The organism is Collinsella sp. i05-0019-G5, assembly GCF_042851345.1.
Classification (GTDB): Bacteria; Actinomycetota; Coriobacteriia; order Coriobacteriales; family Coriobacteriaceae; genus Collinsella.
Genome location: NZ_AP031421.1, coordinates 2462396 through 2520066, shown reverse-complemented (window position 1 = coordinate 2520066; position 57671 = coordinate 2462396). Strand labels below are relative to the sequence as shown.

The 57671-nt window shown below is 59.4% G+C and carries 41 protein-coding genes, 2 tRNA genes and 6 rRNA genes (2 of these 49 running past the window's edge); 40 read left to right on the top strand and 9 right to left on the bottom strand.

Annotation, left to right across the window (positions count from 1 at the left end):
* Positions 1-531 carry the 3' end of a hypothetical protein gene (locus ACGHIZ_RS11585; protein WP_390448210.1) on the top strand. The gene continues 2667 nt to the left of window position 1, outside the view, so 531 of the gene's 3198 nt are visible here — the last part of the coding sequence; its start codon lies beyond the left edge, outside the window; the stop codon is at positions 529-531.
* 21 nt (positions 532-552) lie between these two features.
* Positions 553-771 carry a hypothetical protein gene (locus tag ACGHIZ_RS11580; protein ID WP_022094153.1) on the top strand — a complete coding sequence of 73 codons (219 nt, stop codon included), beginning with the start codon at positions 553-555 and terminating at the stop codon, positions 769-771.
* A 66-nt stretch (positions 772-837) separates the two neighbouring features.
* Here ACGHIZ_RS11580 and ACGHIZ_RS11575 read toward each other — a convergent pair whose 3' ends face one another.
* Positions 838-4269 carry a SpaA isopeptide-forming pilin-related protein gene (locus ACGHIZ_RS11575; RefSeq protein WP_390448207.1) on the bottom strand — a complete coding sequence of 1144 codons (3432 nt, stop codon included), beginning with the start codon at positions 4267-4269 and terminating at the stop codon, positions 838-840.
* 297 nt (positions 4270-4566) lie between these two features.
* On the opposite strand from ACGHIZ_RS11575, the gene ACGHIZ_RS11570 reads away from it, so the two are divergent.
* The 18 genes from ACGHIZ_RS11570 (at position 4567) to rrf (ACGHIZ_RS11485) (ending at position 28052) form a co-directional block, all read left to right on the top strand.
* Positions 4567-4641 (top strand) — tRNA-Gly (locus ACGHIZ_RS11570).
* Between the two features lie 425 nt (positions 4642-5066).
* Entirely contained in the window at positions 5067-6413 is a 1347-nt protein-coding gene (purB, locus tag ACGHIZ_RS11565; RefSeq protein WP_055251306.1) for an adenylosuccinate lyase, read from the top strand.
* A gap of 128 nt (positions 6414-6541) precedes the next feature.
* Entirely contained in the window at positions 6542-6805 is a 264-nt protein-coding gene (locus ACGHIZ_RS11560; protein WP_006236206.1) for a TIGR03905 family TSCPD domain-containing protein, read from the top strand.
* Positions 6805-8016, top strand: coding sequence for a twin-arginine translocation signal domain-containing protein (locus ACGHIZ_RS11555; RefSeq protein WP_055310311.1), 1212 nt, complete (start codon positions 6805-6807; stop codon positions 8014-8016). The genes ACGHIZ_RS11560 and ACGHIZ_RS11555 overlap by 1 nt, the downstream gene beginning before the upstream one ends.
* 153 nt (positions 8017-8169) lie before the next feature.
* Positions 8170-8892 (top strand): response regulator transcription factor, encoded by a 723-nt coding sequence (locus ACGHIZ_RS11550; protein WP_006236208.1) that lies wholly within the window; start codon positions 8170-8172, stop codon positions 8890-8892.
* Between the two features lie 131 nt (positions 8893-9023).
* Positions 9024-10469 (top strand): ATP-binding protein, encoded by a 1446-nt coding sequence (locus ACGHIZ_RS11545; protein ID WP_390448202.1) that lies wholly within the window; start codon positions 9024-9026, stop codon positions 10467-10469.
* A gap of 118 nt (positions 10470-10587) precedes the next feature.
* Positions 10588-11466: a phosphoribosylaminoimidazolesuccinocarboxamide synthase gene (locus ACGHIZ_RS11540; protein WP_035136481.1), complete on the top strand. Its 879-nt coding sequence runs from the start codon at positions 10588-10590 to the stop codon at positions 11464-11466.
* Positions 11467-12042: a hypothetical protein gene (locus tag ACGHIZ_RS11535; RefSeq protein ID WP_022093792.1), complete on the top strand. Its 576-nt coding sequence runs from the start codon at positions 11467-11469 to the stop codon at positions 12040-12042.
* 89 nt (positions 12043-12131) lie between these two features.
* The gene (locus ACGHIZ_RS11530; RefSeq protein WP_195361594.1) at positions 12132-13412 is read left to right on the top strand and encodes an aminopeptidase; all 1281 of its coding nucleotides are present in this window, start codon (positions 12132-12134) and stop codon (positions 13410-13412) included.
* A gap of 28 nt (positions 13413-13440) precedes the next feature.
* Positions 13441-13513, top strand: a tRNA-Lys gene (locus tag ACGHIZ_RS11525).
* A 199-nt stretch (positions 13514-13712) separates the two neighbouring features.
* A complete protein-coding gene (locus ACGHIZ_RS11520; protein WP_195361593.1) occupies positions 13713-14510 on the top strand; it encodes a TraX family protein in 798 nt (265 codons plus the stop codon).
* Positions 14511-15396: 886 nt separating this feature from the next.
* Positions 15397-16902 (top strand): 16S ribosomal RNA (locus tag ACGHIZ_RS11515).
* A 397-nt stretch (positions 16903-17299) separates the two neighbouring features.
* A 23S ribosomal RNA gene (locus tag ACGHIZ_RS11510) occupies positions 17300-20275 on the top strand.
* 148 nt (positions 20276-20423) lie between these two features.
* Positions 20424-20539, top strand: a 5S ribosomal RNA gene (rrf, locus tag ACGHIZ_RS11505).
* The 16S, 23S and 5S rRNA genes sit together here, the layout of an rRNA operon.
* A 248-nt stretch (positions 20540-20787) precedes the next feature.
* Positions 20788-22482, top strand: coding sequence for a phospho-sugar mutase (locus ACGHIZ_RS11500; RefSeq protein WP_390448197.1), 1695 nt, complete (start codon positions 20788-20790; stop codon positions 22480-22482).
* 425 nt (positions 22483-22907) lie between these two features.
* Positions 22908-24413, top strand: a 16S ribosomal RNA gene (locus ACGHIZ_RS11495).
* Between the two features lie 399 nt (positions 24414-24812).
* Positions 24813-27788: ribosomal RNA gene (locus tag ACGHIZ_RS11490) — 23S ribosomal RNA — on the top strand.
* Between the two features lie 148 nt (positions 27789-27936).
* Positions 27937-28052 (top strand): 5S ribosomal RNA (gene rrf / locus ACGHIZ_RS11485).
* A gap of 115 nt (positions 28053-28167) precedes the next feature.
* Here the strand turns inward: rrf (ACGHIZ_RS11485) and ACGHIZ_RS11480 are convergent.
* On the bottom strand, positions 28168-28638 hold the full coding sequence (locus ACGHIZ_RS11480) for a hypothetical protein (protein ID WP_368137519.1): 471 nt from the start codon (positions 28636-28638) through the stop codon (positions 28168-28170).
* A 277-nt stretch (positions 28639-28915) separates the two neighbouring features.
* On the opposite strand from ACGHIZ_RS11480, the gene ACGHIZ_RS11475 reads away from it, so the two are divergent.
* Positions 28916-29347, top strand: a complete 432-nt coding sequence (locus tag ACGHIZ_RS11475; RefSeq protein WP_368137518.1) for an Hsp20/alpha crystallin family protein — start codon at positions 28916-28918, stop codon at positions 29345-29347.
* Between the two features lie 82 nt (positions 29348-29429).
* On the opposite strand, the gene ACGHIZ_RS11470 is transcribed toward ACGHIZ_RS11475, so the two are convergent.
* Entirely contained in the window at positions 29430-30239 is an 810-nt protein-coding gene (locus ACGHIZ_RS11470) for an MBL fold metallo-hydrolase (RefSeq protein ID WP_346965017.1), read from the bottom strand.
* A gap of 48 nt (positions 30240-30287) precedes the next feature.
* Between ACGHIZ_RS11470 and tilS the strand changes: the two genes are divergently transcribed.
* From tilS to ACGHIZ_RS11435, 7 genes are all read left to right on the top strand, one after another.
* On the top strand, positions 30288-31826 hold the full coding sequence (gene tilS / locus ACGHIZ_RS11465; RefSeq protein ID WP_390448193.1) for a tRNA lysidine(34) synthetase TilS: 1539 nt from the start codon (positions 30288-30290) through the stop codon (positions 31824-31826).
* A 147-nt stretch (positions 31827-31973) separates the two neighbouring features.
* Positions 31974-32522: a hypoxanthine phosphoribosyltransferase gene (hpt, locus tag ACGHIZ_RS11460; protein ID WP_022093938.1), complete on the top strand. Its 549-nt coding sequence runs from the start codon at positions 31974-31976 to the stop codon at positions 32520-32522.
* A gap of 61 nt (positions 32523-32583) precedes the next feature.
* Positions 32584-34659, top strand: coding sequence for an ATP-dependent zinc metalloprotease FtsH (gene ftsH, locus ACGHIZ_RS11455; RefSeq protein WP_390448189.1), 2076 nt, complete (start codon positions 32584-32586; stop codon positions 34657-34659).
* Between the two features lie 128 nt (positions 34660-34787).
* A complete protein-coding gene (locus ACGHIZ_RS11450) occupies positions 34788-35843 on the top strand; it encodes an IS1595 family transposase (protein WP_390446657.1) in 1056 nt (351 codons plus the stop codon).
* Between the two features lie 47 nt (positions 35844-35890).
* On the top strand, positions 35891-36106 hold the full coding sequence (locus ACGHIZ_RS11445) for a type II toxin-antitoxin system RelB/DinJ family antitoxin (protein ID WP_390446660.1): 216 nt from the start codon (positions 35891-35893) through the stop codon (positions 36104-36106).
* 207 nt (positions 36107-36313) lie between these two features.
* Positions 36314-37498: a pyridoxal phosphate-dependent aminotransferase gene (locus tag ACGHIZ_RS11440; RefSeq protein ID WP_390448186.1), complete on the top strand. Its 1185-nt coding sequence runs from the start codon at positions 36314-36316 to the stop codon at positions 37496-37498.
* Between the two features lie 165 nt (positions 37499-37663).
* The gene (locus ACGHIZ_RS11435) at positions 37664-38485 is read left to right on the top strand and encodes a phosphatase (protein ID WP_055286222.1); all 822 of its coding nucleotides are present in this window, start codon (positions 37664-37666) and stop codon (positions 38483-38485) included.
* Positions 38486-38564: 79 nt separating this feature from the next.
* On the opposite strand, the gene rlmD is transcribed toward ACGHIZ_RS11435, so the two are convergent.
* Positions 38565-40013: a 23S rRNA (uracil(1939)-C(5))-methyltransferase RlmD gene (gene rlmD / locus ACGHIZ_RS11430; protein ID WP_390448183.1), complete on the bottom strand. Its 1449-nt coding sequence runs from the start codon at positions 40011-40013 to the stop codon at positions 38565-38567.
* Between the two features lie 349 nt (positions 40014-40362).
* On the opposite strand from rlmD, the gene ACGHIZ_RS11425 reads away from it, so the two are divergent.
* From ACGHIZ_RS11425 to ACGHIZ_RS11410, 4 genes are all read left to right on the top strand, one after another.
* A complete protein-coding gene (locus ACGHIZ_RS11425) occupies positions 40363-41223 on the top strand; it encodes a transporter substrate-binding domain-containing protein (protein ID WP_390448180.1) in 861 nt (286 codons plus the stop codon).
* A complete protein-coding gene (locus tag ACGHIZ_RS11420; protein ID WP_390448177.1) occupies positions 41223-41876 on the top strand; it encodes an amino acid ABC transporter permease in 654 nt (217 codons plus the stop codon). Before ACGHIZ_RS11425 ends, ACGHIZ_RS11420 begins: the two co-directional genes overlap by 1 nt.
* A complete protein-coding gene (locus ACGHIZ_RS11415) occupies positions 41869-42633 on the top strand; it encodes an amino acid ABC transporter ATP-binding protein (RefSeq protein ID WP_390448174.1) in 765 nt (254 codons plus the stop codon). Before ACGHIZ_RS11420 ends, ACGHIZ_RS11415 begins: the two co-directional genes overlap by 8 nt.
* Before the next feature lie 310 nt (positions 42634-42943).
* Positions 42944-45019 carry an elongation factor G gene (locus ACGHIZ_RS11410; RefSeq protein ID WP_390448171.1) on the top strand — a complete coding sequence of 692 codons (2076 nt, stop codon included), beginning with the start codon at positions 42944-42946 and terminating at the stop codon, positions 45017-45019.
* A gap of 129 nt (positions 45020-45148) precedes the next feature.
* On the opposite strand, the gene ACGHIZ_RS11405 is transcribed toward ACGHIZ_RS11410, so the two are convergent.
* Entirely contained in the window at positions 45149-46132 is a 984-nt protein-coding gene (locus tag ACGHIZ_RS11405) for a DNA/RNA non-specific endonuclease (RefSeq protein WP_368140518.1), read from the bottom strand.
* A 380-nt stretch (positions 46133-46512) separates the two neighbouring features.
* Positions 46513-47391 carry an ATP-dependent sacrificial sulfur transferase LarE gene (locus ACGHIZ_RS11400; RefSeq protein ID WP_271747678.1) on the bottom strand — a complete coding sequence of 293 codons (879 nt, stop codon included), beginning with the start codon at positions 47389-47391 and terminating at the stop codon, positions 46513-46515.
* A gap of 173 nt (positions 47392-47564) precedes the next feature.
* On the opposite strand from ACGHIZ_RS11400, the gene ACGHIZ_RS11395 reads away from it, so the two are divergent.
* Complete coding sequence (locus ACGHIZ_RS11395) at positions 47565-48215, top strand: HAD family phosphatase (RefSeq protein ID WP_195920185.1); 651 nt, start codon at positions 47565-47567, stop codon at positions 48213-48215.
* 113 nt (positions 48216-48328) lie between these two features.
* Here ACGHIZ_RS11395 and ACGHIZ_RS11390 read toward each other — a convergent pair whose 3' ends face one another.
* On the bottom strand, positions 48329-49438 hold the full coding sequence (locus tag ACGHIZ_RS11390) for a LacI family DNA-binding transcriptional regulator (RefSeq protein WP_390448166.1): 1110 nt from the start codon (positions 49436-49438) through the stop codon (positions 48329-48331).
* A 313-nt stretch (positions 49439-49751) separates the two neighbouring features.
* On the opposite strand from ACGHIZ_RS11390, the gene glmS reads away from it, so the two are divergent.
* On the top strand, positions 49752-51599 hold the full coding sequence (gene glmS / locus ACGHIZ_RS11385) for a glutamine--fructose-6-phosphate transaminase (isomerizing) (protein WP_271747681.1): 1848 nt from the start codon (positions 49752-49754) through the stop codon (positions 51597-51599).
* Positions 51600-51711: 112 nt separating this feature from the next.
* Here glmS and ACGHIZ_RS11380 read toward each other — a convergent pair whose 3' ends face one another.
* Positions 51712-52413 carry a GntR family transcriptional regulator gene (locus ACGHIZ_RS11380; RefSeq protein ID WP_050766156.1) on the bottom strand — a complete coding sequence of 234 codons (702 nt, stop codon included), beginning with the start codon at positions 52411-52413 and terminating at the stop codon, positions 51712-51714.
* Between the two features lie 193 nt (positions 52414-52606).
* Between ACGHIZ_RS11380 and ACGHIZ_RS11375 the strand changes: the two genes are divergently transcribed.
* The 3 genes from ACGHIZ_RS11375 to ACGHIZ_RS11365 all read left to right on the top strand — a co-directional run bounded on the left by ACGHIZ_RS11375 (position 52607) and on the right by ACGHIZ_RS11365 (position 55785).
* Complete coding sequence (locus ACGHIZ_RS11375) at positions 52607-53641, top strand: YeiH family protein (protein ID WP_390448162.1); 1035 nt, start codon at positions 52607-52609, stop codon at positions 53639-53641.
* 266 nt (positions 53642-53907) lie between these two features.
* On the top strand, positions 53908-55125 hold the full coding sequence (locus tag ACGHIZ_RS11370) for a helix-turn-helix domain-containing protein (RefSeq protein ID WP_390448159.1): 1218 nt from the start codon (positions 53908-53910) through the stop codon (positions 55123-55125).
* Between the two features lie 240 nt (positions 55126-55365).
* On the top strand, positions 55366-55785 hold the full coding sequence (locus tag ACGHIZ_RS11365) for a hypothetical protein (RefSeq protein ID WP_390448156.1): 420 nt from the start codon (positions 55366-55368) through the stop codon (positions 55783-55785).
* A 64-nt stretch (positions 55786-55849) separates the two neighbouring features.
* Here the strand turns inward: ACGHIZ_RS11365 and ACGHIZ_RS11360 are convergent, their stop codons facing one another.
* Positions 55850-56371, bottom strand: coding sequence for a nitroreductase family protein (locus tag ACGHIZ_RS11360; RefSeq protein WP_196033289.1), 522 nt, complete (start codon positions 56369-56371; stop codon positions 55850-55852).
* 294 nt (positions 56372-56665) lie between these two features.
* Here ACGHIZ_RS11360 and ACGHIZ_RS11355 point away from each other — a divergent pair, with 294 nt between their 5' ends.
* From ACGHIZ_RS11355 to ACGHIZ_RS11345, 3 genes are all read left to right on the top strand, one after another.
* Positions 56666-56956, top strand: a complete 291-nt coding sequence (locus ACGHIZ_RS11355; protein ID WP_006235631.1) for a hypothetical protein — start codon at positions 56666-56668, stop codon at positions 56954-56956.
* Positions 56957-57135: 179 nt separating this feature from the next.
* On the top strand, positions 57136-57636 hold the full coding sequence (locus ACGHIZ_RS11350; RefSeq protein WP_196033292.1) for a MarR family winged helix-turn-helix transcriptional regulator: 501 nt from the start codon (positions 57136-57138) through the stop codon (positions 57634-57636).
* On the top strand, positions 57636-57671 hold the 5' end (the start) of the coding sequence (locus ACGHIZ_RS11345; protein ID WP_390448152.1) for an ABC transporter ATP-binding protein. Its footprint extends 1689 nt past the window's final position; only the first 36 of its 1725 coding nucleotides appear in the window; the start codon lies at positions 57636-57638; its stop codon lies beyond the right edge, outside the window. Before ACGHIZ_RS11350 ends, ACGHIZ_RS11345 begins: the two co-directional genes overlap by 1 nt.

Here is a 57671-nt window from a genome sequence, read left to right as displayed (position 1 = left end):
AACGATGGCTGGAAGGGTGGCGCTACGTCTTCCGATGGCGCTTCTTCCGAAGATATGCTCTCGGCTGTCGCCTCTATGGGCGATGATGAGCTGCTCGGTCACGATATCTGGTTTGTGGCAACGGGCGCCTCGGATTGTGATGGCGCTGGCATGAAGGCCTTCTTGGCTTCGCATCGCGATAAGCTCCGCGGCGTATTCTTTATCAATCTTGAATCCGTCGGCGCCGGTAGGCTTTCGGTGGTGACGGTCGAGGGCGAACAACAACTGCTCAAGGGCGATCGCCGCATCATGAACCTGGTCAGCAAGGTCTGCAAGTCGTTCCATGTCGATTGTGGCGCGCTCGAGATGCCCTATGCCAAGACCGATGCCTATGCTGCGCTCGAGGCGAGCCGCCGAGCCCTTACCATCGCCGGCGTGGACGGCGCGCGTCTGGCTTGCGCTCGTACCGAGGACGACCTGCCCCACAATGTCAACCCGACGAACATTGCTACGGTATCCGAGGTCGTGACCGAGGTTATCCGCCGTTCGTAGACGGAGCTCTAAGGAGTCAACGTGTTTTCGTATATTAAGCGCCATTGGCCTGTCTACGTGATTTTGACCTTGATTGCCATTGCGTTAGGATTTGGGGCTGCCTACATCGTGGGTGCAAAGGGCTCGACCCCCGCCTCCGCAATCAGCGAAGAGGTGGAGCAAGAACAGAGTACGGGTGCCGATGGGATTCCTGAGTCCGAGCAGGCAATCGTTGATGGTGGATCTTCGTCTGCAGAGTAGATGCGGCGATTTAAATGATTGAAAGCGGGCGAGCCAGGGGACTGGCTCGCCCGCTTTTTCATCGCGCTAGCGCTTCTTTGGGATCGACCTAAGGCGAGCGAACCATAGGGCTGCGGCACCCGAGGTCAGGAGCGCGGTGATGCAAGCGGCGATGGGAACTGATCCTGTTGCCGGTAGGTCCTGCGGTAGGGTACAGCGTTGAATGACGCTGTCCTCGTCATGTGACTCAAGTTTATCGCCGCCACCGTTGCGGCAAAGATCGACGCGCGCGCTGTTGGTGAGTGCGGTTTGGGGCGTATAAGCCGACGTTGCCTGCATGTGTACGACTGCGCCCCGAGCGTCTGTGCCAAGGATTGCTTTGGCATCGTCAAGGTCGTCGTGCTCATCTTTGAGATCATCGCGGGTCCAAGAATCCGCATCGCTTCGAGTCGTAAAGTCGGCGGCTACCGCACCGTATTCAATTCGAATGCCTGTTACGACGGTATTGGATGCAAGGTCGAGCTCTTCCGCCTCGAGTGTGGTGGATTCCGTGGTCGAGACATCCGCCTTCCAGAGGCGCCAGCCGTCGTAATCGACGAGGCGGCAGTCCTCACCAAGGCTCTCTTTTACTTCGTCGGACTCAAGCCAAGGATTTTCGTGTCCATCGTCAAGTGTCGCGTTCGCCGGCTCATCGACGTCTGTCGAGTCCAACGGCGTCGTGCGATACCACACGTTGCACAGACCGTTGAGGTCGCCGATGGCGACGGGGGTTTCGATTGAGATGAATCTCGCCGTGCCGTCTTTGGCGCACTCAAGATCATCGGTAATCGTAAACTCATCAACCCAAGTAGCGGAATCGTTTCGAGCGTCGATGGTATAGGAGAAAAGTCCATCCGTATTAGTTTGCGTCGCGGCGCGATTTTTACCATCGCCGTTAGCCAACAGGCCCTTTTCGATAGGTTGGACAAGTTCCTGACGCTTGTCGACCTGTCCCTTGATCTCGATGGGCGCATCCTTCATCGCGACGGATTGGACTTCTCCCGTATCCTTTATTTCAAACGTTATTTCCTCGGCAAGGTCATAGGTCCGCGGAGACATCATTTCGCGCAACGAGTAGGTGCCGGGTGCAAGATGTTCGACGCGGTGTGGCTTGTCGGATGAGGTCCAGGAGTCTATTTCGGTTTTATCGGGACCATATAAGGTGAGTTGTGCGCCTTCCACTTCCTGCTCACCGCTTGCATCGACCTTGGAGATATCAACCTTGGTGTAATCGTCGGATACGTTAAGCCGTGCTTCTACAACGGGTGTTTTCTGGTCGGCATAAGTAAGGTCGACAATATGGGTTGTCCGATCGAGCAAGAAGCCTGCCGGCGCTTGAGTCTCGACAACCTCGTAGCGTGCGGTGCCAAGTCCCAGCGGGAGGTTGTCCGCGCGTGCTTCTCCAGTTTCATCCGTCGTGATGGTAGCGACAGTCTCACCGTCGAGCGCGGCAATGCTACCGTCGGGGCGCACGATATCACTCGAGGCACGGATCTCAAAGACGGCGCCCGCGAGGCTGCTGCCGTCTATGGCATCGGTTTTAACGATCCTGATGTTTCCGGTCGCGGCGTGGTCATAATACGAGGCGATTGCAACGGGCGTTAGGTTCATGTCGGCGGGTATGTTTACCTCGATCTCCTCGCCGACAAGATAGGGCTCTTTGGCCGAGGTTTCGCGTACATAATAGGTGCCCGGCACGAGCGATTCGGGCAGTGTGACGGTCCCGGTCGCGTCAGTCGTAAAGGTGTCCATTACGTTATGTGTTGGATACCAGCAAGTTTGTGAGACAGATTCGTGATTGCTGTCGAGTAGTTGGAAGGTGAATCCGGCTAGTGGAACAGAAGCGCCTGTTTGGGCATCGCGTTTTACAATCTGGAGATGCGTCGACAGAGCATGGTTGTCCACGATATATTGAAGCTCGGCGCCGTTGGAAATCTGATTGGCCCCGACGGTCCATTCCCCTGCACGTTTAAAACCCTCGGGGACGGTTTCCGGAACCTCGCGAACCGTGTAGCCGGCACGGTCGTATGGGACGGCTCCGTGGACACCGGCGGGTCGCTTGCCTGCGCCGAACCATGCTTCGGGCTGATCTTTGGTGGAGGCAAAGCCATAGACGTTTGTGGTCAGTGTGCCAACAACCTGCTGAGAGCTGTTGCTGACAACCTCAAAGACAACACCACCCGCCGGCTGCTCCAGGCCGGATTGGTCGCTATTGCCGTAATCCTTGAATTTGGAAATCTCAAGGTTAAACGCAATGGGGATATCGGAAACGCGAGATTCGATCTCGACCACGCCTGAATCGCCGAGCTGGTCGGCTCCAACGGTATAGGTCCAGCTGTCGTTGGATGGCAGGTAGCCCTCGGGGGTTTTTGATTCGTAGATGGTAAAGGTTCCTAAGGGGACATCGGCGAGGGTGGCCCGACCGCTTTCGTCGGTCGTGAGGATTTGTGCCCATCCAGGGGTTGATTGCGACACACACGTGAACTCTGCTCCTGCGAGTGAAGATCCCACCTGGGGGCCGGCATTCGTCGCGGCATCGAGTTTTACGATACGCAGATTGATGGTGCCGGGCTGTTCATCAATGGCGACCCGCCCGCCGTCATTCCCCGTGGTAAAGGCAATACGATCGTGGCGGGGGACATAGCCGGCCGGCGCCTTCGTTTCAACTAGGTAGTATGCCGTGTTGGGCAGAAGTGTTGCTTGCGCTCGACCGTTGCTGTCCATCTTGATGGTGCCGACACGCGCGCCGCTGGCGCTCTCAAAAATATCGAATGTTGCCCCGGTACACTGATAGGTATTGTTTCCGCTGGTAATAACGGTGTTAGCAGACTGCTTTTGGAAGGAAACAGAGACCGCCGGCAGTACATAGAGCATGTCTTGACGTTTGCTGCCGCCCGATACGGCTCCTAGATAGCGTCGCGCGCGGTGCGGAGCGGCTTTGATGCTTCCTGATTTTGCGCTGTCGTGGAGCCACCGCGCAGCCGCCACGACTTCATTGTCGGCGGTAAAGTGTCCGCTCTTGGTTTTGCCCTGAGCGGTCGTGTAGGAGTAGGTGCCGTCGACATGGGTAGTGCCGTTGAGCATCCATACGGCAAGCTGGGTGGCGGCGCGGGCGCGATCGGGTGAAAGATGGTAACCGCCAAACGACGTGGCGGTAGGATATCCGTGACAAACGATTGCCGCGAACTCGTCGTCGAGCCACACCCAGCCTTGATCAAAGTTGAGCCATGGGCCGCCCGGTTTGGTGGGGCCGGGGCGCTCCTGGTTCATGCAGTAGGCAATCGAGGTGTCTTGAGCTTCATACTTGCCGATGAAGAAGGGTCCACAATCATCGCTAATAGTGCGGAAGCCGAGCTGGTCGTAGCCATCGACGGCAAATGCGGCTCCCGGTGCCAGGCAGCCGAAAAGCAGGAAGAGGAGCAGGAGCAGCGGACCTGTTGCGATTGCGCTGTGGACAGAGTGCGTGGGTGCGTTGGACATGGCTGCTCCTTATCCCTCGTGCGCCGCACGGGGAGGCTGCGACGCGTAGGATGAGGCTACCCCCGAGGTTCATGCGGGTAAGTACCGGAGCCTGACCAAAAGCTTGCCCGATTTCTGACAAATCGAGCTCAAATACAACAATCAGATAAAAGTGCAGGTAAAAGATGGTAAGAAAAGAAAGACAAAGGTCCTCATCTCCACAATTGGCGCGGTTTTCAAATGATTCTCCACAGCTAAAACAAGCATCACCACCCTTGTATCGAACAAGACAACCGCGTTATACTAGCCAACGCACAAGCGGGCATCGCCAAGTGGTAAGGCATCAGCTTCCCAAGCTGACACTCGCGGGTTCGAGTCCCGTTGCCCGCTCCAGTAAAAAGCACAAGCACGGCAGCGTTACGTTGCCGTGCTTTTTACTACCAAGCGCCGGGACTCGAACCCGCCAGGGTGCGAGCGTTAAGCGAACGCGAAGCGTTTGTAGCGAGCAGGCGAAGGCGCCGACAGGCGCCTGAAGCCGGTGCGGATTTGCGAAGCAAATACGCGGACGTCCCGTTGTCCGCTCCATGGAGCACAGAAGACCTCGGGACGGCCAATTCAACAAAGTCTTCCCCATCGTCACCGTGAATCCGAGGGGATCGACCGCAGCCGGTGCGGATTTGCGAAGCAAATGCGCGGACGTCCCGTTGCCCGCTCCAATTCCAAAATGTTAGGTTAATGCCTGCTGCCCATACTTGCACCTGCGCACGGTATAATGGTTGGGTTACGACCAACGTGCCAATAACCAAAAAGGAGCCGCTATGATCGATCGCTATACCCGCCCGGAGATGGGACACATCTTCTCCCTCGAGAACAAGTACGCCATTTGGCAGGAGATCGAGGTCTTGGCCTGCGAGGCCCAGGCGGAGCTCGGCAAGATCGGTATTTCCAAAGACGAGGCCCAGTGGATCCGCGACCATGCCAACTTTGAGAAGGCGAAGGTCGATGAGATCGAGGAAGTCACGCGCCACGACGTCATTGCCTTCCTGACCAACATGAAGGAATACATCGATGCCGATGTTCCCGAGGGCGACCCCAAGCCCAGCCGCTGGGTTCACTATGGCATGACCAGCTCGGATCTGGGCGACACGGCCCTGTGCTACCAGCTCACCCAGGCCTGCGACCTGATCATCGAGGACGTCAAGAAGCTCGGCGAGATTTGCAAGCGTCGCGCCTTTGAGGAGCGCAACACGCTCTGTGCCGGCCGCACTCATGGCATCCACGCCGAGCCGATGACCTTCGGCATGAAGTTTGGCTCTTGGGCCTGGGAGCTCAAGCGCGATCTGGATCGTCTTGAGGACGCCCGCAAGAATGTTGCCTTTGGTGCCATCTCGGGCGCTGTCGGCACGTACAGCTCCATCGAGCCGTTCGTCGAGGAGTATGTCTGCGAGCACCTGGGCCTGGTTCACGACCCGCTGTCCACGCAGGTTATCAGCCGCGACCATCACGCCTATCTCGCCGGCGTTCTCGCCACCACCGCAGCCACCTGCGAGCGCATCGCTACCGAGGTCCGCAATCTGCAGAAGACTGATACGCTCGAGGCCGAGGAGCCGTTCCGTAAGGGCCAAAAGGGCAGCTCAGCCATGCCGCACAAGCGCAACCCCATCACCATGGAGAAAGTCTGCGGTCTGTCGCGCGTCGTGAAGTCCAACGCCCAGGTTGCCTTCGATAACGTCGCCCTGTGGCACGAGCGTGACATTTCGCACTCCTCTGCCGAGCGCGTCGCCCAGGCCGATAGCTTCATCGCCCTCGACCACATGTTCCAGTGCCTCATCCGCGTTATCGACGGCCTGCAGCTGTACCCTGCCCGCATGATGGCCAACCTCAATAAGACCCGCGGCCTCATCTTCTCCTCCAAGGTGCTGCTCGCCCTCGTCGACACGGGCATCACCCGCGAGGACGCGTACGCCATTGTGCAGGAGAACGCCATGGCAACTTGGCACGAGGTACAGGATTGTGTCTCCGGCCCCACCTTTAAGGAGCGTCTCGAGGCCGACCCGCGCTGCACCGTCAGTCAGGAGAAGCTCGACGAGATCTTTGATCCGTGGGACTTCCTCACCCGTATCGACACGGTCTTTGATCGTCTGGAGCAGCTGAGCTTCGAGTAGGTTCGGGCATAACGTTAGCTTTTTAGGGCGCTTTGCTGGTAATGTGTGTTGCCGGCAAAGCGCCTCGTTGCATTTAGGGAAAGACGGGGATAATAGTCGTCTCGAATAACATTCTGAGAGGGGATCGCATGATTTCGTTTGATTACAAGCCTCAGGGCGTGTGTGCTCGCAATATTCACCTTGATCTTTCCGATGACGGCAACAAGGTGATGGGCGTTGAGTTTACCGGCGGCTGCGACGGCAATCTCAAGGCTATCTCCAAGCTGGTCGAGGGCGCTCCTGCCGATCGCGTAATCGAGGTTCTCGCCGGTAATACCTGCGGTATGAAAAAGACCTCCTGCGCCGACCAGCTTACACGCGCTATCGAGGCCGCTCGCACCGAGATCGCCTAATGGGTATCGCCGATCACATCAAGAACGGAATATCGCGTCGCGGCTTTGTACTCGGTGGGGCTGCCGCGGGCGCTGCCACGGTGCTTGCCGGATGCTCGAAAAAAACGGGCACCAGCGATGATGCCGCCGGCGAGCCGCAGGTTATCAAGGACGATTCCAAGATCATCTCGATTACGGATGAGTACGAGGCAGTCGACATCGATCTTGAGCCGGCGGCGTCGTGGACGCTGCCTCTGGGTACGCTGCTGTACTACTGCGACGGCGATTACGCCGCGGCGATGATGGCGCCCGCATCGGCGCTGCACGCCAACACACTCGGTGTGCTCAACCTGGGTGATGGCTCGCTTACCACATTAATCGAGGATCCTATCGAGGGCACGGGATATGCATTCTACGATGTCCGTGCCGGCGACGGCGTATTCGCGTGGGTTGAGATGAACTTTGCCAATTCATCGTGGAAGCTCTACGCTCAAAATCTGTCGGGCGCTTCGCTCTCTGGCGACGTGGTTGAGCTCGATCGAGGTGGCAAGGACTATGATCCGCCCCTGTTTACGGCGTTCGGGTCATCGGTCATCTGGTATAAAATGCCTTCGGCAGGCGGCAATAAAACGAGTAGTGATTCGTTTTGCTATCGTCGCTCGCTTGATGAATCCAAGGCCGAGGTAATTTGGAAATCGACGGGCCGCTTTGCATCGGCCCCGCGCGCGAGCGACGGCATTTTGACCATCTCGCCGCGTGTCCGCAACGACGAGGGCGTCTACTACGGCATAACGGCAATCGATCTGACCGACGGCAACAACACCAAGCGTGCCCAGTTGGTCCTCCCTTCGTCAGTTTCGCCTTTCGAGGCCGTATATATGGGCGATACCTTCGTGTTTTCTATCGAGGCGGCCTATAGTGGCGTGGGCAGCCTGGGCAATATGGGCACGTATATCGGTAATGAGGGAGGGCCGTACCTCTTCCTGTCACGCGAGCCGCTCGCATGTGCGGCTGGCAAGAAGAATAAATACCTTGTTAAGGTACAGGCGTCGCATTTCCTGATCGACACCTCTGCCAAGACCTATGGCTCGCTGCTGTCGCCCGACCGCGCTTTGGAGTATGGCGATTATCCAGCTACGGCGGGAAAATCGGACTCATTCCTTACGTACGCCACGGTGCGCAACAGCCAGGGTATACCAGAGACGGTCACTGCACGCCTATTCTCTCTTTAAGCTTAGAGGGGTTAAAAAGGCGCCAACAGGGGAATAAACGCGTTGTAATTGTGAGTACCGCCCGCCGAGCTGCCGCGTCATAGCGGCATCTGGCGGGCTCAGGTGCGTTAAAATGGGCTTGTTCTTAGCTAATTGAGACAGGGGGGCCGTGTTATGGCTTCAGATGCAAAAAAGATTCTGCTGGTCGAGGATGAGAAGGCAATCCGTGACGCCGTCGCTGCCTATCTCGAGCGCGAAGGCTACTGGGTTGTGGGCGTCGGCGATGGCCAGTCCGCGATCGAGGAGTTCGAGAAGCATCAGTTCGACCTGGTCGTGCTCGACCTTATGCTCCCCAAGATCCCCGGCGAGCGCGTTTGCCGCACCATTCGCGATACCTCGGATGTCCCCATCATCATGCTGACGGCTAAGGGCGAGATCGAGGACCGTATTATCGGTCTTGAGCTCGGCGCCGACGACTATCTGATTAAGCCGTTCTCGCCGCGCGAGCTCGTCGCCCGCGTTCGCGCTCTGTTCCGCCGTGCCCATCAGGCCGACGAGCCCGCCGTCGAGGTACTCGACTTCGGCGATCTGGTCATCGATATCTCGGGCCACAAGATCTTGGTCGAGGGCAAGGAAGTCGATCTGACGGCTTCCGAGTTCAAGCTGCTCACCACGCTTGCCCGCCATCCCGGCCGTGTGTATAACCGCATGGAGCTGGTCGAGAAAGTGCTCGGGTATGACTTTGAGGGCTATGAGCGCACCATCGATAGCCACGTGAAGAATCTTCGCGCCAAGCTGGGCGATGATCCCAAGAAGCCCAAGTGGCTCTACACCGTCCATGGTGTCGGCTATCGCTTCGAGGCTCCGGCCAAGACCGATAAGTCGGACGAGAAATAGGGAAATCACATATGACACCTGCGCGCTTTGAAATCGGACAAAAGCACAAGCAGGAGAGCGAGGCGGGTTCCAAGGCTAGTTGGAACACGCCTCGTTCCGATTCACGGCCAACGATGAGCTATCCCTCGCGCATGGCACTTGCTTTTGCTCTGACATCGCTCATGACGGTATTGGTGCTGGTGGGCGTTGTCTCTGTTGTGTGGGGCACGGTCTTTTCGGATTACACACGCTCCAATATCGTCGAAATCGCAAATTCCGCTGCCGAGAAGTTGGCGACCTCATATGAGGAAAACGGCTCTTGGACCGCGGGAGAACTGCGCACGGTCGCAACGTCGAGTTTGGTTTCCGACGATCTGGGCATGCAGGTCGTCAATAAAAAGGGTGTGATCGTTTATGACGATTCCTGGCCCTCGGCAAGCGCCACCGCCGATGTACGCGAAAACCAGGCTACGACCGACGACACGAGCGGCAAGAGGGCATCGCATAGCCCGGTCTCGTCTGCTCCAACCGACTCCGATAGCGTTGCTAACGTCGAGATTGTAACGTCTTCCGGCGAGCATGTCGGACAGGTAAAGCTGTGGGCCATCGGCTCCGACGCTCTGCTCACCAAGGCGGACTCTGCGTTTAGGGAGAAGACCTTTAACGCCATGGCTCTCGCCGCGGTTGTTGCAATCTGCATTTCGGTCGTTATCGGATCGCTCGTGTCGCGCATGCTCACCAAACCGATTCATCGCATCACCAGTACCGCAAAGCAAATCCGTGACGGCGACCTGTCGGCTCGCACGGGGCTGCGCGGTGATGACGAGATCGATCAGCTGGGTGAGACCTTCGATGAGATGGCCACCTCGCTCGAGAAGGATATGAAACACGAGAAGCGCCTGACCTCAGACGTTGCACACGAGCTTCGCACGCCGCTTATGGCCATGCTCGCAACGGTCGAGGCCATGCAGGATGGCGTGTATCCCACCGACGATGAGCATTTGGAGACCGTTGCTTCCGAGACGCGTCGCCTGGCTCGTCTGGTGCAGCAGATGCTCGACCTATCGCGTATGGAAAACAGCACGGCTCCGCTCAATCTAGAACCGGTGGACATAGTTCCGTTCGTGCGATCGATTGTGAACGGCCAGGAGCGTCTGTTTGCCGACCGTGACCTTCGTCTTCGCTTTGCAGATGAAACCCAAGGGCACGACGATGTCGTCGAGGCCGATCCCGACATGATCACGCAATGTGTTATCAACCTCATGAGCAACGCCATGCGCTACACCCCCGAGGGCGGTTGGGTCGTGGTGTCGGTGCTCAGTGACCGCAGGCACGTCAGCATTGCCGTTTCTGATACCGGCATCGGTATTGCCAAGGACGATCTGTCGCGCATTTTCGGGCGGTTTTGGCGCGCCGATGCCAGCCGCGCCCGCGAAGCTGGCGGCCTGGGCGTCGGCCTCGCCGTGACCAAGCAGATCGTCGAGCGTCACCATGGCTACATATCCGTGGAGTCGGAGCTTGGAAAGGGTACGACTTTTACAATTCATCTGCCCCGCGAGCACACGGCGGACGCGGCATCTACTACAATGGAGCACTAGCTTTTCGCTATTCGGTGAAGGAGGGGCCGCGTCCCTGCCGCTCCGAGTTTGCGAAAACATGCGGGAAAGAACCCGCATTTCTGTCGTATTTAGGTAAGGAGTGACTCACGTGACAACGATGGAGCGTCGTCCGGATTCCCGTGGCAAGGTTCGTGATATTTACGATGCCGGTGAAAACCTGCTGATGGTCGCCACCGACCGCATTTCTGCGTTCGACTTCATTCTTCCCGACGAGATTCCGTTTAAGGGAGAGGTGCTCAATCGCATCTCGGCATTCTGGTTCGATAAGTTTGCCGACATCGTTCCCAACCATCTCGTTTCCATCGACCCGGCGGATTTCCCCGAGGAGTTTGCTGAGTATCGTGACTACCTCGCTGGCCGCGCCATGCTGGTTAAGAAGGCCCAGACGATTCCTATCGAGTGCATCGTCCGCGGCTATCTGACCGGTTCGGGCAAGAAGACCTACGACGAGAACGGCACCGTCTGCGGCATCCAGCTGCCTGAGGGCCTGACCGAGGCTTCCAAGCTTCCCGAGCCGTTGTTCACGCCGTCCACGAAGGCCGAGATCGGTGACCACGACGAGAACATCTCGTTCGAGCGTTGCTGCGAGATCGTGGGCGAGGACATCGCCACGCAGATTCGTGACCTTTCCCTCAAGATCTACAAGGCCGCTGCCGAGTACGCCGCGACCCGTGGCATCATCATTGCCGACACCAAGTTCGAGTTTGGTGTCATCGATGGCAAGGTCACGCTGATCGACGAGTGCCTCACGCCCGACTCCAGCCGTTTCTGGCCTGCTGCCAGCTACGAGGAGGGCAAGATCCAGCCTAGCTACGACAAGCAATTCGTCCGCAATTGGCTCAAGGCCAACTGGGATATGACGGGGGAGACCCCGCACCTGCCCGCCGAGGTCATCGATGGCACGTCCGAGCGCTATCGCGAGGCCTTCCAGATCATCACGGGCTCCCAGTTCACAAGCATGAAGGAGAACGCATAAGTGAGTACCCGTAGCGCCACGAACAAGCGCACGCAATCCCACGAAGTTACCGGGGTTGCGCGCAAGTCTGCCGCATCTGCTAAGCCCGCCCGCCAAGCAGCGAGCTCCGTTCGCGTCGTGCCGGCTTCGTCTAAGGCACGCCGCAAAGAGCTCGAGAAGGGCGAGAACCTCGAGGGCCTCTCTAAAGAGGAGAAGCGCGCCCGCAAGGCTAAGCAGCGCGCCAAGGAGGACCGCATCTATACGGTGTCGAATATCCTCCTCAAGCAGGACGAGGACTACACCAAGCGCCGTCGCATCTGGTGGATTGTGCTCGCCATTGGCATGGTGCTCGTCGTGGCAATTTGGGCCTCGCTGTACTTCGCTCCCGCTGGCATGGTGTCCAGCCCTGTCCAGATGGTCGGCATCGTTTTGTCCTATGTCATCATCCTAGGTGACTTTATCTACGACTTCGCTCGTATTCGTCCCTTGCGCAACATGTACCGCGCGCAGGCCGAGGGCATGTCCGAGAACAAGCTCAACGCTCTTATCGAGCGCGCAGCTGCCGAGGAGGACAAGAAGGACTCCAAGAAGAAGTAGCGTTTGCATACATACTTATCGCTAAGATATAAGGTGCGTCGTTTTTGCGGCGCGCCTTTTTACTGTTCTATAGATAGATGGAGTGGCACATGATTCGAGCTGCCCTGACGGTCGAAGAGGCCCTGGAGGGTATGAAGTCCCTGGAGCCCAAGATTAAAAACTATGCGCGCCTGGTTGTCCGCAAGGGCGTAAACGTTAAGCCCGGCCAGGAAGTCGTCGTTCAGTCTCCGGTTGAGTGCGTGCCGTTTGCGCGCGTGGTGGTCGCGGAGGCCTATGCTGCCGGCGCCGGCCACGTGACGGTCATCTGGGCCGATGATGCCGTGACGAGGCTCACGTACGAGCATGTCGAGAAAAGCTATTTTGAGCAGACGCCCGAGTGGAAGCGCCTGCAGCTGGATTCCCTGGCCCAGGACGGTGCCTGCTTTATCTTTATCGAGGGTGCGGACCCCGCCGCCCTTAAGGGCATCGATCCCGCTAAGCCCGCTGCAGCTTCTAAGGCAAAGAACACGCAGTGCAAAGTTTTCCGCCGTGGACTGGATTACAACATCAATCCGTGGTGCATCGCCGGCGCTCCGGTCGTGGCTTGGGCGCGCGAGGTGTTCCCGGGAGACGCCGATGAGGTTGCAATCTATAAGCTGTGGAATGCGATTCTGCACACCGCTCGCGCCGATGGCCAGGACCCAGAGAGCGACTGGGAGCTCCATGACGCCGCATTCGAAAAGAACCTGCGTTTCCTGAACGGCAATCGTTTCGACTGCCTGCATTACACCGCGGCAAATGGAACCGATCTGACGATTGGCATGACGAAGGGTCACGAGTGGGCCGGCGGCAAGGGCAAGACGCCCGATGGGCACCCCTTCTTCCCCAACATTCCCACCGAGGAAGTCTTCACTTCGCCCGATCGCATGCGCGCCGACGGTATCGTGTACTCGGCCATGCCGCTCATCCACCACGGCAATAAAGTCGACGATTTTTGGATTAAGTTCGAGGGCGGCCGCGTGGTGGACTACGACGCCCGCGTGGGCAAGGCAACGCTCGCAAGTATCATCGATACTGACGAGGGCGCTGCTCACCTGGGAGAGGTCGCGCTCATTTCCAAGAACACGCCGATCCGCGAAAGTGGTGTTCTGTTCTACGATACGCTCTATGACGAGAACGCTAGCTGCCATCTCGCGCTAGGTGTCGGTTTCCCCGAATGCATCGAGGGTGGGTACGACATGTCCAAGGAGGAGCTCCTGGAGCATGGTGTTAACGTCTCGAGCACGCACGTCGATTTTATGATCGGCACGGACGACATCGATATTACGGGCATTACGCCTGATGGACGTGAAGTTGTGATTTTCCAGAACGGCCAATGGAGTTGGGAATAGTCCCAGACCGTGGTACAATGCCACCCGCGGGCCGTTAGCTCAGCTGGCAGAGCAGGGGACTTTTAATCCCAAGGTCCAGGGTTCGAACCCCTGACGGCCCACCCAAAGATTGTTGAGACGGTCAACTTCGGTTGGCCGTCTTTTTTGTTGCCGGTGCACGGGTTCGAACCCGTCGGGGCGCGGAGCTGAGTAAACGCGTGAGCGTTTGCCAGCGCAGCGCGCAAGGCGCGAAAGCGCCGCAGCGGCCGCCTGCGAAGCAGGCTGAACCCCCGACGGCCCACCCAAAGAAAGGAAAACGAAATGAAAACAGACAGATACGGAATTAGCGGCAGCACATTAAAGATAATAGCGGCCATTTCGATGGTTCTCGATCATGTAAGCAGGATCGTCCTGACCAATGGAATCATGACTCACGCATCGTACAATCAGATATCAGACGAGCAGTGGGCGATTCTAAGCGAGGCTTCGGATGTGCTTCATGTTCTTGGCAGAATTGCATTTCCCTTATTTTGCTTTTTGATAGTTGAGGGATTTTTGCATACTCATGACATAAAGAAGTACCTGCGAAATATGCTTGTCTTCGCAATCATTGCGGAGCCCATATACGATTTCGTTCAAACCGGGCAACTATTCGACCTTCGGCAACAAAATGTTATGTGTGAGCTCCTGCTTTCCTTGGTCTTTTTGATTATTCTGGAAAAGATACAAAGTCTTTCAAAATGGAAGAGGCACATCGCAGAATTTGCTCTGATTGTTTTGATAGCACTGGCAGCTGAATACACTAAACTAGATGGCGGCGTGTATGGCATTCTGCTTGTGGCTGCATTCTATTTATTCCACGACAGCAAGGCCAAGATGTTCTTTGCTGCAGTATGCGTAGTGCTCCTTTCGTCATGCCATATAGTTGGCGGCGGATTTGAGTTTGCTACAGCTAATGTATTTAATCCTGATGTTGCTGCCGCGGTCGTTTCGTTGCTGCTTATCAATCTTTATAATGGCAAGCGAGGGCTGAAGCTGAAATACTTCTTCTACGTTTTCTATCCGGCACATCTTGCTCTGCTTTATGGTGTCTCACTTATTGTTTTGAACTGTCTTTAATAACTCTCAAACAAGTCTCTGAAAGCAGAAACAAACTGACCCTAAGACTGCTTGTGAATTTCCGGAAGACCTGAGAGATGCGAGGATAGACAACGAGGGCTGCAGAAAGATGCTTCTCAGTTCTCTGGCGGATCGCACGTATCTGTATGAGGATCACTTCCGCACACTCATTAATAGCAGTGATAAACACGGCAGATCCTCAAAACATGGGACTGCGGAGGTCGAACGATGCTTCGACAGCATGAATGGCAGCGAGAAAGTGAGTTCGGAAACATCCTTTGGATGCTCCACCATAGAACAGAAAGCGATCGACTCCGGTTGATCGCTTTTTTGTTGCCGGTGCATGGGTTCGAACCCGAACTTCTCTATATATAAGAACGCTTGGCGAACAAAACCTGCCTTTTACCGACGGGAAACAAATAGCTGATGCTTTTGGAGTAAAGTGGCGCTCCAGAGATGACCGATGCCTTAACACCTATAAACCAGCTGGTCATCGCCAATATCAGAAGCCAATGCTTCAGTTATAACCTCAGGGACGCGACTGAGGGACATATTCGTTTGTGAACAAAATATGGAGTGCCAGATTCCCGCCCGCGGCGCCCCTCCGGTCTGGCAATATATCTTCTTGCCGCGCGGCCCGGTCGGACCGGATGAGCCGCAAAGCGTGCACCTTGAGAACCGGATACTGCGAGGATGGACACTTCCGAGTGTCGCATCCGGGCAGACATCGAACCATTTGAAATGGTCTAACTTGGATTTGTTTTTCGCAAGGCCGCCGAGAGGCGGCCCCGAGAAATTCCTTTTCCTATACTAGAACCATATGAATCGAACGGAACCGATCAGCTAATAGTTGTGAGGACCGGACGGGCTCGAAGCCCATTTATTTTGGACGGAGAGTTCGATCCTGGCTCAGGATGAACGCTGGCGGCGCGCCTAACACATGCAAGTCGAACGGCACCTATCTTCGGATAGAAGCGAGTGGCGAACGGCTGAGTAACACGTGGAGAACCTGCCCCCTCCCCCGGGATAGCCGCCCGAAAGGACGGGTAATACCGGATACCCCGGGGTGCCGCATGGCACCCCGGCTAAAGCCCCGACGGGAGGGGATGGCTCCGCGGCCCATCAGGTAGACGGCGGGGTGACGGCCCACCGTGCCGACAACGGGTAGCCGGGTTGAGAGACCGACCGGCCAGATTGGGACTGAGACACGGCCCAGACTCCTACGGGAGGCAGCAGTGGGGAATCTTGCGCAATGGGGGGAACCCTGACGCAGCGACGCCGCGTGCGGGACGGAGGCCTTCGGGTCGTAAACCGCTTTCAGCAGGGAAGAGTCAAGACTGTACCTGCAGAAGAAGCCCCGGCTAACTACGTGCCAGCAGCCGCGGTAATACGTAGGGGGCGAGCGTTATCCGGATTCATTGGGCGTAAAGCGCGCGTAGGCGGCCCGGCAGGCCGGGGGTCGAAGCGGGGGGCTCAACCCCCCGAAGCCCCCGGAACCTCCGCGGCTTGGGTCCGGTAGGGGAGGGTGGAACACCCGGTGTAGCGGTGGAATGCGCAGATATCGGGTGGAACACCGGTGGCGAAGGCGGCCCTCTGGGCCGAGACCGACGCTGAGGCGCGAAAGCTGGGGGAGCGAACAGGATTAGATACCCTGGTAGTCCCAGCCGTAAACGATGGACGCTAGGTGTGGGGGGACGATCCCCCCGTGCCGCAGCCAACGCATTAAGCGTCCCGCCTGGGGAGTACGGCCGCAAGGCTAAAACTCAAAGGAATTGACGGGGGCCCGCACAAGCAGCGGAGCATGTGGCTTAATTCGAAGCAACGCGAAGAACCTTACCAGGGCTTGACATATGGGTGAAGCGGGGGAGACCCCGTGGCCGAGAGGAGCCCATACAGGTGGTGCATGGCTGTCGTCAGCTCGTGTCGTGAGATGTTGGGTTAAGTCCCGCAACGAGCGCAACCCCCGCCGCGTGTTGCCATCGGGTGATGCCGGGAACCCACGCGGGACCGCCGCCGTCAAGGCGGAGGAGGGCGGGGACGACGTCAAGTCATCATGCCCCTTATGCCCTGGGCTGCACACGTGCTACAATGGCCGGTACAGAGGGATGCCACCCCGCGAGGGGGAGCGGATCCCGGAAAGCCGGCCCCAGTTCGGATTGGGGGCTGCAACCCGCCCCCATGAAGTCGGAGTTGCTAGTAATCGCGGATCAGCATGCCGCGGTGAATGCGTTCCCGGGCCTTGTACACACCGCCCGTCACACCACCCGAGTCGTCTGCACCCGAAGTCGCCGGCCCAACCGCAAGGGGGGAGGCGCCGAAGGTGTGGAGGGTGAGGGGGGTGAAGTCGTAACAAGGTAGCCGTACCGGAAGGTGCGGCTGGATCACCTCCTTTCTAGGGAGATACATTCTTAGAGAGATCAACTTAACTCGAATGGAGGGCAGGAGCCCGTCCGGTTGATGTCGCCCGGAGTAAGTCCCCGCAGCACCCGGTCCCCGGGGTCGCACCCGCGTACCTTGAGAGCCGCATAGCGATAGGAGAGAGATGGAAGATCAATTTCTTCCAGACTCGATTCTTTTCTGCGATTTATCAGACAGAATGATAGCAATCATTCATCCGATCCAAACAAGAAGAATTCACTTATATATGAGTGAGGAGCATCTGATCGCGAGCACAGTTCAACTACTGTGCCGCGGTATGAGATACCCGAATTGCGACATACGAGCGCTATTCATGATATCGATTAATTAATTTTAGCGACACGTGGATATCCCGCGGGCCCGATGCGGTCCCGCAAGATACCACGGGCGCACGGCGGATGCCTTGGCACAGGGAGCCGATGAAGGACGCGGCAAGCTGCGATAATCCCCGGCGAGGAGCACACATCCTTCGACCCGGGGGTCTCCGAATGGGCGAACCCATGCACAGCAGTGTGCATATCCCCACCCCGAACACATAGGGGCGGGGAGGACAACCCGGGGAACTGAAACATCTAAGTACCCGGAGGAGAGGAAATCAATCTCGAGACTCCCCGAGTAGCGGCGAGCGAAAGGGGACCGATGGCCAAACCGTCGAGCGGGCATACCCGGCAGGGGTTCCGCCGACGGGGTTGCAGGGCCGCGCATCCGGGGGCTGCCGCCCCCGGGCGCAGGTCCGGCTGGGGAGCGGAACGGCATGGGAGGGCCGGCCGCAGCGGGTGACAGCCCCGTACGCGAACCCAGACCGGACGGCGCGACGCGGTCCCTGAGTAGGGCCGGGCACGTGAAACCCGGTCCGAACCTGGGTGGACCACCATCCAAGCCTGAGTACTACCCTGTGACCGATAGCGCACCAGTACCGTGAGGGAAAGGTGAAAAGCACCCCGGGAGGGGAGTGAAACAGTACCTGAAACCGTGCGCCCACGAGCAGTCGGAGCAACTTTCAGTTGTGACGGCGTGCCTTTTGTAGAATGAGCCAGCGAGTCGCTGGCGCGGGGCGAGGTTAACCGAAAGGGAGCCGGAGCGAAAGCGAGCCTTAACAGGGCGACTTGAGTCCCGCGCCGCGGACGCGAAGCCGGGTGAGCTATCCGTGGGCAGGCTGAAGCGGGGGTAAGACCCCGTGGAGGGCCGAACGCACGTCGGTTGAAAACGGCGGCGATGACCTGCGGATAGGGGTGAAAGGCCAATCAAACCCGGAGATATCTCGTTCTCCCCGAAATAGCTTTAGGGCTAGCGTCGCGCGTTCACCGCCGGAGGTAGAGCACCGGATGGACGAGGGGGCTTCGCCGCCTACCGAATCCAACCGAACTCCGAATGCCGGCGGCCCAGAGCGCGGCAGTCAGAGCATGTGGGCTAAGCTGTGTGCTCGAGAGGGAAACAGCCCGGACCGCCCGCTAAGGTCCCCAAGTTCCAGCCGAGTGGCAAAGGATGTGCGTCCGCCCAGACAACCAGGATGTTGGCTTAGAAGCAGCCATCCATTCAAAGAGTGCGTAACAGCTCACTGGTCGAGTGGACATGCGCCGACAATACACGGGGCTAAGCTGGACACCGAAGCGGCGGGATTTTAATTCATTAGAATCGGTAGGGGAGCTTCCCATGGGCGGAGAAGCCGGAGGGCGACCGACGGTGGAGCGCATGGGAGTGAGAATGCTGGCATGAGTAGCGAGAGACGAGAGAGTAACTCGTCCGCCGTGAACCCGAGGTTTCCTGGGCAAGGCTAATCCTCCCAGGGTCAGTCGGGGGCTAAGGCGAGGCCGGTAGGCGTAGCCGACGCGCAGCAGGCAGACATTCCTGCACCGCGCACGCGGCGCTACGACCGACGGGGCGACGGATGGGGGTGGCTCGGCGGGGTTCTGGACGTCCCCGTGATGGAGCGCGGCCCGCGGACCAGGGAAATCCGGTCCGCATTGAGGGCGAGGCTCCGGACGAAGCGACTGAGCGAAGCGAGTGAGCCCGAGGTCCCTAGAAAAACCCCTAGGCAGGCGCGTGCGCGCCCGTACCGCAAACCGACACAGGTGGGTGGGTAGAACATACCGAGGCGATCGGGTCAACCATGGTCAAGGAACTCGGCACAATGGCCCCGTAACTTCGGGAGAAGGGGTGCCCGCGCGTACGTGAACCGGCTTGCCCGGGGAGCGGAGGCGGGCCGCAGTGGAGAGGCCCAAGCGACTGTTTACCAAAAACACAGGACTCTGCAGAAGCCGCAAGGCGACGTATAGGGTCTGACGCCTGCCCGGTGCCGGAAGGTCACGCGGAGGAGTTAGCGCATCGCGCGAAGCCCCGAAGCCAAGCCCCGGTAAACGGCGGCCGTAACTATAACGGTCCTAAGGTAGCGAAATTCCTTGTCGGGTAAGTTCCGACCTGCACGAAAGGCGCAACGACTTGGGCGCTGTCTCGACCATGGACCCGGTGAAATTGCACTGGTCGTGAAGATGCGACTTACCCGCGGAAGGACGGAAAGACCCCGTGAACCTTCACTGCAGCTTGGCATTGGCCGCTGGTCCCGCGTGTAGAGGATAGGCAGGAGGCTAAGATCCGGAGGCGCCAGCCCCCGGGGAGCCGCCCTTGGAATACTGCCCTCGCGCGACCGGCGTCCTAACCCGAGGCCGTCAACCGGCTCGGGGACCGTGCCAGGCGGGCAGTTTGACTGGGGCGGTCGCCTCCTAAAGGGTAACGGAGGCGCGCGAAGGTCCGCTCGGGACGGTCGGCAACCGTCCTTTTGAATGCAAGAGTACAAGCGGGCTTGACTGCGAGGCCCACAAGCCGAGCAGGTGCGAAAGCAGGCTCTAGTGATCCGGCGGCCCCGAGTGGGTGGGCCGTCGCTCAACGGATAAAAGGTACTCCGGGGATAACAGGCTGATCTTGCCCAAGAGTCCACATCGACGGCAAGGTTTGGCACCTCGATGTCGGCTCATCGCATCCTGGGGCTGGAGCAGGTCCCAAGGGTACGGCTGTTCGCCGTTTAAAGCGGTACGCGAGCTGGGTTCAGAACGTCGTGAGACAGTTCGGTCCCTATCCTCCGTGGGCGCAGGAGAATCGATGGAGGCTGCCCCCAGTACGAGAGGACCGGGGTGGACGCACCTCCGGTGAACCGGTTGTCGACCAACGGCACGGCCGGGTAGCCGCGTGCGGCGCGGATAACCGCTGAAGGCATCTAAGCGGGAAGCCGTTCCAGGGATTAGTTCTCCTTCCGGTAAGGGCCCAGGTAGACTACCTGGTCGATAGACGGCAGGTGCAAGGACGGCGACGTCCTCAGCCGAGCCGCACTAATCGCCCGAGCTCTTCCGGAACCGCACCTCGCGGCCCGCGGGACCCAGCGCTCATAGGCGCGGTCCGGGCACGAGGATGCCCCCGAGTCACTCCCCTATGCGCCATGCGGCCCCCAGGGCACGTGTAGAGTGAGACCCAGGACACCGTAACGGTGGGCGCCGCCCACCGGTCAGCGGCCAGAGCATGGGGGGCACGCCCGGTCCCGTTCCGAACCCGGAAGCTAAGCCCCATCGCGCCGAGAGTACTGCGGGGTCAGCCCGTGGGAGGCCAGGGCGCCGCTGACCGGTGGACGGCACCGAGCCGTACGCTTGAACTGAAGAAGGGGGAGGCCTCGCGGCCTCCCCCTTTTTTTGCGTTACAGATGACATTCTCTAAGCAATTTAATCAATCCAATCATCCACCGGTGAATATAAACGTTCACCGTTCTGTGGCCGGTTCTCTGTTCTCAATGGACTAATATTTGCTTTAGCGCGCTGATGCGCTTGTCCTGTTTTATACGGGTTGTTTTATTGTTTGTGACGGAAGGACTCACATGGCAGATGTTCATGAGCTGCTTGATACTTGGATTGCCAATGTCAAGGACGAGGAGCTCCTCGCTGAGCTCAACACAATGAAGGAGCAGGGTGACGAAGACGCCATCACCGACGCTTTCTTCCAAGATCTCGCCTTCGGTACCGCCGGTCTACGTGGCACTATCGGTGCAGGCACTAACCGTATGAATATTTATACGGTCGGTCGCGCGACGCAGGGATTCGCTGACTACCTCAATGCGACCTTCGAGCATCCGATGGTTGCCATCGCTCGCGATAGCCGCAATAAGGGTGAACTGTTCGTTAAGACGACGGCTGCCATTCTTGCGGCAAACGGCGTGACTGCTCTCGTGTATCCTAAGATTTCTCCCGTGCCGACGCTTTCCTGGGCCGTCCGTGACCTTAAGTGCTCCGGTGGCATTTGCATGACCGCTAGTCATAATCCAGCGCCTTATAACGGCTATAAGGCCTATGGCCCCGACGGCTGCCAGATTACCAGCGAGGCTGCCGATGCAATTTCTAAGGCTATCGCCGAGACCGATACGTTTACCGGCGTGAAGTCCATGGACTTCGATGAGGCTCTTGAGCAGGGTCTGGTCAAATGGATCGATGACTCGTGCCTCGAGCGTTATTATGACGCCGTTCTCGCCCGCGGCGTGACCAACCTTTCTGCCGAGGAGATCGCTGGCGCTCCGCTTAAGCTCGTCTACACTCCGCTCAACGGCACCGGCCTCATTCCCGTCACGACGGTGCTCGAGCGCGCTGGCATCACCGATGTCACGGTTGTTCCCGAGCAGAAGGAGCCTAACGGCGATTTCCCGACCTGCCCGTATCCTAACCCCGAGATTCGCCAGGCCATGCAGAAGGGCATTGACCTGTGCGAGCAGGTTCACCCTGATCTGCTGCTTGCAACCGATCCTGACGCCGATCGCGTTGGCGTTGCCGTTAAGAATAGCGATGACTATCTGCTGCTGACCGGCAATGAGATGGGCGTTCTGCTGCTCGACTATATCTGCAAGACCCGCGCTGCTCGCGGTGAGGACCTCACTAAGAAGGTTGCTGTCACTACTATCGTTTCTTCCGCCATGGTTGACGCACTGGCCGACGAGTACGGCTTTGAGCTCCGTCGCTGCCTGACGGGCTTCAAGTACATCGGTGACATCATTACCTCGCTTTCCGATGCTGGCGAGGTCGATCGCTTTATCTTCGGTTTCGAGGAGAGCTACGGCTATCTGGCCGGCGACCACGTGCGCGACAAGGACGCCGTGAGCACTTCGCTTCTGATTTGCCAGATGGCACAGTATTACAAGCTCCAGGGCAAGAACCTTGCCGATGCGATGCACGAGCTGTACGAGAAGCATGGCTACTATCACAACAAGACGATTTCGCTGAGCTATCCGGGCGCTGAGGGTGCGGCAAAGATGGCCGGCATCATGGCCGGTCTGCGCGAGAACCCGCCCGCGGAGCTCGCCGGTTCCAAGATTGAGGCCGTCGTGGATTACAACACCTGCGTGAACGGCCTGCCGAAGGCTAACGTCATTGAGTTCGATCTTGAGGGTGGCAACAAGGGTATTGTTCGTCCTTCCGGCACCGAGCCCAAGATCAAGCTGTACATCTTCGCTAAGGGCGCGGATGCCGCCGAGGCAGATGCAGCACTTGACGCGATCGAGGAGTCCGGTCGCAAGCTGCTGGCATAAGGTATTTAAGAGTCTATTGCTATAGATAGGCGAAAGAGGGGATCTCGGAAGCGAGGTCCCCTCCTGTTTTTAACCAGCCAGCCGAGAGTACTTATATGTGTAGGAAATGTGTACGCCCAGATTCCCGCCCCCGGGGCCCCTCCGGTCTGGCAATATATCTCCTTGCCGCGCGGCCCGGTCGGACCGGATGAGCCGCAAAGCGTGCACCTTGAGAACCGGATACTGCGAGGATGGACACTTCCGAGTGTCGCATCCGGGCAGACATCGAACCATTTGAAATGGTCTAACTTGGATTTGTTTTTCGCAAGGCCGCCGAGAGGCGGCCCCGAGAAATTCCTTTTCCTATCTAATAGAACCATATGAATCGAACGGAACCGATCAGCTAATAGTTGTGAGGACCGGACGGGCTCGAAGCCCATTTATTTTGGACGGAGAGTTCGATCCTGGCTCAGGATGAACGCTGGCGGCGCGCCTAACACATGCAAGTCGAACGGCACCTATCTTCGGATAGAAGCGAGTGGCGAACGGCTGAGTAACACGTGGAGAACCTGCCCCCTCCCCCGGGATAGCCGCCCGAAAGGACGGGTAATACCGGATACCCCGGGGTGCCGCATGGCACCCCGGCTAAAGCCCCGACGGGAGGGGATGGCTCCGCGGCCCATCAGGTAGACGGCGGGGTGACGGCCCACCGTGCCGACAACGGGTAGCCGGGTTGAGAGACCGACCGGCCAGATTGGGACTGAGACACGGCCCAGACTCCTACGGGAGGCAGCAGTGGGGAATCTTGCGCAATGGGGGGAACCCTGACGCAGCGACGCCGCGTGCGGGACGGAGGCCTTCGGGTCGTAAACCGCTTTCAGCAGGGAAGAGTCAAGACTGTACCTGCAGAAGAAGCCCCGGCTAACTACGTGCCAGCAGCCGCGGTAATACGTAGGGGGCGAGCGTTATCCGGATTCATTGGGCGTAAAGCGCGCGTAGGCGGCCCGGCAGGCCGGGGGTCGAAGCGGGGGGCTCAACCCCCCGAAGCCCCCGGAACCTCCGCGGCTTGGGTCCGGTAGGGGAGGGTGGAACACCCGGTGTAGCGGTGGAATGCGCAGATATCGGGTGGAACACCGGTGGCGAAGGCGGCCCTCTGGGCCGAGACCGACGCTGAGGCGCGAAAGCTGGGGGAGCGAACAGGATTAGATACCCTGGTAGTCCCAGCCGTAAACGATGGACGCTAGGTGTGGGGGGACGATCCCCCCGTGCCGCAGCCAACGCATTAAGCGTCCCGCCTGGGGAGTACGGCCGCAAGGCTAAAACTCAAAGGAATTGACGGGGGCCCGCACAAGCAGCGGAGCATGTGGCTTAATTCGAAGCAACGCGAAGAACCTTACCAGGGCTTGACATATGGGTGAAGCGGGGGAGACCCCGTGGCCGAGAGGAGCCCATACAGGTGGTGCATGGCTGTCGTCAGCTCGTGTCGTGAGATGTTGGGTTAAGTCCCGCAACGAGCGCAACCCCCGCCGCGTGTTGCCATCGGGTGATGCCGGGAACCCACGCGGGACCGCCGCCGTCAAGGCGGAGGAGGGCGGGGACGACGTCAAGTCATCATGCCCCTTATGCCCTGGGCTGCACACGTGCTACAATGGCCGGTACAGAGGGATGCCACCCCGCGAGGGGGAGCGGATCCCGGAAAGCCGGCCCCAGTTCGGATTGGGGGCTGCAACCCGCCCCCATGAAGTCGGAGTTGCTAGTAATCGCGGATCAGCATGCCGCGGTGAATGCGTTCCCGGGCCTTGTACACACCGCCCGTCACACCACCCGAGTCGTCTGCACCCGAAGTCGCCGGCCCAACCGCAAGGGGGGAGGCGCCGAAGGTGTGGAGGGTGAGGGGGGTGAAGTCGTAACAAGGTAGCCGTACCGGAAGGTGCGGCTGGATCACCTCCTTTCTAGGGAGATACGTTCTTAGAGAGACATACTTTAACTCGAATGGAGGGCAGGAGCCCGTCCGGTAGATGTCGCCTGGATGATTCCCCGCAGCACCCGGTCCCCGGGGTCGCACCCGCGTACCTTGAGAGCCGCATAGCGATAGGAGAGAGATGGAAGAGATTCTCTTCCAGACTCGATTCTTTTCTGCGATTTATCAGACAGAATGATAGCAATCATTCATCCGATCCAAACAAGAAGAATTCACTTATTAATGAGTGAGGAGCATCTGATCGCGAGCACAGTTCAACTACTGTGCCGCGGTATGAGATACCCGAATTGCGACATACGAGCGCTATTCATGATATCGATTAATTAGATTAATTAGCGACACGTGGATATCCCGCGGGCCCGATGCGGTCCCGCAAGATACCACGGGCGCACGGCGGATGCCTTGGCACAGGGAGCCGATGAAGGACGCGGCAAGCTGCGATAATCCCCGGCGAGGAGCACACATCCTTCGACCCGGGGGTCTCCGAATGGGCGAACCCATGCACAGCAGTGTGCATATCCCCACCCCGAACACATAGGGGCGGGGAGGACAACCCGGGGAACTGAAACATCTAAGTACCCGGAGGAGAGGAAATCAATCTCGAGACTCCCCGAGTAGCGGCGAGCGAAAGGGGACCGATGGCCAAACCGTCGAGCGGGCATACCCGGCAGGGGTTCCGCCGACGGGGTTGCAGGGCCGCGCATCCGGGGGCTGCCGCCCCCGGGCGCAGGTCCGGCTGGGGAGCGGAACGGCATGGGAGGGCCGGCCGCAGCGGGTGACAGCCCCGTACGCGAACCCAGACCGGACGGCGCGACGCGGTCCCTGAGTAGGGCCGGGCACGTGAAACCCGGTCCGAACCTGGGTGGACCACCATCCAAGCCTGAGTACTACCCTGTGACCGATAGCGCACCAGTACCGTGAGGGAAAGGTGAAAAGCACCCCGGGAGGGGAGTGAAACAGTACCTGAAACCGTGCGCCCACGAGCAGTCGGAGCAACTTTCAGTTGTGACGGCGTGCCTTTTGTAGAATGAGCCAGCGAGTCGCTGGCGCGGGGCGAGGTTAACCGAAAGGGAGCCGGAGCGAAAGCGAGCCTTAACAGGGCGACTTGAGTCCCGCGCCGCGGACGCGAAGCCGGGTGAGCTATCCGTGGGCAGGCTGAAGCGGGGGTAAGACCCCGTGGAGGGCCGAACGCACGTCGGTTGAAAACGGCGGCGATGACCTGCGGATAGGGGTGAAAGGCCAATCAAACCCGGAGATATCTCGTTCTCCCCGAAATAGCTTTAGGGCTAGCGTCGCGCGTTCACCGCCGGAGGTAGAGCACCGGATGGACGAGGGGGCTTCGCCGCCTACCGAATCCAACCGAACTCCGAATGCCGGCGGCCCAGAGCGCGGCAGTCAGAGCATGTGGGCTAAGCTGTGTGCTCGAGAGGGAAACAGCCCGGACCGCCCGCTAAGGTCCCCAAGTTCCAGCCGAGTGGCAAAGGATGTGCGTCCGCCCAGACAACCAGGATGTTGGCTTAGAAGCAGCCATCCATTCAAAGAGTGCGTAACAGCTCACTGGTCGAGTGGACATGCGCCGACAATACACGGGGCTAAGCTGGACACCGAAGCGGCGGGATTTTAATTCATTAGAATCGGTAGGGGAGCTTCCCATGGGCGGAGAAGCCGGAGGGCGACCGACGGTGGAGCGCATGGGAGTGAGAATGCTGGCATGAGTAGCGAGAGACGAGAGAGTAACTCGTCCGCCGTGAACCCGAGGTTTCCTGGGCAAGGCTAATCCTCCCAGGGTCAGTCGGGGGCTAAGGCGAGGCCGGTAGGCGTAGCCGACGCGCAGCAGGCAGACATTCCTGCACCGCGCACGCGGCGCTACGACCGACGGGGCGACGGATGGGGGTGGCTCGGCGGGGTTCTGGACGTCCCCGTGATGGAGCGCGGCCCGCGGACCAGGGAAATCCGGTCCGCATTGAGGGCGAGGCTCCGGACGAAGCGACTGAGCGAAGCGAGTGAGCCCGAGGTCCCTAGAAAAACCCCTAGGCAGGCGCGTGCGCGCCCGTACCGCAAACCGACACAGGTGGGTGGGTAGAACATACCGAGGCGATCGGGTCAACCATGGTCAAGGAACTCGGCACAATGGCCCCGTAACTTCGGGAGAAGGGGTGCCCGCGCGTACGTGAACCGGCTTGCCCGGGGAGCGGAGGCGGGCCGCAGTGGAGAGGCCCAAGCGACTGTTTACCAAAAACACAGGACTCTGCAGAAGCCGCAAGGCGACGTATAGGGTCTGACGCCTGCCCGGTGCCGGAAGGTCACGCGGAGGAGTTAGCGCATCGCGCGAAGCCCCGAAGCCAAGCCCCGGTAAACGGCGGCCGTAACTATAACGGTCCTAAGGTAGCGAAATTCCTTGTCGGGTAAGTTCCGACCTGCACGAAAGGCGCAACGACTTGGGCGCTGTCTCGACCATGGACCCGGTGAAATTGCACTGGTCGTGAAGATGCGACTTACCCGCGGAAGGACGGAAAGACCCCGTGAACCTTCACTGCAGCTTGGCATTGGCCGCTGGTCCCGCGTGTAGAGGATAGGCAGGAGGCTAAGATCCGGAGGCGCCAGCCCCCGGGGAGCCGCCCTTGGAATACTGCCCTCGCGCGACCGGCGTCCTAACCCGAGGCCGTCAACCGGCTCGGGGACCGTGCCAGGCGGGCAGTTTGACTGGGGCGGTCGCCTCCTAAAGGGTAACGGAGGCGCGCGAAGGTCCGCTCGGGACGGTCGGCAACCGTCCTTTTGAATGCAAGAGTACAAGCGGGCTTGACTGCGAGGCCCACAAGCCGAGCAGGTGCGAAAGCAGGCTCTAGTGATCCGGCGGCCCCGAGTGGGTGGGCCGTCGCTCAACGGATAAAAGGTACTCCGGGGATAACAGGCTGATCTTGCCCAAGAGTCCACATCGACGGCAAGGTTTGGCACCTCGATGTCGGCTCATCGCATCCTGGGGCTGGAGCAGGTCCCAAGGGTACGGCTGTTCGCCGTTTAAAGCGGTACGCGAGCTGGGTTCAGAACGTCGTGAGACAGTTCGGTCCCTATCCTCCGTGGGCGCAGGAGAATCGATGGAGGCTGCCCCCAGTACGAGAGGACCGGGGTGGACGCACCTCCGGTGAACCGGTTGTCGACCAACGGCACGGCCGGGTAGCCGCGTGCGGCGCGGATAACCGCTGAAGGCATCTAAGCGGGAAGCCGTTCCAGGGATTAGTTCTCCTTCCGGTAAGGGCCCAGGTAGACTACCTGGTCGATAGACGGCAGGTGCAAGGACGGCGACGTCCTCAGCCGAGCCGCACTAATCGCCCGAGCTCTTCCGGAACCGCACCTCGCGGCCCGCGGGACCCAGCGCTCATAGGCGCGGTCCGGGCACGAGGATGCCCCCGAGTCACTCCCCTATGCGCCATGCGGCCCCCAGGGCACGTGTAGAGTGAGACCCAGGACACCGTAACGGTGGGCGCCGCCCACCGGTCAGCGGCCAGAGCATGGGGGGCACGCCCGGTCCCGTTCCGAACCCGGAAGCTAAGCCCCATCGCGCCGAGAGTACTGCGGGGTCAGCCCGTGGGAGGCCAGGGCGCCGCTGACCGGTGGACGGCACCGAGCCGTACGCTTGGACTGAAGAAGGGGGAGGCCTTGCGGCCTCCCCCTATTTTGCGTTTGGTCGATATGGGCTAAACGCCTCTATGCTTTAATAGCTTTCTCTATTTGAAGAAAATAAAATGAATGACCAGCGCGATTGCCACGACGGCAATGATCAAGAGCGCGATTTGGAGGCGGTGCTGTTTGCGCCGTCTGTTTGACGATGTAAATATCGATTTCCCCTGCTTAGGCGTCTCAAGATAGCGTGCGGAATGCGTTAGAGTTTGCTTGGGACGGGGTCCTCTGCGATGCTGCTTGGTGGGTGTTTGTGATTGCTCCTGGCTGCATACGCTGTTTTTGGATAAGGGGGCATCTTTTAGATACACCGGATCGCTCGAGGCGACACCCATGTGTCTACGAGCTGATTGAGATTCTTCAAGGGTTTGATATCGATTGCGAGTTACATACTCAGGCTCTGCATCGTTAATGGGCTCTTGGGAAATATGGGGACGATGGTAGCGTATGGGCTGTGAATAGGCAGAACTATCATTCTGTAGCGGCTCATACGAATTGTCGGAGGTCTGATCGTCCATGATGCCCTTAGGTTGTCATTAGCAATGAGTATGCGCTCATTGTAAGCCCCCTGCTTCGTTTTGACAGGCGCGTATTCGGTATTCAAGGCTCTGTTCAAAGAACCTTAACCTCGTTAAAACCTTAGTCACTAAGACTTAGATATGCTTATAGAAAGAGACTTAAAAAACTTTATATCAAAGTGTATATATACGAATTGGGTGGGCATATATTAGAGCGTCAAAAGAAGTCCCTGCCACCTAGAAGATGGCTCGGCAGTCCTTTAAAGGAGTGGTAGTCATGGCAAGCATGGTTCCTTATCGTTCGGTTTTTGGAGTTCGTCCCTCTGCTAGCTCGTTGTTTGATCTCTTTGATGATATGACCGACCTGGCAAATAACTCTATCGCCTCTAAGGCGTTTCCCGTCGATGTTGAGGACAAGGGCGACGGTTACGAGGTCAAGGCTTATTTGACTGGCGTCGCCAAGGATGACATCGACGTTGAGCTCAATGAGGGTCGTCTTTCCATTAGCGTGAATGTCGAGGAGAGCGAAGAGAACGAGGGCAAGAACTTCCTGCAGAAGGAGTTTAGCTCGTACAGTGCGACGCGCGGTGTGTACCTGAAGGATGCTTCGAGCGAGGGCCTTTCTGCAAAGTACGCCGACGGCATCCTTACCGTTACGGTTCCTAAGATTGTCGAGAAGAAGAACGTTACGAAGATCTCCATCGAATAACTTCGTTGGTGTTCTTCGCTATTAAAAGACAACAAAAGGGGCTGGGAAGCGATTCCCGGCCCCTTTTGCTGTTTAGGACAGTCTATTGAATGGTTGCTGGCCGATACTGGCTTGCGGGGCGTATCGAGAGTTTTCGCGATCCTTGGAGAAGGGTGGCGGAGCTGCCGAGCTCGTCATCCAGGGTTGCGGCCAGAGCTTTGGCATAGCTTTTGACGGTAAGGCTCGGACGATTGTTATCTTGGCTGATATGCATGGCAATGAGCTGTTCGGTGCGATCGGTAACAAGTTCGCGCGCGGCTTCGGCGGCTTGGCCGTTGGAGAGGTGTCCCCTTGCAGACAGGATGCGCTCCTGAAGAAAGCGGGGATATTCTCCCTCGCGCAGCATGGTCGCATCGTGGTTGCTTTCGAGCGCGAGGACTCGACAATCTTTGAGGGTGTTCATGGCTTGGCTCGATAGCTCTCCGGTGTCGGTGGCAAAGCCGATGGAATCATCGAGAGCATTGAATCGATAGCCGACTGGATTGATGACATCGTGTGATGTTGAGTAGGTTTGCACGTGGATGCCGGCAATGGAAAGGGTGTCACCGGGATCGAATTCCTCGACAGGCAGATGCGAAAGATTTTCTTTGTTCGAAAGAGTGCCCCTGCTGGCAAAGAGGGGGCCGTGCCAGTGCTTGCACCAGATATCGAGGCCCTTGATGTGATCGCTATGCTCATGAGTAATGAGAAGAGCCGAGACGTTGTCAGCCGAGAGCCCCAGTTCTGCCATGCGCTTTAATGTCTCGCGGCGAGACAGTCCGTCATCGACCATAATGAGCCCCTGCGGGCCCTCGATGAGCGCGCAGTTGCCTTTAGAGCCACTGCCGAGGATATGAAGGTGCAGACGAGACATAAGATTCCAAAGGATACAATGGGTGCGGACGAATAGAGGAGGAAGCAAATGCCTACGGTATCTCAGCATTATGGACACCATGCCGTGCCTGGGGCAGTCGATGAGACCCGGACGAGACAGCAGGCTGCTCCTGTCGTGCTCATGGTATCAGGCGGCGCGGACTCGACGGCACTGCTTCTTATGGCGTGCACATCAAAGCTGGATATCCAAGACGGACGCGGTGTTGCCCCCATCGCGCGCGAGCGACTGCACGTGCTGCATGTGAACCATCATCTGCGCGGCAAGGCGTCCGATGGCGACGAGGCCTTTGTGCGTGAGCTCTGCGCACAATATGGTCTACCGCTGTGTGTTGAGCATGCCTATTTTGATGATGAATCGGGCAATATCGAGGCGGCTGCCCGCGAGGTGCGCTATGCCGCGGCGCGAAGGTATGTTCGCGAGCTCTGCGCCCAGACGGGGGCACCGCGAACGGCGGCTCGTATCTGCACCGCGCACACGTCTTCGGATCGCGCGGAAACGTTTTTGATGAACGCGATTAAGGGTTCGGGGCCCGCTGGTCTATCGAGCATTCCTCGCCGGAGGAATATCGTGGTGCGTCCCTTGCTCGACCTAACTCATGGCGAGCTCGTGGGCTATCTACAGGTACATGGTCAGCCGTGGCGTGAAGACGAGAGCAATGAGGATATCTCGTATCTGCGAAACTACGTGCGCCATCGAGTGATGCCGGTGGTGGCGCAGCGCAACGCGAGCGTGTGCAAGACGATTGGCGCCGCCTGCGAGATCTTAGGCGATGAGGACGCGTTTTTGTCTCAGCTTTCGGCACAGGCGTTTCGAAGCTGTTTGCGCAAAGAGGCAGCGGGCGCGCTGGTGCTCGATGCCAGGCGCCTTGCTGCGGCCGAGGTGGTAATCGCGCGGCGCATCGTGCGACTGGCGATCAAACGCATCGATCCGGACGCTCGTCCCGAGATGCGACATGTGGAGCGAGTCCTTTCCTGCGTTGCCGAGGGCACCGGCTCGGTCACGCTTCCGGCGGGGATTGACGCACGCATTGAGTTTGGCATGCTGGCGTTTAAGGCGCCGGTGGCTCGCGAGGGCCTGGTCGCGGACTGGGTTACCGTACCCGGTCGTTTGCCGTTGGGCGGGGGATGTATGCTGGTCGCAGAGCCGATGGTCGTTGAGCCGGGATGCGACATCGTGCGCCGCGCCCGTGAGCTTGCGGCTGCCGGGGAAGTGACAGCTTTGGTAGACGCGGCTGCCCTGGGTTTTGCCGACAGCGATAGTGAGCGGATCCTGGCGGGCTCACGTGGCGAGATCCCTGCAGAGGCGCGATTGGCGCGCCTGTGGGTGGACGGTCCCGCACCGGGAGACGTGATGTGCCCGTTAGGGATGAGTGGCCGAAGCAAGAAAGTATCCGATTTGCTAGGTGAGGCTCGCATTCCCGTTTCCGAGCGCGCCGGCGTGCCCATGGTGAGGACGGCGCCGGGGGGTGCCGTGGTGTGGGTCGCCGGAGTTCGCGCGGACGAGCGTTTTAAGTGCACGGCCGCAACGCGCGTGGCATATCTGCTCCGCGTGGTCGATGCGGAATAGCGTCCCACGCCTGCTATTCTGTGCGACGTTGACGGTATTCCCGCGCTGATGGCGCACGGGCTGGTAAATTTACCCCGTGCGCTGCTAGAATGTGTAGTTCGCGTCCATACGGCGGTGTGTGGGCGATAAGCACAAGAAAGGGTTGTCATGGCTTCTCAACATCCGGATATCGAGAAGGTTCTGTTCACGCAGGAGGATATCGACGGTATCGTCTCTCGCCTGGGCGAGGAGATTACGCGCGACTACGCGGGTAAGGATCTGGTGCTGATTGCGGTCCTGCGCGGCGCCGTGGTCTTTATGGGCGACCTGATGCGTAAGATCGAGCTGCCGACCAACATCGATTTCATGGCTGTTTCGAGCTACGGCGACGGTGTGAAGTCCTCGGGTATCGTGCGTATCATTAAGGACCTGGATATCGACATCCGCGGTCGCGACGTGCTGATCGTCGAGGACATTCTGGACTCGGGCCTGACGCTCAAGTATCTGATGAAGAACCTCGAGAGCCGCAAGCCCGCTTCTCTGGAGGTCGCCGCCTTCCTGTGGAAGGACGTTGAGGACCGCGTCTCGGCCATCACGCCCAAGTATGTTGGAACCCATTGCCCCGATGCCTTTGTGGTGGGCTACGGCCTCGACTATGCCGAGCGCTATCGCAACCTTCCGTATCTGGGCATTTTGAAACCGGAGGTTTATTCGTAAGATGCCCGACGACCGTAACGACAACAATTCCCAGACTCCCCGGGACCCAAAGATCCCGGGGATGCCCGGAGGCAAGAAGCCCACGCGTACGGGCTGGCTGTATTTTATTTTGGCTTGCGCGCTTCTGGGCTACGCCTTCTTTAACATGGGCTCCGGCTTTGCCAATTCCAGCAATACCGTTAAGCTCGCGACGAGCGAGATGGTCAGCGCCATCAAGCAGGATCGCGTCGAAGATCTGACCTATACGGTTCAAGATGGAAGCGTGACGGGTCATTACTGGAAGACAAAAAAGGACAAGGGCGATACGAGCGAGCTCAAGAGCTTCTCTTCGACCTATGTCGGCTCCGATTCGCTTGCCGAGCTCATGGCGGAGCACCCCGATACCAAGTACATCGTCAACACCAACGATCCCGATTTTTGGGGCGACTTGGCGATGAGTGTGCTTCCGACGATCGCCCTTATCGCCATCATGTTCTACTTTATGCGCCAGATGATGGGCGCCAACAACAGGAACATGCAGTTTGGCAAGACCAACGCCAAGACCAACGAGGCCACACGCCCCAAGGTCAAGTTTGAAGACGTTGCCGGCGTGGACGAGGCAGTCGAGGAGCTCGAGGAGATCCGTGACTTTTTGAGCGATCCGGATCGCTATCGCAAGCTGGGCGCCAAGATCCCGCGTGGCGTGTTGCTGGTTGGCCCTCCGGGCACCGGTAAAACGCTGCTGGCCAAGGCCGTTGCCGGCGAGGCGGGCGTGCCGTTCTTTAGCATCTCGGGTTCCGACTTTGTCGAGATGTTCGTAGGTGTCGGCGCCAGCCGTGTGCGTGACCTCTTTAAGGAGGCCAAGTCCCAGGCCCCGTCGATCATCTTCATCGATGAGATCGATGCCGTGGGACGTCAGCGCGGAGCCGGCTTGGGCGGCGGCCACGACGAGCGCGAGCAGACGCTCAACCAGCTGCTGGTCGAGATGGACGGTTTTGAGGAGAGCGAGTCGGTCATCCTGATCGCCGCCACCAACCGCCCCGACATTCTGGATCCGGCGCTGCTGCGTCCCGGCCGTTTTGACCGTCAGGTTACGGTCGACCGTCCGGACGTGAAGGGCCGCGAGCAGATTTTGCGCGTGCATGCCGAGAACAAGCCGATGGACGAGGACGTTAAGTTTGAGAAGCTCGCCCAGATGACCGTTGGCTTTACTGGTGCCGATTTAGCGAACCTGCTCAACGAGTCTGCGCTGCTGGCCGCTCGCCGTCATCGTTCCGTGATCTCGATGGACGAGGTCGAGGAGTCGATGGAGCGCGTGATTGCCGGACCGCAACGCAAGGGTCGCGTGATGACCGAGGCCGAGCGCACCACGATTGCCTATCACGAGAGCGGTCACGCCCTGGTGGGCCACATCCTGGAGCACTCCGATCCGGTTCACAAGATTTCGATCGTCAGCCGAGGTCAGGCTCTGGGCTACACACTGCAGCTTCCGCAGGAGGACCACTTCCTCAAGACCAAGAACGAGATGCTCGACGAGCTTGCCGTGTTCTTGGGCGGTCGCGTTGCCGAGGAGCTCATGTGCGATGATATTACGTCGGGCGCGAGCAACGATCTGGAGCGCGCAACCAAGATGGCGCGCGAGATGGTCACGCGCCTGGGCATGAGCGAGGAGCTGGGCACTCAGGTCTTTGGCGAGGCACAGCATCAGGTATTCCTGGGCCGCGACTATGCCGATCATCAGGATTACTCCGAGGAGACGGCGCGCCGCATCGATATCGAGGTTCAGCGCATCATGCGCGAAGCCCATCGTCGTGCGGTCGAGATTTTGGATGCCCGTCGCGATCAGCTCGATCTGATGGCGAAGGTGCTGCTTGAGCGCGAGACCGTCGAAGGCGACGCCGTGAACGCCCTGCTCGACAACGAGTGGAATGCCTACCTTGAGCGCGAGGGCGATATCCTGGCGGCCAAGGAGGAGCGCAATGCCAAGGCGGCCGGCATGCCGACCAAGAAGCGCGCGCCTCGAATGAGCGAGGAGGAGCTGGCGGCTGATGCCGCGGCCTTTGCGCAGGCGGCCATGCAGGAGGATGCCGAAGCCGCATCCGATGATGCTGACGATGACCATGCCGTCGTCGATGCCGACACCGACGCCGACAAATAGTCTTTGTGGCGAAAGCCTCCGCGGGGAAACCTGCGGAGGCTTTTTCTTTGGCTCTGTTAGACCAAGGTTGACATAAAAACGATGTCACCGCGAGGCGGTACCCTTCAATTAACGTCGAAGGAGCGCCCATGGATGCAGACGACCTGGTCATCACCCTCAAGAAGAGCCTGGCGAAGCTCAGCAGGACCGAGCGCCGTAAAGCCGTCGAGTTGGTCGGGGACGTCGTCCGCGCCGCCATGTTCGACGATGCGGCGGGAGATGGCTATGAGGTAGAGCGCTGCCCCCGTTGCGGCTCGGTCGCTATCGTCAAGAAGGGCAAGTCCAGGAACGGCGAGCAGCGCTACCTCTGCCGCGACTGCGGCAGGACGTTCTCCGGCTCCACCGACCGGATCCTCGGCACGAGCAAGTTGCCCCGCGAGACCTGGATGGCCTATGCCGAGTGCTTCGCCCTCATGCTCCCTCTCCGCGAGTGCGCCGGCCGCTGCGGTGTCTGCCTCAAGACCGCCTACACCATGCGCCACAGGCTCATTGAGTGCCTGAAGGAATACTCGCCCACGTTCCATGTGGGGCAGGGGCAGGCTTGCGAGCTCGACGAGACGTACTTCCCCGAGTCCTTCAAGGGCAACCATTCAAAAGGCTCCTTCACCCTGCCGAGAAAGGCTCGCCACCGCGGCAAGCAGGTCCACAGGCGCGGCCTCTCCCGCGAGCAGATCTGCGTCATGACGGGCGTTAGCGACACGGACGCCACCTTCTTCGAGGTCTCGGGCCGCGGCGTTGTCTCGCGCAAGCGTGCGGCGGAGGCCCTTCGCGACCGCATCGGCGCGGGCGCGGTCGTCGCCACGGACAAGGCGACCGCGTACATCGACGTGCTGCGCGACCTGAAGGTCGCCTCGCATGAATCCTATGATTCCAAGGACCGCTCGGAGGGCACCATCAACCGCATCAACGCCGTCCATTCGCTCCTCGGCTCGTTCATGGCCCGCTTCAAGGGAGTGTCCACCAAGCACTTGGGAGCCTACCTCGACTGGTTCCGCTGGTGCCGCACCTTCATGGCGGCGGGTTCGCGCGCGGCGGAGTCCACGGTCGCCCGCCAGCTCGCCAACGGCTCCTGCTCGACCCGCGTCCGCGACATGTTCGGCCTCGAGCCTCCCCTCATGGACTACTGGGACGGGCGGGCGGCCTAGCGAATTAAAATGGTGGCCACGGAGCAGCGACCGCGGAAGGAGCGGCAATGACATCGAACGTCCCGGCCACCACGATAAGAATCGATCCCGAGGTCAAAAGGGAGGCCGCAGCCGTGCTCGACGAGCTCGGGCTCTCCATGTCGGGCGCCATGAACATATTCCTCAGGGCGGTGATCCGCGAGGGCGGCCTGCCCTTCGACGTCAGGCTGGGATCTGAGGGGAAGGCTGACGGGGAGGGCGGGGACCGCGATGGACGGGGGTAGCCCGATTATTTTCCGGTTCGACGAACAGCCGATCGTGTCAAATTTGGTCTAACAGAGCCTTTTCTTTTGAGCGATATGGGGCCGTCTGTTGATTGGGGACAGACTTAAATGAGCGTTTTCACGCATTTAAGTCTGTCCCCAATCAACATTGCTGCGACACTTTGCTCGGCTAAAGCGTACAATAGCGCCTATGCGAAAGGGGAACAGATGATCAACGAAACTATGTATGCTCGCGGTGCGGAAAGCTCCATCATCCGTGAGATTTTTAGCTATGGCCTTGAGCGCAAGGCGCAGATCGGTGCGGAAAACGTATTCGATTTTTCGCTGGGCAATCCGAGCGTTCCGGCACCCGCTGCTGTGGCGGAGTCCATTAAGAAGGCCCTGGAGCTGCCGAGCGACCAGCTGCACGGCTACACGCCCGCACCGGGCCTGCCGCAATGTCGTGCCGCTGTGGCCGAATCGCTCAACCGCCGCTTTGGCACGAGCTATGAGGGCAAAGACGTCTTTATGACGGTGGGTGCCGCGGCTTCGCTCACCTGCGCGCTCAACGCCGTTACGAATCCGGGCGACGAGGTTATTGTTATCGCCCCGTACTTTCCGGAGTATCGCGTTTGGATTGAGAAGGCCGGCTGTACGTGTGTTGAGGCGCTCGCCGATGAAGATACGTTCCAGCTGAGCGTGGACAACGTGCTCAAGGCGATTACCGATAAGACGACTGCCGTTATCATCGACTCGCCCAACAATCCGACTGGTGCCGTATATACACGCGACACGCTGACGCGACTGGCCAATGCTCTGCGCGAGGCCAACGCTCAGCGCGATCCCGAGAATCCGATCATGCTCATCTCGGATGAGCCGTACCGCGAGATCGTGTACGGTGCCGAGGTGCCTTGGGTTCCTTCGATCTACGAGCACACCGTCGTGTGCTACTCGTATTCCAAGTCGCTGTCGCTACCGGGCGAGCGCGTGGGCTGGATCTTGGTTCCCAACACCAATCCGCAGGCTGCCCGTCTGATGCCGGCTGTTGCGGGTGCTGCCCGTACGCTGGGTTTTGTATGCGCACCGGCACTCTTCCAGCGCGTGATCATCGATTGCATCGATGAGCCGAGTGACGTTGAGGCCTATGCACGCAACCGCACGGCGCTCACCGATGCTTTGACGGACTACGGCTATACCTATGTTGAGCCGGACGGTGCTTTCTACCTGTGGGTGAAGGCACTCGAGCCCGATGCGAATGCGTTTTGCGAGCGCGCAAAGAAGTATGAGTTGCTTGCGGTTCCCTCGGACAGCTTTGGTATGCCGGGTTGGTTCCGCCTGGGCTATTGCGTGAGCTACGAAACGATTGTCAATTCGCTACCCGCTTGGAAACAGTTGGCGGACGAGTATCGTTAAAAGTAAAGCGCTCTGCCTACAATGTTTTACGTGAAACGGGGTTTGGTGTTAAGCCGGACCCCGTTGTCATGGACGTTGTGTCTTTGGGATGGAGTGGTTTTACGACTATCGAAGGCTATGCGTACAATGAATATAAGCGACGGCCGTGCCAGATAAGGAGACCTGATGCCCTACCTGCTTTCTTGTGACATTCATACCCATACGATGTTCTCTGCGCATGCATATTCGACCATTGAGGAGAATGTGTACTGGGCGGCAGAGCGTGGTCTGCAGGTGCTCGGATCTGCCGACCATTTGAGCTCTATGGTTACGGCTTGCCCCAATGACCTGCGCAGTTACCAGTTCTTTATCAACCAGGATATCTGGCCGCGCATTTGGAGCGGCGTGCTGGTGCTGCGTGGTGCCGAGGCCGATATCGTTTCGCTGGACGGAAGCCTGTTTGGCGAGGACACCCCTGTCACGCTCGATATCGCCGGCGATTCGTACAGCCGTCAGCATTCACTGTTCGATTTGGTTACGCGTAATTTGGATTATTTGGTTGCAAGCGTGCATAATCCGCAGATTGCTGAGGGCGCGACGCTGGCCCAGACGACCGAGATGTATATCAATGCCCTGGAGCACCCCAAGGTGTTCATGCTGGGTCACACGGGGCGTTCGGGCGTGCCGTTCGATATCGACGAGGTGCTGTTGGCAGCTAAGGCCAAGCACAAGATTATTGAGATCAACAACCATAGTCTTGAACACGGTGTCGACACTGAGCATTGGGCCGTATGCCGCAAGATTGCCGAGCGCTGCGCCGAGCTGGGCGTGGGCATTGGCGTTTCGACCGATGCGCACATTGGCATGGCAATTGGTAAGCTCGATTACGCTCGCAAGATGCTCGACGAGATTCACTTCCCGTTGGATCTGATCGTGACGCGCGATCGCGAGACGCTGCTGCGCGAGATGGCGGCAGCCGGCGTGTGTGATCTGCGCAATGGGATGTAGCGGAATTTATAAACCAAGCGAAGGGGGGCGGCCCAGACGGGTCGCCCCCCTTCTTGTCCCAAAAATCTACTGAGGTTGGTTAGCGGCGTTCGAGGACCGCTACGGTTTCGGTGTGGTCGGTGTGAGGGAACATGTCGACGGGCGTGATCTTGAGCAGTCGGTAGCCTCCGTCGAGGAGCTGATGCAGGTCGCGCTCTTGAGTTACGGGGTTGCAGCTGATATAGGTGATGCGGCGCGGCTTAAGCGCGCAGGCAGCTTCGAGGAACTCGGGGGTAGAGCCGGCGCGCGGCGGATCGATGGAAAGGACATCGATCCGCTCGTTGTTATCGGCGGCGTCCAGGATGTAATCGGTGGCGTCGTCGGCCATAAACCAAGCGCTGCGGGTGAGGCCGTTGAGCTTGGCATTGCGACGTGCGTCGGCAATGCCCGCCGGGTTGCGCTCCACGCCAAGCAGCATAATGCCGATACCCTTGTTCTGGGCATCTTTAGCTGCGCAAAGACCGATGGTACCGCTGCCACAGTAGGCATCCATGAGCACATCGCCCTGGTGCAAATCCATGCCGTCGATAGCGAGCTGATAGAGCAGCTCGGTCTGTTGCGGGTTGGTCTGATAAAACGCGGTGGGGGAGATGTCGAATTCGCAGCCGAGCAGCTGGTCGCGCATGCACTCGGCGCCATATACAATGCGGGTTTCCTCGCCGAGGATGGCGTTGCCGGGACGTCCGTTGATGTTTTGGGCGACGGTGACGATGTGCGGATTGAGTGCGGCGACAGCCTCAAAGAACTCCTGCGCATGCGGCAAGTCGCGCTGAGCGGTCACGAGCGTGACCATGACCTGGTCGGTACGCCAACCGCAGCGGACGACGGCATAGCGAAGTAAACCAAGATGCTTGTCCTCATTAAAGGCGGGAATATGCAGCCGCTCAGCTTCGCGTGCGATGCCGTTGAGAATCTGACGGGCACCCGGTGCCTCGACAGGACACTCGGGTACGGCAACGATCTTGTGCGTGCCGCGCTCAAAGAAACCGCAACGGACAGCACCCTCCTTGCCGGGAGCAAAGGGAGTGGCAGCCTTATGACGAAAGCCACGCGGCGCGGGATATTTACCCGGGTCGCCCAGGGTGACGCCCATACCACGAATGGGGTCGACGCTAATACCCTCGTGCTCGCAAAGAGCAGCAAAAAGCTCCTCCATAGCAGCCTGCTTGGTCGCCAACTGCTTCTTATAAGGACGATTGAGCGCCGTACACCCACCGCAAGCTTTCATGATCGAACAAGGAGACTTGGGATCAACGGCCTTGCGCGCAGACGGAACCGGATTCTTATACGGGCGCTTGGAGCGAGTCTGAGATGCCTTATCCTCGCTCCGACGAGAGCCGGGACGCTTGGCCTTAGCCTTGCCCTTGGCCGACTTACCCTTCGCGTCCTGAGACGACTTGGATTTCTGAGAAGATTTTTTCTCCTCTGACCCCTCAGCCGCCTCGATCAAAGCACGACGAGCCTTACGCTCCGCACGAGATTCTGCCATGAATTAACCCCACTAATTTACAAATTGAAAGCTGAAAGCATTGTACCGTGCCAAGCTAGCGGACGATATACAAGCGCCTATTTCATGTCAGTGATAAGTCCAACGATGTTTGCCCGGCGTGGGCGGGAAGCGGCGCGTAATTAAGTTTATCGCGAGTTCCGCACGCAAAGGAAAGCACTTAATGTGCTTTCCGTCTTGCGCAGGACTGTAGAGCAGGAAACTTAATTACGCGCCGCTCCCCGCCCACGCCGGGCAAACCCTCCCTTGTACTCCATCTCACTAAAGTGTATGATTCTGGACGTTACACGAATCACTTTACTTAACTAAAGTGCCACCAAGGGGGAATACCATGAATACCGATATGTCTCGTCGTCAGTTTGTTGGTCTAGCCGGTTCGCTCGCCACGGTGCTTGGCCTTGGTCTTGTCGGCTGCGGCGGTGGCGCCGGCAAGGGCTCCGCTGCTGGCTCTGCCGCGGCCAAGGACGTGAAGGGCGCTGCGGAGTCCAAGAAGCTCGTGGTGGGCTTTGATAAGTCCTATCCTCCGTACGGCTTTGTGGGCGACGACGGCGAGTACACCGGCTTTGATCTCGATCTGGCCAAGGCTGTTGCCGACAAGCAGGGCTGGGAGGTCAAATACGAGGCCATCGACTGGGATGCCAAGGATACGCTGCTCAACTCTGGTGCCATCAACTGCATCTGGAACGGCTTTACCATGGAGGGTCGCGAGGACGACTACACGTTCTCCGAGCCGTACATGCTCAACGAGCAGGTGCTGGTGGTAAAGAAGGATGCAGACATCAAGAGCTGGGACGATCTTGCCGGCAAGACCGTGATTACCCAGACCGATTCCGCTGCGCAGGATGTGCTCGAGGGTGACCAGAAGGATCTGGCGGCGACGTTTGCCACGCTTGACACGATCGGCGAGTACAACACGGCCTTTATGCAGCTCGAGAGCGGCGCGGTCGATGCCGTGGCTTGCGACCTTTCGATTGCCCAGTATCAGCTTGCCGCCAAGCCCGATGCTTATACGCAGCTTGATGAGCCGCTGTCCAGCGAGCACTACGCCGTCGGCTTTAAGAAGGGCGACACCAAGTCGGCCGACGCCGTGACCGAGTCGCTCAAGGCACTCTACGATGACGGTACGGTTAAGGATCTCTGCGACAAGTATTCAAGCTATGGTCTATCTTTCGATAATTGGGTGCTCAAGTAATGTCTATTCAGGTCATGATGCAGATGCTTAGCCAGGGTTTCTTGGTCAGTTTGCAGTTGTTTGTGCTGACGCTGTTGGGGTCGATTCCGCTGGGAATTCCCGTGGCGTTTATGCGCATGAGCAAAATCGCGCCGCTTCGCTGGATTGCGCGCATCTACATTTCGGTCATGCGCGGTACGCCGCTCATGCTGCAGATGTTTGCCATCTACTTTGCCCCGTACTACGTGTTTGGCATTTCGCTCACGCCCGATTCCAAGTGGACGGCGTGCGTCGTGGCGTTCATCATCAACTACGCCGGTTACTTTGCCGAGATCTATCGCTCGGGCTTGCAGTCCATTCCGCGCGGTCAATACGAGGCTGCCGAGGTGCTGGGCTATTCGCGCGTGCAGACGTTTCTGTATATCGTGATGCCGCAGGTCGCCAAGCGTATTCTGCCGGCGATGGGCAACGAGATTATCACGCTGGTCAAGGACACGTCGCTGGCGTTTGCCATTGGCGTGGGTGAGATGTTCTCGACGGCCAAGGCGCTGGTCGCCTCGCAGGTGAGCATGGTGCCGTTTGCGATCGCGGCGCTGATCTACTGGGTCTTTAACTTTGTGGTCGAGATGCTGCTGGGCGCCGCCGAAAAGAAGCTGGACTATTATCATGACTAACTCAGTGATGAAAATCGAAAACGCGCGCAAGGCGTTTGGCGGCAATGAGGTGCTCAAGGATATCTCGCTTGAGGTGAAGCGTGGCGAGGTCGTGGCGATTATCGGGCCTTCGGGCGGCGGCAAGTCCACGCTGCTGCGGTGTGCCACGCTGCTCGAGACACTCGACGGAGGCTCGCTCTCGTTTGGCGACCTTACCGTTGCGACGGATGCGGGTTCGGGCGCGGTCTATGCGAAGGGCGATGTGCCCAAGCAGGCGCGCTCGCGATTCGGTCTGGTGTTCCAAAATTACAACCTGTTCCCGCACTATACCGTGATGAAAAACATCATCGACGCGCCGATCCGCGTGCTTAAGCGCCCGCGCGAGCAGGCGGAAGCCCGCGCTCACGAGCTGATTGCGCAAATGGGGCTGACGGGCAACGAGAACAAGGTGCCGTGTGAGCTTTCGGGTGGCCAGCAACAGCGTGTGAGTATCGCCCGCGCCTTGGCGCTCGATCCGGAGATCCTGTTCTTTGACGAGCCGACCTCGGCACTCGATCCCGAGCTGACGGCCGAGGTGCTGCGTGTCATTAAAGACCTTGCCGCGCAGAATATGACGATGGTGATTGTGACCCACGCAATGCAGTTTGCGCGCGATGTTGCCGACCGCGTGGTCTTTATGGATGGCGGCCGCATTGTCGAGGAGGGGCCTGCCGAGCAGGTCATCGACCATCCGCGCGAGCAGCGCACGCGTGAGTTCTTGAGCCGTATCGAGGGGTAGGCTCAGGTATTTACTCAACTATTAATTGAGGCGAAGCCGCCGCAGGTCTTACGGTCTGTGGCGGCTTTTTGTTTGCATCGACGGAGTTCAATAATCGCCTCACAAGTTTGTCTCTTCCTCTCGCCGCCTGTATTCATACGTGCGCCGAAAGGTGTGCATGGACAGCCGCCCGTGAGGGTAGGGTGGTGGCATAGGACATTTGGAGGGTGAGTCGGCTCGGTTGCCGACCATGCTGCTCCCGGGATGGCACCGACCGCGAACTCTCCCCGTTGGCGTCGCGCATTGCGCGCGGCCCTGCAAGGAGGTCATCATGGGTGCTCCCAAGACCGGTAACGTAAGGAACGTGGTGCTCGTAGGCCAAGGCGGGGTGGGCAAGACTTCACTCGCCGAAGCCATGCTCCACCTTTCCGGCAAGACCGCCCGCCTGGGCGGCCACGACGGCACCAAGCCTACGCTCGACTATGACCCTGAAGAGGTCAAGCGTTCATTCTCCATCTCGACGACCATTGCGCCAATCGACTGGAAGGGCGCGCGCATCAATGTGCTCGATGCCCCGTGCTACCCCGATTTTATCGGCGACGCCTTTGCCGCGATGAGCGTCTGCGAGACGGCTCTGTTTGTGGTCGACGCCGAGGCCGGCCCGCAGCCTACGACGGTTAAGCTCTGGTATGCCGCCGAGGACCTGCGCCTGGCGCGTGCGGTGTTCGTAAACCGCCTGTCGCGCTCCGAGGCCAGCTTTGCGACCACCATGGACCTGCTGCAGGAGCGCTTTGGTACGCGCCTGGGCGCCGTGACCCTTCCCTGGGGCGAGGGCGAGGACTTTGACGGCATCATCGACCTGGTGCGCATGAAGGCGCGCCACTGCAACGGCGCCGAGGCCGTTGAGTCGGAGATTCCCGAGGAGTATCGTGCCCAGGCCGAGGAGGCCCATGACCGTCTGTGCGAGCTGGTGGCCGAGGCTGACGACGAACTGATGATGAAGTACTTGGAAGGCGAGGAGACGCTGACGCAGGAGGAGCTTGAAGGCCTGCTGTCGAAGGCGATCGCCGAGCGTATCTTTGTGCCGGTCTTTGCGGGCGATTGCATTAAGGAGCAGGGCGTCAACTCGCTGATGGACGATATCGCCACGTACTTCCCGGCGCCGACGGACTACGGCGAGATGCCGCTCATCGACGGCGATTCGCTTAAGATCTCGAGTGACGATGACCGCCCGGTGGCGTTTGTGTTTAAGACCTTGGCCGATCCGCAACAGGGTCGCATCAGCTTTATCAAGGTGCTGACGGGTACGCTTGAGCCTGGCCTTGAGCTGGTCAATGCGCGCACGCGCAAGGGTGAGCGTCTGGCCCACCTGTATGTGATGTGCGGCCGTGACATGACCGAGGTCGGCCACGCTTATGCCGGCGACATTATCGTGGCGCCCAAGCTGGCGGCCGAGACGGGCGATACACTCTCGATTACCGGCAAGGTCGAGGCTGCGGCGTTTAAGTTCCCCAACTCGCAGTACCGCATCGCCATTGAGGCCGAGAATCGCGGCGACGAAGAGAAGCTCTACACGTTTATCGAGAAGGCCTGCAAGGCCGATCCGACCATGAGCATCGATCGCGACGAGGAGACCGGCCAGACCATCATTTCGGCGGTGGGCGAGGCACAGGTTTCGGTCCTGCTCAATCGCCTTGAGGACCGCACCAAGGTCGTGGCCAAAAGCGTGCCGATCCGCATTCCGTATCGCGAGACCATTCGCCGCACGGCAAGTGCCCAGGGTCGCCATAAGAAGCAGACTGGCGGTGCCGGTCAGTATGGCGACTGCTGGCTGCGCGTTGAGCCACTCATTGGGCCCGACGGCACGAGCGATGGCTATGAGTTTGTGGACGAGGTCGTAGGCGGCCGTATTCCGCGCTCGCTGATTCCCGCCGTGGACAAGGGCGTCCAGGAGACCATGAAGGACGGCATTATTGCCGGCTACCCGCTTACGGGCATTCGTGTGGCTGTGTACGACGGCTCGTATCACAGCGTCGACTCCAACGAGATGGCGTTCCGCGCGGCGGCTCGCATCGGCCTGCGCAAGGCATGCGCCGATGCCGACCCGGTGGTGCTGGAGCCCATCGAGGAAATCACGGTGACTATCCCCGAGAGCTACGCCGGCGCCGTGATGGGCGACATCTCGGCATCGCGCGGTCGCGTGACGGGCATGGAGACCGATGAGCGCGGCGACACCGTGGTCATCGCCCAGGCACCTCTCGCCGAGCTGACGGATTACTCGACGCGCCTGCGCTCTATCACGCGCGGCACGGGTGACTTTACCATGAAGCCCGCTGGCTACGAGCAGGTTCCCTACGATGTTCAGGCCAAGCTGGTCGAGCGCTATGAGGAGGGCCGCGCCAAGTAGCGTGTGGTTTTGCCTGCAATGTGGACGCTGACGAAAAGGCCGCCCTGGGTAATCCAGGGCGGCCTTTTTTGATCCCATGGGGACGGAGGAAAACGAATCATTTTTGGGTTACGGGCGGTGCGGTCGGCACTAGTCTCCGGATGCCTGGTTGCGGCCGGTGGCGTAGTCGATCTGCACGTGCGGCTGCAGGTTGTAGCAGTACACGTGGAAGCAGAGGGTCTTGCCGTGGTCCTCGACCGATTGCGCCTCAAGGCGCACGCCGCGGCAGACAAGTTCCTCTTCGTTATACATGGGTGTGACGCGATAGAGCACGTGGTTGCCCGTCTCGCGGATGTAGCCGAGAATCTGCTCCTCAAACGGCAGCATGCCTGTCTCGTTGAGATAACGCGTGCCGGTGAGGAGATTCTTGCGGTTGGCGTTTTCGCCGCAGAGCGACCAGGCGATGAGATGGCAGCGGTTGTAGAGGCTCTGGCCCGGAATAAAGTCGTAGCGCTGCTGGCGCCATCCAGCGGGATGGATACGCGAGATATCGCCGCGCTCGCCTTGACCGAGTGATTCGGGGCCCACGCAGGCGAGCGCTTTGCGGGTGCGGCCCAGGCTGTCAAGCTTGGAGAACTTCTTAAAGCAACCCTCTTCTGTAGCGCGCTCGTATTCATCGAGCGTGAATGATGGTGTGCCGAGCGGGTGCGTGCTGTCGGCGCGCAGGGCAACGTAGGGGTTGCCGGCGTAGTCGGGAATGCTGCTGAGATAAACACCGCGGGCGCGGTTGAGGTCGGGGTTTTCGACCTCGTCGATGGGGGTGGCGGCGCTGTCCGCGGAAGCGCCGTCGCCGGTGTCGGTTGCGGCGGAATCGGAGCCATCGCCAGAGTCCTGGCTGTTTTGAGGGTCCGGGGAGCTCGCCGTTCCTGATTCGAGCCGATCGACCAGGTCCGCCTCGTCGTCGGTGCGGCTGGGACTTTCGTTTTGTTTTTCGGCCAGAGCTGCCGCCTGTTCATCACTTTGCGGCGACAACAACTTGGGCGCTCCGTCGAGCGACCCTGTGAACAGCGCAAACCCCAGCACCACGGCGGCGCCGATGGAAAGTACTTGCTTGTAGGCGGACTTGCGCGACATTGCGGCTCCTGGATGGACGGTTGGGAATCTACCAGTCTAGCAGGAGCCGACAGGGGCCGCTCCACCGAACAAATACTCAAGATTTGGGACAAACGCTACGGATTCATTTGCCTCATATGGAGCTGCGGCGGTTGTGAATGTGGGGCCATTCGGCGTTTCCCCAGATAAAACCCGCCAAAATAAACCTGTCCCTTATTGGCGGGTCAGTTAACGCAGTGCAGGTTGAGCATATGCGAGCGAGCGGTCTCCGGGTGCGGTAAGGTGACGTGAAACAAGCGGGCGCTGACCTTTTGGTCGCGCCCGTGAAGTTGAACGTCAGATTGCCGTGTCCGGAGCCCGCGCAGCGCCGAGCAGTTACGCCGTTTGTAAAACGGCGTAACCTAAAGGTTCATGTTGCCGTGAATGTAGGGGGTGACCTCGGGGGAGATATGGTCGCAGCCCAGCTCGCGCAGCGCGGACTCGATGGCGGCGGGCAGCAGGGTCTTGCCCTTGTCGTCGACGGCGGCACCGCCGAGGGTGGCAATCTTGGCGACATCTGCGGGTGCGGCCTCGATATGCATGCAGCCGCCGACCAAGCGCGCGCGTACCTGTGCCAGATCAAGATCGTGCAGGTAATCCTCGCAGGCGCGGATTAAATCGACTTTCTCGCGCGTAAGCTCCTCGCCCGTGGGGACGCGGGTGGCAAGACATGCTCCCGCCGGTAGGTTCCAAACGGGATAGCCCCATGCGCGCAGCAGCTCGCGCTCTTCGTCCTTGGTAAAGCCGACCTCCATAAGGGGTGAGCGTACGCCGAGCTCTTCTGCCGCGCGCATGCCGGGGCGGTAGTCACCGCGATCGCTTGCATTGCTGCCATCGATGACGGTGGGAAAGCCGAGCGACTTGGCGTGGTTGACGATGGCGGTAAAGCCGGCGTGCTTGCAGTGGTAGCAGCGATTAGCATCGTTGCAGGCTACTTGGGGGAGCTGCAGCTGATCCACCGAAAGATTGAGCACGGGGAGCTTAAAATGCGGCCCCTCATTGGCCTGCCCATCAACGGACTGCTCAAACGAAGCCTGCTCGGGCGTGCCGATGAGCGGCGTGGTGAGATGGACGAGAAGAGTATTGGTAGGCATGACGCGGGCGCATACGGCGGCCAAAAAGCTGCTGTCAACGCCGCCGGAAAACCCGATAGCCACGCGCCCGTATGCCAAAAGCAGCTGCTCGAGCGCCGATAGCTTGTCTTGAAGCTCCTCTGCGGGTGCCGTGGTGTCTAAAATCATGAAACGTTCCTTATCGTTGAGTACTCGATCGAAAACTATAATCCTAATGCGTTACTTGCCATAAGACTTCTATCTGTGTAACGAAAGTGCAATATGGTATATACGTTATATACAAGTTGCCAAATGCGGTAGAGTTGCAGCAACGCGACAGCGAGAGTCGATGGGGGACCGATATGATCAAGGCTGTTATTTTTGACATGGATGGAACGCTGGTCGATACCGAGCGTTTGGGGATTAAGGCCTGGAAGGCAGGCGCCGCTGAGCTGGGGCTCGCGATTGATGAAGCGCTGATCCATCAGTTTATCGGCCGCACGCTGCCCGATGTTATGGACATCCTCGATAAGCATTATGGCAGCCACGAAACCACCGAGGCGATCTATCGTCGCCACAAGGAGATTCGCGACGAGATGGTCAAGACCGAACTGGAACTTAAGGCCGGCGCCGCCGAGTGCCTAGACGAGCTGCTAGCTGCGGGCTATCACGTGGGCCTAGCGACGTCGTCGCGCCTCGTTACGGCCGAGCGCAACCTTAAGATGGTCGGTCTTTTTGACAAGTTTGAAACGGTAACGTGTGGCGAGGACGTCGTGCACGGCAAGCCCGACCCCGAGATGTATCTGCTCGCCTGCGAGCGTGCGGGCTTTGCCCCCGAGGAGTGCGCCGTGGTCGAGGATTCGCGCAATGGTTGCGTCTCGGGCATCACGGCCGGCTGCCACGTCTTTGCCGTCCCCGATATTGTGCCGCTGCCGCAGGACGTGGTGGATGGCTGCGAGGCCGTGCTCGATACGTTGTTCGACCTGGCGGCGGCAATCAAGACTGTGCGCTAGAAAATTGCGGCGTTGAAACGAGCGATTGCTCACGTTTGCGCTTAAGCAAAAGGGGTCCGGCAATGGTCGGGCCCCTTTTGCTTAAGCGACGACTTAGCATACTCGCGGGCGTGCTATAGATACGCACCGAGGTTGATGGCCGTGGCGTCGGTCTGGCTGCTTGCCTGGGTGCTGGCGCGTTCCAGTAGGAACGGACGTACCAGTTCTTGGCGGTTGATATCCTCGGCGGCGACTGCGGTGACGGTACGCACTGCGGAGCCGACACGGATATGCTTGATCTTTGCCGGGGCCTTGTTCTCGATTTGCTCCATCAGCAGTTGGACACCCTTGCGGCCAATCTCGTAGCCCGGGGGCGCTACCGTAGTGAGCGGGACCGATCCGCTCCAAGCGAGCGGGTTGCCGTCGCATCCGGCCACGCGTACTTGCCCGGGGACAGAGATGCCCTTGTCGACCAGTGCCGAAACGACACCCGAGGCCAACACATCGGTCAGGCCGACGACAAAATCGGGACGTTCGTCCGCGGGGCGCTCGGCGATTTGGGCACCGATGCCGTAGCCGTCGGCAGCGGTATTCCATTCGCCGGCGTCGATGACTTCGATCTTGATATCGGGGTGCAGGGCGAGCGCCTTATGAATGCCAAGGACGCGCAGGGTGAGTTGCATAAATGCTGCTCGGCCGACGACGACAATATGGTGCGCGCCGCGGGCGATGGCAAGTTCGGCAATGATGCGACCCTGGGCCTCATTGTCGGCCGCTACGTAGTAGCCGGACTCGGAGCAATGGATGTCCAGATGGACGATCGGCACGGGCATCTTGGTCATGGCGGGGTGCCAGTCGGGGGATGCCATGGGCTGAACCATGACGCCGGACATCTGGGTGCCCATAAAGTAGCGCAGGTAATGGTCCTCGAGAATATCGTCGTTATCGGCGTTGGCGATGAGCAAGTCGTAGCCGTGCTTGCGGGCCTCGTTGTGGGCGCCGCTGGCGATTTGGAGCGAAAAGCCGTGATCGAGACGGGGGAGCACCAGGCCAAAGGACTTGGTGGCGCCGCCCGCGAGCTGACGGGCGCTTTGGTTGGGCAGGTAGCCAAGGCGACTGATGGTCTCGTTGATGAGCTTGAGGGTCTCGGGGCGCAACTTTTCGGGATGGTTGAGCGCGTTGGAAACCGTGCCCAGCGAAACCCCGGCCTCGCGCGCGACGTCGCTGATTTTTACCTTTGCCATAGCGGCCCCTTTGATGCGTTTCAAGTACAAGCCAGATTGTAGCATCCCAAACCTACCAAAGAGGGATAGGTTTATTTTGGCAGGTTTTATCTGGGGAAACGCTGTTGCCAGCTCAAACCACCACGAAGGGGACAGGTGCTTTTGTGGTGGTTTGGACCGGCTGGACGTGTGTGCATCGGGTGGTATCTAAGTTGAGATACCACTTCTGGTATATCAGCTTGCGTTTGCGTGAGTACAATACTCGAACGTTATACGTCTCAGCGCCCCCTGTGCGTGGACGTCTTGCAGTCACGCGAACGAAGGGATTTATCCTATGTGCGGAATCGTCGGCTACACCGGCTCTGATATTGCAAAGAACATCCTGGTCACGGGCCTCAAGCGTATGGAGTATCGCGGCTATGACTCCTCGGGCGTCGCGCTCGAGGTGGGCGAGGGCGCCGCGGCGCACCTCGACGTCATCCGTCGCGTGGGCAAGGTCGCGGGCTTGGAGAGCGAGCTTTCCAACATTGACAGCGACGCTACCTGCGGTATCGGCCACACCCGTTGGGCCACCCACGGCAAGCCCTCCGTCGTTAACGCTCACCCCCACACCAGCTGCGACGGCCGTATCGCCATCGTCCACAACGGCATCATCGAGAACTTCGCCGAGCTGCGCGAAGAGCTGGAGGGTCGCGGCCACCACTTTAAGAGCGAGACCGATACCGAGGTCTTCGCGCATCTGATCGAAGAGGCTTATGCCGAGGCGCACGACCTGATGGCCTCCGTGCGCGAGGCTTGCACCCACGTGGTCGGTGCCTATGGTCTGGCCGCCGTGTGCGCTGACGAGCCCGGCGTGATCGCCGTGGCCCGCAAGGATTCCCCGATCGTAGTCGGCGTGGGCGAAACCGGCTCCTATGTTGCTTCCGATGTCATCGCGCTCATCGACGCCACCCGCGATGTCGTGGTGCTCGAGGACGGTCAGTTTGCCAAGCTCACGCCCGCAGGCGTCGAGTACACCGACGAGGCCGGCAACGTTATCGAGCCCAAGGTCACCCACATCGACTGGGACCTGGACATGGCAGAAAAGGGCGGTTATCCCGACTTTATGCTCAAGGAGATTCACGAGCAGCCGCGCGTCGTGCGCGACACGCTGGTTGGTCGTATGACGCCGGGCGGCGAGCTCGACATCGACGAGCTGGGCCTTTCGCTCGAGGAACTCAACGACATCGACCGCGTCTACGTGATCGCTTGCGGCACCAGCTATCACGCTGGCCTCATTGCCAAGAATCTCATTGAGGGCTGGGCTCGCATCCCCACCGAGGTGGAGGCGGCCAGCGAGTTCCGCTATCGCAACCCCATCATCACGCCGACGACGCTCGTCGTGGCCGTGTCCCAGTCGGGCGAGACGGCCGATACCCTTGCCGCCATTCGCGACGCGCGCATCAAGGGTGCCAAGGTCTTCGGCATCACCAACGTGGTGGGCAGCCCCGTGGCGCGTGAGAGCGACGGCGTCATCTACACCAAGGCCAACAAGGAGATCGCGGTCGCCTCGACCAAGAGCTTCATCGGCCAGGTCGTGAGCCTTACGCTTTTGGCTCTGCTGCTGGCGCAGGTCAAGTACCGCTTGACCACCAAGCAGGCGCGCATGCTGTTCCGCGAGCTTTCCGATACGGCCGAGCAGATCCAGTGGATTTTGGATACCCAAACCGAGGCCGTTCATGAGGCTGCCCTGCTGTGCAAGGACGCGCAGTCGGCGCTGTTCGTGGGCCGTGGCATGGGTGCCGCTATTTCCTACGAGGGTGCGCTCAAGCTCAAGGAAGTCAGCTACCTGCACGCCGAGGCATATGCCGCCGGTGAGATGAAGCATGGCCCCATTGCCCTGATCGACCCGGGCTTCCCTGTCATCGCTGTGGCCACCAAGAGCGCCACCTACGACAAGACCGTGTCGAACCTTATGGAGTGCAAGGCGCGCGGCGCCAAGGTCATCGTCGTTGCCACCGAGGGCGACGAGGAGATCAACAAGATCGCCGACTGCATCATCCGCGTGCCGGCAGTCCGCGACGTGTTCAGCCCCATCACGGCGAGCGTTCCTCTGCAGCTGCTCGCACGCGAGGTCGCCATCCTGCGCGGCTGCGACGTCGACCAGCCCCGTAACCTGGCGAAAAGCGTTACTGTCGAGTAATCGAGTTCCGTCATCCTAACAACTAAGGCCCGGCTCCGTTGCAGCGGAGCCGGGCCTTGTTGCATTTGACCAGATAAAACCTGCCAAAATGAACCTGTCCCTTTTTGGTAGGTTAGCGGAGCTTACTGGTCTCGAAGTACTCGGGGAACTGGTCCAGAACCTCGGTTTGGTTGCGGAACATCATGTGCAGGTGCTTGCTGACCAAAAAGCTCGCTTCGATGGGGTCGCGACCGGCGATAGCGCGGCGAATCTGCTTGTGCTCGTTCACGATGTCCTGATTGTCGAGAACCTGCGTGGCGGCGCGCAGCCAGCGGAAGCGCTCCAGGTCGGCATTGGTCTCTTCGAGCCACGACCACACGGTGCTGCGACATGCGATGCTAAAAATCATGTGATGCATGAGGTTGTCGCTCAAAAAGAAGCCGATGCGATCCTCCTCGGCCATGGCCTTTTCCTGCAGCACGATGGCGCGGTCGAGCTGCTCGATGCCGGCCGACGTGGCGCGCGCACAGCACTCCACAATCACCTGCTTTTCCAGATGCTCGCGGATGTAACAGGCACTCTCGGCAAGGGTGAGGTTGATGGGTGAGACGTAGGTGCCGCTCTGGGGCACGGTGCGCACCAGGCCTTCCTGCGCCAAGCGAACCAAAGCCTCGCGCACGGGCGTGCGACCCATATCTAGGTCGTCGCAAAGCTGCTTGACGCCCAGCTTTTCGCCCGGCTTGTAGTCCAGGTAGACGATTTTGCGTCGAATGGTGTGATAGGACTGGTCCTGTAGGCTCGTTTCCTGCTCGCCGACGTGCATCGATTCTTCCATAGCGCCTCGCAACTGTTCTATCAAACTCATATGTCAGTTGTTAATTATGCCGCGAATCAGCTCTCCGCGGTGGGTAATTCGGCTGTTGCCTGAGAACTATTGCGGCATCTTAGTCTGTGTTTGCGCAAGGCTGCGCTCAATGTTGCCGTATCATAAGCCGTCGCAAACGTGAAATAGAAAGAAGGAATCCCATATGCAACTGGCAAACATCGTACGCGAGCGCTGGAAAGGCGTCTTGTTCTGCCTGATCATCGCCATTCCCGCGACGTTGCTCGGCAAACAAATTGAGGTGGTCGGCGGTCCGGTATTTGCCATCCTCTTTGGCATGGTCCTGGCGCTCGTCTTTCCCAAGAATCGTCGCGAACAGCTCACCGCCGGCGTTACCTATACGTCCAAAAAAGTCTTGCAGTACGCGGTTATCCTGCTTGGCTTTGGCATGAACCTCTCCCAGATTCTGTCCAAGGGCGCCCAGTCGCTACCGATTATCGTGGCAACGATCTCGACCTCGCTTGTCATCGCCTTTGTGCTCTGCCGCGTTATGAATGTGCCGGGTAAGATCGCGACGCTTGTAGGTGTGGGTTCGTCGATTTGCGGCGGTTCTGCCATCGCCGCGACCGCACCCGTCATCGATGCCGACGATCGCGAGATTGCCCAGGCTATTTCGGTCATCTTCCTGTTTAACGTTATCGCGGCGCTCGTGTTCCCGACGCTCGGCGGCATGCTCGGGCTGACCAACGAGGGCTTTGGCCTGTTTGCCGGTACCGCCATCAACGACACCTCGTCCGTAACGGCTGCGGCGAGCGCTTGGGACAGCATGCATCCCGGCGCCAATGTGCTCGAGAGCGCCACGGTGGTCAAGCTCACCAGGACGCTGGCTATCATTCCCATCACGCTGGCGCTTGCTTGCTGGCAGATGCATCTGGCGCGCAAGGCCGGCGGCGACGCCAAAAGCACGTTCTCGCTTAAACGTGCGTTTCCCATGTTTGTGTTGTTCTTTGTGCTGGCGAGCGTGATCACCACGGTGCTTCAGCTTCCTGCGTCCATTACGGCGCCCATCAAGGAGCTGTCGAAGTTCTTTATCGTGATGGCCATGGCGGCTATTGGCTTTAATACCGATATCGTCGAGCTGGTCAAAAAGGGCGGCAAACCCATCGCGTTGGGCTTTTGCTGCTGGATTGGCATTGCATGCATGAGTTTGGGAATGCAGCACGTGCTGGGAATCTGGTAGAGAAGTAGCTGATTTGCGTGTTGCGTGCTGGCGAGCGCATTCTCACGGTGGAGCGATAGGAGCTCTTGCGGGTATGGCTTGTCCGCAGGTTGATAGGTCCCGAAGAGCTCTTATCGCCCCGCCAGGATGGCGATGCGGGGCAATTCATATACTCGCAGGACGGCGACTTTTGCCCTATAGTGTTTGGTGAGTAATATCGTTCAATTTTGAAACATTCGGTCGTGCGACCGTCGGCGGTTGCACGTCGCCGCGGACAGGGGCAAATCATGGATAGCGATGCCAAGCTGAACATCTTGACCGATGCCCTGGCTGCTGCCGGGGCATCGGCATTGGCAATCGATGCGCGTGGGGACGTCGCGATCTCGACCATGAATGACGCGGCGCTTGAGCGGGATGTGGCGGTTTTTGTCGCTGAGCGCCTCGACCGTATAGGAGACGGTGCGCGTCTGGTTATGGGGCGTGCGGGTGCGCGCCTGAGCCTGACCGTTCGCCCCACCGACAAAGAGGGCGGGGGCCTTTGGGTCGTCGTGGTCCGCAAGGTGCGCGGCGCCGCGGCGCATGCGGGTATCGAGTGGCTCAACGCCGACGAGGTTGAGGCCCGCTACGAATCGAGTGCGTACGGCATCGTTGAGGGGGCGACCTCGGTGGCTGCGCCGGTTGCAGAGAGTTACGCGCGCGGTGTGCCCCTTATGCTCGAGGGTGAGCTGGGAGCGGGCCAGGTCGAGATCGCCAAGCGCCTCTATCTGGACGGTCCTTTTGCCGGTCAGCCCTTTGTTTCCGTTGCGCTCGATGAGCTCACCGAGCGCGGTTGGCGCCATGTGCTCAAAAGCGCCGAATCGCCGCTGTTCCAAACGGGGCTGACCCTTTGCATTGAGGGCTGGAATGCGGTTGGCCCCCAGCGCCTCCGCGAGCTGGTCTCCACGATGACCGACACCGCGTTGGCGACGCGCTGCCATGTGGTGCTGACGGCGAATGACATGCCGGGCGGCGGCGAAAGTGATCAAGCCGCCTTTGTGACCGAGCGCTTCGCCTGTGCGGTGAGCGTCGCGCCGGCAATCGCCGAGCAGGGAGCCGCGTCGACGAAGGTCGCGCGCTATTTGGAATATCTCGCTGATGCATTTGGGACGGCAGCGCCCACGCTGTCTGCCGCGGCGACGAAGACGCTCGATGCTTACCGCTGGCCGCGCAACTATCTGCAGCTCCGCGAGGTCTCGGAACGACTGTATATATTGGTGGGGACGGGCACGGTGGACCGCGCTGTGGCGGAGGAAGTGCTCGCCCAAGAGGACGTGATTAAGACCGCAACCTTTGGCGCCCCGACGCTTGAAAGTGACCTGTATATCCTGCGACCGCTGGCCGATACCGAGCGAGATATCGCGCATCTGGTTGTAGACCATCTCCACGGCAACCGAACCCGTGCGGCGGAGGTGCTGGGCATAAGCCGTACAACGCTGTGGCGCTTGCTGAAGGACGATGACCGTTGAGCGAGGCGCCCGTGACCGCACGCGACACGTGTGCTACAGTCCAAAGCGTTATTGTTTCGATTTGGTTACGGCGTGCGAGGGCATATGGCTGAGACTTCAAAACCGAGCCGCAGAAGGCGGAGTGCCGCGCCGGTCAACCGACGCACAACATCGGTGACGTGGGGCAAACACGCCTCGGGGTTTGATGGCTCGTTCAAGCGCACTAAATACGGCTATCCTTCGGCAAGCGCCCGCTTGGCAATGCAGGCAGAGTCCTCGCTGTGGGGCCGCAAACGCGTGGTGGGCTCAAAGCTCAAGCACGACGGAACGCTCGGCTACATCAGCCGCGGGGCGGCTCGCCGCAGCGGGCTCAATCCCGCCGGCTGGCATCGCTACGTGCCGATCGTGGCCGCCGTTGCAGTGATCGTCATCGCGCTCGCTGCGCTCGGATATGCCGGCGGTGGCGCCAACTTGGACGCAATGTTTAAATCGCCCGAGCTCGCGCATGTAGGTACAGAAGTTGTCGAGGGCGCTCAGGCCCAGACGAGCGTCGCGCCCCAGCGCGGTATCGTTGCGGCGGCCTCTACCATCGCCGATGCGCAAAAGGACGAGGACGAACAGGGCGATGGCGCCGAAACGGCCCAGACGAACGAAACGACGACAACGGCGACGTCAATATAAGTTGCGAGTGGGGTAGCTAAAATAGCCCCGTCCCAAATTAGCTACCCCTGCTGACGTTCCTGTACTATTTCACGTACACCACGTTGTTGCGGCGCGGCTTTGCCTCGGGTAGCGTGTCCTCGGCGTAGCCAAGAATGCAGTTACCGACGCCGCGCAGGCTGCCGTCGGCGGGCAGGCCCCAGCTGGCCAGCAGCTCCAGGCCCTCGGGCGAGTCAAAGACCTCATGCGCGCGGTGAATCCAGCACGAATCGACACCCAGTGCATAGGCGGCGTTGAGCAAGTTGCCCATGGCGAGCGAGCCGTCTTCCAGATGTGTGGGCACGCTGCGGTCAACCAGCACCACCACAACGGTCTTGGCGCCATAGAAGGGGTCGCTGTTGCTGTCCATGACCTGGGCGTTGAGCTGTGAGAGATGCTCGACGGTCGCGGGGTCGGTGACGGCGACAAACGTCACCGGCTGGCGGCCCATGCCGCTCGGTGCATATTGGCCGGCTTCGATAATACGTGCAAGCTTTTCAGCCTCGACGGGACGATCGCTGTAGTTGCGGCAGCTGCGGCGGTGAATGAGTGCTTCGATAGTCTCCATGGTGTCTCCTTGCGGTGGCGTTGCAGATGCCCCGTTCATACCCGTCGGGCTTAAACGATAGACGGTCAATTGCCCGGCCAAAAGGATAGATTCCAATTGGGAAAGTAGGTTTGCATAAAAGTACCTTCAGAATGTGACAAACAAATGGGATGGTTAAACGTTTTATCCCGTCTACCCTGCGGTTTTTTACCACTTGCCTAAATGACGAACGCATAACCTTTGATAAAGGTTTTACTAAAGGAGTACCAACGTTTATCAATGCGCCGTGGTGGCGCCGGGCCAGGAGGTAACATCATGTTCCAGGCTGGAGATGTCGTCGAGACCGATTTCGAAGGATTTCTGAAGCTGCTGCGTTCCAAGACGCGCGCTTTCGTGTCGATCAACGATCACGAGTACTACATCACGCACACCGATGGCTATTGGCGTGTTCAGGATTGCGAGGCCCTCAACGACAAGGGCCACTTTACTGACTGCTCCGAGCTGGTCAACACGGTCTGCGAGGTCGTCGAGCTGCCGTGGATTGCCGGCAAGAGCCTGCATGACAGCTTCTCGGGTGCTACGGTCTATGAGGCCGTCGCTGCTTAACAGCCAACACTCGATATTCTCTCGCAACCGCCGGCGCCGCCCCCGCGCCGGCGGTCTTTTTTGTCGATATGCTTATGTAGAGCCGACCATAAACAACGAGCTTGTTGACGATAGTCAAAACTCGGACTAATGTAGAGATATTAATTGGTCAAAACTCGGACTATCGAATGGTGGGAGAGATGAATAGTGCAGTTAGCCCGGTCGATTTCGACCGGATGCTCAACGGGCTTGACCGTATCTATTCGGAGTTCGCGCGCGCCTGCGGTCTTTCGGACTGCGCCTACTGGATGCTCGTCGACACGAGTGCGGCGGGCGGAAGCGTTGCCGTGAGTCGGCTGACGAGTGAATGGTTCTACAGCAAACAGACCATCAATTCGGCGATCAAGACGCTTAGGGCGCGAGGGCTTGCGACGTTGGAGTTTGCCGAAGGTAGTCGTAAGAACAAGGTTGTGCGACTGACCGAAGAAGGCGTGCGGTTTGCCAAGCGCTACGCGTTGCCAGCGCAAAAAGCCGAGCAACAGGCATTCGAGGCGCTCGAGCCGTGGGAACAGCGCGAGATCATGCGCTTGGTCGGTAAGTTCTCCCATGTTCTTAACGAAGAGTGCGAGGCATTTAAACGGCAAGTGGCCGCTGAGAACGAGGCTGACGATAAGAGCGAAGGGGAGACATGCGACTCTTAATGAGGTTTATGAGGCCGTATCGCGGGCTGATTGCG

Bases quoted from the DNA above. Each gene is read 5' to 3' on its own strand.
- ACGHIZ_RS11575 (WP_390448207.1), bottom strand. From the start codon at position 4,269: ATGTCCAACGCACCCACGCACTCTGTCCACAGCGCAATCGCAACAGGT.
- purB (WP_055251306.1), top strand. From the start codon at position 5,067: ATGATCGATCGCTATACCCGCCCGGAGATGGGACACATCTTCTCCCTC.
- ACGHIZ_RS11560 (WP_006236206.1), top strand. From the start codon at position 6,542: ATGATTTCGTTTGATTACAAGCCTCAGGGCGTGTGTGCTCGCAATATT.
- ACGHIZ_RS11555 (WP_055310311.1), top strand. From the start codon at position 6,805: ATGGGTATCGCCGATCACATCAAGAACGGAATATCGCGTCGCGGCTTT.
- ACGHIZ_RS11550 (WP_006236208.1), top strand. From the start codon at position 8,170: ATGGCTTCAGATGCAAAAAAGATTCTGCTGGTCGAGGATGAGAAGGCA.
- ACGHIZ_RS11545 (WP_390448202.1), top strand. From the start codon at position 9,024: ATGGCACTTGCTTTTGCTCTGACATCGCTCATGACGGTATTGGTGCTG.
- ACGHIZ_RS11540 (WP_035136481.1), top strand. From the start codon at position 10,588: ATGGAGCGTCGTCCGGATTCCCGTGGCAAGGTTCGTGATATTTACGAT.
- ACGHIZ_RS11530 (WP_195361594.1), top strand. From the start codon at position 12,132: ATGATTCGAGCTGCCCTGACGGTCGAAGAGGCCCTGGAGGGTATGAAG.
- ACGHIZ_RS11520 (WP_195361593.1), top strand. From the start codon at position 13,713: ATGAAAACAGACAGATACGGAATTAGCGGCAGCACATTAAAGATAATA.
- ACGHIZ_RS11500 (WP_390448197.1), top strand. From the start codon at position 20,788: ATGGCAGATGTTCATGAGCTGCTTGATACTTGGATTGCCAATGTCAAG.
- ACGHIZ_RS11480 (WP_368137519.1), bottom strand. From the start codon at position 28,638: ATGGACGATCAGACCTCCGACAATTCGTATGAGCCGCTACAGAATGAT.
- ACGHIZ_RS11475 (WP_368137518.1), top strand. From the start codon at position 28,916: ATGGCAAGCATGGTTCCTTATCGTTCGGTTTTTGGAGTTCGTCCCTCT.
- ACGHIZ_RS11470 (WP_346965017.1), bottom strand. From the start codon at position 30,239: ATGTCTCGTCTGCACCTTCATATCCTCGGCAGTGGCTCTAAAGGCAAC.
- tilS (WP_390448193.1), top strand. From the start codon at position 30,288: ATGCCTACGGTATCTCAGCATTATGGACACCATGCCGTGCCTGGGGCA.
- hpt (WP_022093938.1), top strand. From the start codon at position 31,974: ATGGCTTCTCAACATCCGGATATCGAGAAGGTTCTGTTCACGCAGGAG.
- ftsH (WP_390448189.1), top strand. From the start codon at position 32,584: ATGCCCGGAGGCAAGAAGCCCACGCGTACGGGCTGGCTGTATTTTATT.
- ACGHIZ_RS11450 (WP_390446657.1), top strand. From the start codon at position 34,788: ATGGATGCAGACGACCTGGTCATCACCCTCAAGAAGAGCCTGGCGAAG.
- ACGHIZ_RS11445 (WP_390446660.1), top strand. From the start codon at position 35,891: ATGACATCGAACGTCCCGGCCACCACGATAAGAATCGATCCCGAGGTC.
- ACGHIZ_RS11440 (WP_390448186.1), top strand. From the start codon at position 36,314: ATGATCAACGAAACTATGTATGCTCGCGGTGCGGAAAGCTCCATCATC.
- ACGHIZ_RS11435 (WP_055286222.1), top strand. From the start codon at position 37,664: ATGCCCTACCTGCTTTCTTGTGACATTCATACCCATACGATGTTCTCT.
- rlmD (WP_390448183.1), bottom strand. From the start codon at position 40,013: ATGGCAGAATCTCGTGCGGAGCGTAAGGCTCGTCGTGCTTTGATCGAG.
- ACGHIZ_RS11425 (WP_390448180.1), top strand. From the start codon at position 40,363: ATGAATACCGATATGTCTCGTCGTCAGTTTGTTGGTCTAGCCGGTTCG.
- ACGHIZ_RS11420 (WP_390448177.1), top strand. From the start codon at position 41,223: ATGTCTATTCAGGTCATGATGCAGATGCTTAGCCAGGGTTTCTTGGTC.
- ACGHIZ_RS11415 (WP_390448174.1), top strand. From the start codon at position 41,869: ATGACTAACTCAGTGATGAAAATCGAAAACGCGCGCAAGGCGTTTGGC.
- ACGHIZ_RS11410 (WP_390448171.1), top strand. From the start codon at position 42,944: ATGGGTGCTCCCAAGACCGGTAACGTAAGGAACGTGGTGCTCGTAGGC.
- ACGHIZ_RS11405 (WP_368140518.1), bottom strand. From the start codon at position 46,132: ATGTCGCGCAAGTCCGCCTACAAGCAAGTACTTTCCATCGGCGCCGCC.
- ACGHIZ_RS11400 (WP_271747678.1), bottom strand. From the start codon at position 47,391: ATGATTTTAGACACCACGGCACCCGCAGAGGAGCTTCAAGACAAGCTA.
- ACGHIZ_RS11395 (WP_195920185.1), top strand. From the start codon at position 47,565: ATGATCAAGGCTGTTATTTTTGACATGGATGGAACGCTGGTCGATACC.
- ACGHIZ_RS11390 (WP_390448166.1), bottom strand. From the start codon at position 49,438: ATGGCAAAGGTAAAAATCAGCGACGTCGCGCGCGAGGCCGGGGTTTCG.
- glmS (WP_271747681.1), top strand. From the start codon at position 49,752: ATGTGCGGAATCGTCGGCTACACCGGCTCTGATATTGCAAAGAACATC.
- ACGHIZ_RS11380 (WP_050766156.1), bottom strand. From the start codon at position 52,413: ATGGAAGAATCGATGCACGTCGGCGAGCAGGAAACGAGCCTACAGGAC.
- ACGHIZ_RS11375 (WP_390448162.1), top strand. From the start codon at position 52,607: ATGCAACTGGCAAACATCGTACGCGAGCGCTGGAAAGGCGTCTTGTTC.
- ACGHIZ_RS11370 (WP_390448159.1), top strand. From the start codon at position 53,908: ATGGATAGCGATGCCAAGCTGAACATCTTGACCGATGCCCTGGCTGCT.
- ACGHIZ_RS11365 (WP_390448156.1), top strand. From the start codon at position 55,366: ATGCAGGCAGAGTCCTCGCTGTGGGGCCGCAAACGCGTGGTGGGCTCA.
- ACGHIZ_RS11360 (WP_196033289.1), bottom strand. From the start codon at position 56,371: ATGGAGACTATCGAAGCACTCATTCACCGCCGCAGCTGCCGCAACTAC.
- ACGHIZ_RS11355 (WP_006235631.1), top strand. From the start codon at position 56,666: ATGTTCCAGGCTGGAGATGTCGTCGAGACCGATTTCGAAGGATTTCTG.
- ACGHIZ_RS11350 (WP_196033292.1), top strand. From the start codon at position 57,136: ATGAATAGTGCAGTTAGCCCGGTCGATTTCGACCGGATGCTCAACGGG.